General features: G+C 39.8%; 59 protein-coding genes (1 of these 59 running past the window's edge). 48 read left to right on the top strand and 11 right to left on the bottom strand.

What is annotated here, in order from left to right; translation table 11 throughout:
- Positions 1-667, bottom strand: partial view of a hypothetical protein gene (locus FNH22_RS22080; protein WP_143400622.1) — the 5' portion only. It extends 227 nt beyond the left edge of the window; the window shows 667 of its 894 coding nt (coding positions 1-667); its start codon is at positions 665-667; its stop codon lies beyond the left edge, outside the window.
- Positions 668-888: 221 nt separating this feature from the next.
- On the opposite strand from FNH22_RS22080, the gene FNH22_RS22075 reads away from it, so the two are divergent.
- Positions 889-1,164 carry a hypothetical protein gene (locus FNH22_RS22075; RefSeq protein WP_143400621.1) on the top strand — a complete coding sequence of 92 codons (276 nt, stop codon included), beginning with the start codon at positions 889-891 and terminating at the stop codon, positions 1,162-1,164.
- Positions 1,165-1,749: 585 nt separating this feature from the next.
- The gene (locus tag FNH22_RS22070; RefSeq protein ID WP_143400620.1) at positions 1,750-3,846 is read left to right on the top strand and encodes an OmpA family protein; all 2,097 of its coding nucleotides are present in this window, start codon (positions 1,750-1,752) and stop codon (positions 3,844-3,846) included.
- A 105-nt stretch (positions 3,847-3,951) separates the two neighbouring features.
- Here FNH22_RS22070 and FNH22_RS22065 read toward each other — a convergent pair whose 3' ends face one another.
- The 4 genes from FNH22_RS22065 to FNH22_RS22050 all read right to left on the bottom strand — a co-directional run bounded on the left by FNH22_RS22065 (position 3,952) and on the right by FNH22_RS22050 (position 7,046).
- On the bottom strand, positions 3,952-4,305 hold the full coding sequence (locus FNH22_RS22065; RefSeq protein WP_143400619.1) for an MmcQ/YjbR family DNA-binding protein: 354 nt from the start codon (positions 4,303-4,305) through the stop codon (positions 3,952-3,954).
- A 5-nt stretch (positions 4,306-4,310) separates the two neighbouring features.
- Entirely contained in the window at positions 4,311-4,514 is a 204-nt protein-coding gene (locus FNH22_RS22060; protein WP_143400618.1) for a DUF6728 family protein, read from the bottom strand.
- A 3-nt stretch (positions 4,515-4,517) separates the two neighbouring features.
- Complete coding sequence (gene ispG / locus FNH22_RS22055; protein ID WP_143400617.1) at positions 4,518-6,506, bottom strand: (E)-4-hydroxy-3-methylbut-2-enyl-diphosphate synthase; 1,989 nt, start codon at positions 6,504-6,506, stop codon at positions 4,518-4,520.
- 192 nt (positions 6,507-6,698) lie between these two features.
- Entirely contained in the window at positions 6,699-7,046 is a 348-nt protein-coding gene (locus tag FNH22_RS22050) for a hypothetical protein (protein WP_143400616.1), read from the bottom strand.
- Between the two features lie 152 nt (positions 7,047-7,198).
- Here FNH22_RS22050 and hemF point away from each other — a divergent pair, with 152 nt between their 5' ends.
- Positions 7,199-8,110, top strand: a complete 912-nt coding sequence (gene hemF / locus FNH22_RS22045; protein WP_143400615.1) for an oxygen-dependent coproporphyrinogen oxidase — start codon at positions 7,199-7,201, stop codon at positions 8,108-8,110.
- The gene (locus FNH22_RS22040; protein WP_143400614.1) at positions 8,103-8,672 is read left to right on the top strand and encodes a phosphatase PAP2 family protein; all 570 of its coding nucleotides are present in this window, start codon (positions 8,103-8,105) and stop codon (positions 8,670-8,672) included. The genes hemF and FNH22_RS22040 overlap by 8 nt, the downstream gene beginning before the upstream one ends.
- Positions 8,673-8,705: 33 nt before the next feature.
- Here FNH22_RS22040 and FNH22_RS22035 read toward each other — a convergent pair whose 3' ends face one another.
- Entirely contained in the window at positions 8,706-9,293 is a 588-nt protein-coding gene (locus FNH22_RS22035; protein ID WP_143400613.1) for a riboflavin synthase, read from the bottom strand.
- A 125-nt stretch (positions 9,294-9,418) separates the two neighbouring features.
- Between FNH22_RS22035 and FNH22_RS22030 the strand changes: the two genes are divergently transcribed.
- The 15 genes from FNH22_RS22030 to FNH22_RS21960 all read left to right on the top strand — a co-directional run bounded on the left by FNH22_RS22030 (position 9,419) and on the right by FNH22_RS21960 (position 23,273).
- Entirely contained in the window at positions 9,419-9,985 is a 567-nt protein-coding gene (locus tag FNH22_RS22030) for a hypothetical protein (RefSeq protein WP_143400612.1), read from the top strand.
- A gap of 2 nt (positions 9,986-9,987) precedes the next feature.
- Complete coding sequence (locus FNH22_RS22025) at positions 9,988-10,278, top strand: transcriptional regulator (protein ID WP_143400611.1); 291 nt, start codon at positions 9,988-9,990, stop codon at positions 10,276-10,278.
- A gap of 52 nt (positions 10,279-10,330) precedes the next feature.
- Positions 10,331-11,071, top strand: coding sequence for a lipopolysaccharide assembly protein LapB (locus FNH22_RS22020; RefSeq protein ID WP_185154348.1), 741 nt, complete (start codon positions 10,331-10,333; stop codon positions 11,069-11,071).
- Entirely contained in the window at positions 11,071-13,191 is a 2,121-nt protein-coding gene (locus FNH22_RS22015; RefSeq protein ID WP_143400609.1) for a TonB-dependent receptor, read from the top strand. Before FNH22_RS22020 ends, FNH22_RS22015 begins: the two co-directional genes overlap by 1 nt.
- A gap of 372 nt (positions 13,192-13,563) precedes the next feature.
- Positions 13,564-14,283 (top strand): hypothetical protein, encoded by a 720-nt coding sequence (locus FNH22_RS22010; RefSeq protein ID WP_143400608.1) that lies wholly within the window; start codon positions 13,564-13,566, stop codon positions 14,281-14,283.
- 332 nt (positions 14,284-14,615) lie between these two features.
- The gene (gene cysS, locus FNH22_RS22005; protein WP_143400607.1) at positions 14,616-16,115 is read left to right on the top strand and encodes a cysteine--tRNA ligase; all 1,500 of its coding nucleotides are present in this window, start codon (positions 14,616-14,618) and stop codon (positions 16,113-16,115) included.
- 12 nt (positions 16,116-16,127) lie between these two features.
- Entirely contained in the window at positions 16,128-16,358 is a 231-nt protein-coding gene (gene yidD / locus FNH22_RS22000) for a membrane protein insertion efficiency factor YidD (RefSeq protein ID WP_143400606.1), read from the top strand.
- An 82-nt stretch (positions 16,359-16,440) separates the two neighbouring features.
- Positions 16,441-17,454 carry an amidohydrolase family protein gene (locus FNH22_RS21995; RefSeq protein WP_255518131.1) on the top strand — a complete coding sequence of 338 codons (1,014 nt, stop codon included), beginning with the start codon at positions 16,441-16,443 and terminating at the stop codon, positions 17,452-17,454.
- Entirely contained in the window at positions 17,451-18,074 is a 624-nt protein-coding gene (locus FNH22_RS21990) for a M48 family metallopeptidase (protein WP_143400605.1), read from the top strand. The genes FNH22_RS21995 and FNH22_RS21990 overlap by 4 nt, the downstream gene beginning before the upstream one ends.
- A 214-nt stretch (positions 18,075-18,288) precedes the next feature.
- Entirely contained in the window at positions 18,289-18,918 is a 630-nt protein-coding gene (locus tag FNH22_RS21985; protein ID WP_143400604.1) for a peptidoglycan-binding protein, read from the top strand.
- Position 18,919: 1 nt separating this feature from the next.
- A complete protein-coding gene (locus FNH22_RS21980; RefSeq protein WP_143400603.1) occupies positions 18,920-19,240 on the top strand; it encodes a hypothetical protein in 321 nt (106 codons plus the stop codon).
- Between the two features lie 147 nt (positions 19,241-19,387).
- Positions 19,388-20,218 (top strand): cell envelope biogenesis protein OmpA, encoded by an 831-nt coding sequence (locus FNH22_RS21975; protein ID WP_143400602.1) that lies wholly within the window; start codon positions 19,388-19,390, stop codon positions 20,216-20,218.
- Positions 20,205-20,693 carry a Rab family GTPase gene (locus FNH22_RS21970; RefSeq protein ID WP_255518130.1) on the top strand — a complete coding sequence of 163 codons (489 nt, stop codon included), beginning with the start codon at positions 20,205-20,207 and terminating at the stop codon, positions 20,691-20,693. The genes FNH22_RS21975 and FNH22_RS21970 overlap by 14 nt, the downstream gene beginning before the upstream one ends.
- Positions 20,690-22,585, top strand: coding sequence for a hybrid sensor histidine kinase/response regulator (locus FNH22_RS21965; protein WP_143400601.1), 1,896 nt, complete (start codon positions 20,690-20,692; stop codon positions 22,583-22,585). Before FNH22_RS21970 ends, FNH22_RS21965 begins: the two co-directional genes overlap by 4 nt.
- Entirely contained in the window at positions 22,578-23,273 is a 696-nt protein-coding gene (locus tag FNH22_RS21960; RefSeq protein ID WP_143400600.1) for a LytTR family DNA-binding domain-containing protein, read from the top strand. Before FNH22_RS21965 ends, FNH22_RS21960 begins: the two co-directional genes overlap by 8 nt.
- A 349-nt stretch (positions 23,274-23,622) precedes the next feature.
- On the opposite strand, the gene FNH22_RS21955 is transcribed toward FNH22_RS21960, so the two are convergent.
- On the bottom strand, positions 23,623-23,937 hold the full coding sequence (locus tag FNH22_RS21955; RefSeq protein WP_143400599.1) for a hypothetical protein: 315 nt from the start codon (positions 23,935-23,937) through the stop codon (positions 23,623-23,625).
- 536 nt (positions 23,938-24,473) lie between these two features.
- Here FNH22_RS21955 and FNH22_RS21950 point away from each other — a divergent pair.
- Positions 24,474-25,205: a hypothetical protein gene (locus FNH22_RS21950; RefSeq protein WP_143400598.1), complete on the top strand. Its 732-nt coding sequence runs from the start codon at positions 24,474-24,476 to the stop codon at positions 25,203-25,205.
- Positions 25,206-25,300: 95 nt separating this feature from the next.
- Here the strand turns inward: FNH22_RS21950 and FNH22_RS21945 are convergent, their stop codons facing one another.
- On the bottom strand, positions 25,301-25,525 hold the full coding sequence (locus FNH22_RS21945) for a hypothetical protein (RefSeq protein ID WP_143400597.1): 225 nt from the start codon (positions 25,523-25,525) through the stop codon (positions 25,301-25,303).
- Positions 25,526-25,785: 260 nt separating this feature from the next.
- On the opposite strand from FNH22_RS21945, the gene FNH22_RS21940 reads away from it, so the two are divergent.
- From FNH22_RS21940 to FNH22_RS21870, 14 genes are all read left to right on the top strand, one after another.
- Positions 25,786-27,054 (top strand): pentapeptide repeat-containing protein, encoded by a 1,269-nt coding sequence (locus FNH22_RS21940; protein ID WP_143400596.1) that lies wholly within the window; start codon positions 25,786-25,788, stop codon positions 27,052-27,054.
- An 83-nt stretch (positions 27,055-27,137) separates the two neighbouring features.
- Positions 27,138-28,214, top strand: a complete 1,077-nt coding sequence (locus FNH22_RS21935) for a pentapeptide repeat-containing protein (RefSeq protein ID WP_143400595.1) — start codon at positions 27,138-27,140, stop codon at positions 28,212-28,214.
- A gap of 113 nt (positions 28,215-28,327) precedes the next feature.
- A complete protein-coding gene (locus FNH22_RS21930) occupies positions 28,328-28,693 on the top strand; it encodes a hypothetical protein (RefSeq protein ID WP_143400594.1) in 366 nt (121 codons plus the stop codon).
- A 740-nt stretch (positions 28,694-29,433) separates the two neighbouring features.
- Positions 29,434-30,480 (top strand): rhodanese-related sulfurtransferase, encoded by a 1,047-nt coding sequence (locus FNH22_RS21920; protein ID WP_143400592.1) that lies wholly within the window; start codon positions 29,434-29,436, stop codon positions 30,478-30,480.
- Positions 30,481-30,610: 130 nt separating this feature from the next.
- Complete coding sequence (locus tag FNH22_RS21915; protein WP_143400591.1) at positions 30,611-31,591, top strand: M23 family metallopeptidase; 981 nt, start codon at positions 30,611-30,613, stop codon at positions 31,589-31,591.
- Between the two features lie 210 nt (positions 31,592-31,801).
- A complete protein-coding gene (gene hisG, locus FNH22_RS21910) occupies positions 31,802-32,659 on the top strand; it encodes an ATP phosphoribosyltransferase (RefSeq protein ID WP_143400590.1) in 858 nt (285 codons plus the stop codon).
- 2 nt (positions 32,660-32,661) lie between these two features.
- A complete protein-coding gene (hisD, locus tag FNH22_RS21905) occupies positions 32,662-33,948 on the top strand; it encodes a histidinol dehydrogenase (protein WP_143400589.1) in 1,287 nt (428 codons plus the stop codon).
- 1 nt (position 33,949) lies between these two features.
- Positions 33,950-34,993, top strand: coding sequence for a histidinol-phosphate transaminase (gene hisC / locus FNH22_RS21900; protein ID WP_143400588.1), 1,044 nt, complete (start codon positions 33,950-33,952; stop codon positions 34,991-34,993).
- A gap of 14 nt (positions 34,994-35,007) precedes the next feature.
- Positions 35,008-36,129, top strand: a complete 1,122-nt coding sequence (gene hisB, locus FNH22_RS21895; RefSeq protein ID WP_143400587.1) for a bifunctional histidinol-phosphatase/imidazoleglycerol-phosphate dehydratase HisB — start codon at positions 35,008-35,010, stop codon at positions 36,127-36,129.
- A 57-nt stretch (positions 36,130-36,186) separates the two neighbouring features.
- On the top strand, positions 36,187-36,777 hold the full coding sequence (gene hisH, locus FNH22_RS21890) for an imidazole glycerol phosphate synthase subunit HisH (protein WP_143400586.1): 591 nt from the start codon (positions 36,187-36,189) through the stop codon (positions 36,775-36,777).
- Positions 36,768-37,490, top strand: coding sequence for a 1-(5-phosphoribosyl)-5-[(5-phosphoribosylamino)methylideneamino]imidazole-4-carboxamide isomerase (gene hisA / locus FNH22_RS21885; protein WP_143400585.1), 723 nt, complete (start codon positions 36,768-36,770; stop codon positions 37,488-37,490). The genes hisH and hisA overlap by 10 nt, the downstream gene beginning before the upstream one ends.
- Positions 37,483-38,235, top strand: a complete 753-nt coding sequence (gene hisF, locus FNH22_RS21880; RefSeq protein WP_143400584.1) for an imidazole glycerol phosphate synthase subunit HisF — start codon at positions 37,483-37,485, stop codon at positions 38,233-38,235. The genes hisA and hisF overlap by 8 nt, the downstream gene beginning before the upstream one ends.
- Positions 38,236-38,243: 8 nt before the next feature.
- Positions 38,244-38,849 (top strand): bifunctional phosphoribosyl-AMP cyclohydrolase/phosphoribosyl-ATP diphosphatase HisIE, encoded by a 606-nt coding sequence (hisIE, locus tag FNH22_RS21875; RefSeq protein WP_221420325.1) that lies wholly within the window; start codon positions 38,244-38,246, stop codon positions 38,847-38,849.
- Between the two features lie 96 nt (positions 38,850-38,945).
- Positions 38,946-39,632, top strand: a complete 687-nt coding sequence (locus tag FNH22_RS21870; RefSeq protein WP_143400583.1) for a nitroreductase family protein — start codon at positions 38,946-38,948, stop codon at positions 39,630-39,632.
- 21 nt (positions 39,633-39,653) lie between these two features.
- On the opposite strand, the gene FNH22_RS21865 is transcribed toward FNH22_RS21870, so the two are convergent.
- Positions 39,654-40,424 carry a hypothetical protein gene (locus FNH22_RS21865; RefSeq protein WP_143400582.1) on the bottom strand — a complete coding sequence of 257 codons (771 nt, stop codon included), beginning with the start codon at positions 40,422-40,424 and terminating at the stop codon, positions 39,654-39,656.
- Between the two features lie 150 nt (positions 40,425-40,574).
- Here FNH22_RS21865 and FNH22_RS21860 point away from each other — a divergent pair, with 150 nt between their 5' ends.
- The 5 genes from FNH22_RS21860 (at position 40,575) to FNH22_RS21840 (ending at position 47,233) form a co-directional block, all read left to right on the top strand.
- Positions 40,575-41,285 (top strand): YebC/PmpR family DNA-binding transcriptional regulator, encoded by a 711-nt coding sequence (locus FNH22_RS21860; protein WP_143400581.1) that lies wholly within the window; start codon positions 40,575-40,577, stop codon positions 41,283-41,285.
- A gap of 452 nt (positions 41,286-41,737) precedes the next feature.
- On the top strand, positions 41,738-42,973 hold the full coding sequence (locus tag FNH22_RS21855; protein WP_143400580.1) for a hypothetical protein: 1,236 nt from the start codon (positions 41,738-41,740) through the stop codon (positions 42,971-42,973).
- A 976-nt stretch (positions 42,974-43,949) separates the two neighbouring features.
- Positions 43,950-44,810, top strand: coding sequence for a DNA damage-inducible protein D (gene dinD, locus FNH22_RS21850; protein ID WP_143400579.1), 861 nt, complete (start codon positions 43,950-43,952; stop codon positions 44,808-44,810).
- Between the two features lie 929 nt (positions 44,811-45,739).
- Positions 45,740-46,231, top strand: a complete 492-nt coding sequence (locus FNH22_RS21845) for a GNAT family N-acetyltransferase (RefSeq protein ID WP_185154347.1) — start codon at positions 45,740-45,742, stop codon at positions 46,229-46,231.
- 480 nt (positions 46,232-46,711) lie between these two features.
- The gene (locus FNH22_RS21840; protein ID WP_143400577.1) at positions 46,712-47,233 is read left to right on the top strand and encodes a DinB family protein; all 522 of its coding nucleotides are present in this window, start codon (positions 46,712-46,714) and stop codon (positions 47,231-47,233) included.
- 26 nt (positions 47,234-47,259) lie between these two features.
- On the opposite strand, the gene FNH22_RS21835 is transcribed toward FNH22_RS21840, so the two are convergent.
- Positions 47,260-47,682: a hypothetical protein gene (locus FNH22_RS21835; RefSeq protein WP_143400576.1), complete on the bottom strand. Its 423-nt coding sequence runs from the start codon at positions 47,680-47,682 to the stop codon at positions 47,260-47,262.
- A gap of 246 nt (positions 47,683-47,928) precedes the next feature.
- Entirely contained in the window at positions 47,929-48,078 is a 150-nt protein-coding gene (locus FNH22_RS32105) for a hypothetical protein (protein WP_185154346.1), read from the bottom strand.
- Positions 48,079-48,785: 707 nt separating this feature from the next.
- On the opposite strand from FNH22_RS32105, the gene FNH22_RS21830 reads away from it, so the two are divergent.
- The 9 genes from FNH22_RS21830 to FNH22_RS21790 all read left to right on the top strand — a co-directional run bounded on the left by FNH22_RS21830 (position 48,786) and on the right by FNH22_RS21790 (position 57,629).
- Entirely contained in the window at positions 48,786-49,385 is a 600-nt protein-coding gene (locus FNH22_RS21830; protein WP_143400575.1) for a DUF1684 domain-containing protein, read from the top strand.
- 128 nt (positions 49,386-49,513) lie between these two features.
- Complete coding sequence (locus tag FNH22_RS21825; protein ID WP_143400574.1) at positions 49,514-50,419, top strand: DUF6268 family outer membrane beta-barrel protein; 906 nt, start codon at positions 49,514-49,516, stop codon at positions 50,417-50,419.
- A gap of 105 nt (positions 50,420-50,524) precedes the next feature.
- On the top strand, positions 50,525-51,907 hold the full coding sequence (locus tag FNH22_RS21820) for an ankyrin repeat domain-containing protein (RefSeq protein WP_185154345.1): 1,383 nt from the start codon (positions 50,525-50,527) through the stop codon (positions 51,905-51,907).
- Between the two features lie 205 nt (positions 51,908-52,112).
- On the top strand, positions 52,113-52,925 hold the full coding sequence (locus FNH22_RS21815; protein WP_143400572.1) for an RNA polymerase sigma factor: 813 nt from the start codon (positions 52,113-52,115) through the stop codon (positions 52,923-52,925).
- A 59-nt stretch (positions 52,926-52,984) separates the two neighbouring features.
- The gene (locus FNH22_RS21810; RefSeq protein WP_221420324.1) at positions 52,985-53,590 is read left to right on the top strand and encodes a dihydrofolate reductase family protein; all 606 of its coding nucleotides are present in this window, start codon (positions 52,985-52,987) and stop codon (positions 53,588-53,590) included.
- Between the two features lie 241 nt (positions 53,591-53,831).
- Positions 53,832-54,233 (top strand): hypothetical protein, encoded by a 402-nt coding sequence (locus FNH22_RS21805; RefSeq protein ID WP_143400571.1) that lies wholly within the window; start codon positions 53,832-53,834, stop codon positions 54,231-54,233.
- A 460-nt stretch (positions 54,234-54,693) separates the two neighbouring features.
- A complete protein-coding gene (bla, locus tag FNH22_RS21800; protein WP_143400570.1) occupies positions 54,694-55,431 on the top strand; it encodes a subclass B1 metallo-beta-lactamase in 738 nt (245 codons plus the stop codon).
- A 129-nt stretch (positions 55,432-55,560) separates the two neighbouring features.
- Positions 55,561-55,986: a hypothetical protein gene (locus FNH22_RS21795; RefSeq protein ID WP_143400569.1), complete on the top strand. Its 426-nt coding sequence runs from the start codon at positions 55,561-55,563 to the stop codon at positions 55,984-55,986.
- Positions 55,987-56,636: 650 nt separating this feature from the next.
- A complete protein-coding gene (locus FNH22_RS21790) occupies positions 56,637-57,629 on the top strand; it encodes a transposase (protein WP_143400568.1) in 993 nt (330 codons plus the stop codon).
- Positions 57,630-57,671 lie beyond the last annotated feature (42 nt).

Here is a 57,671-nt window from a genome sequence, read left to right as displayed (position 1 = left end):
CCTCTTCAATTTCACCAGTTTCTTCTGTGTCAGAAGCCAATTCTTCCTGATCTTTTTTACTAAAAAGTTTCTGGAAGAATCCCCGGATACCTTTGCGTTTTTTCTTCTTTTTCCACGCCTTCAGTGCCTCCGGATCAATATTCTCTGCTTGCTCCAGACGTACATCAGGGTAAACAAGATATTTTCTGAGATACCATAAATAAAGCTCCTGATCAATATTAAAATCTTCTTTCTTAAGTGAGATCACATAAGTACTGTCAACGCCGCTCTCTACAGAATCTGTCTTGGCTTCTCCGAGGTCAATCGTTTTTATCAGGTCCGCAGAATCATACAAGTCACGACTTCTCACATCGCGTTCTGCCAGCAGAAATTCGTCATTAAAAGCCAATGAATCCTCTTCTTCATGATAAATATCTTTCATTGGAATGGTTTTAAGGCTCCTTAATTTTCTGCGGTAACTTACCGGCTCAATCAGCAAATATTTATTTTTGCTGGCTTCCAGCACTTTGGGAGTAGAATCCTCATTGAAATAGCTGAATCTCCTTTTCAGCGCCTGTTCATCGTGGATAAAAGCACTTTGATAGGCTGGACAGATCATCCTTTCGGTACAAGCCTGTACCATAAGTATGAATAACATACCGATAAGCAGATGATATGAATACTTCATTAAAAAATTACTTCTGACAGAAGCCAGAACGAAAAATAAGCTTATTTCGCATATTTTCGGCAAAAGGTTAAAGGTAACTTCAAAAAGTGATAAGATAAAGCTTAAAACGTAAAATAAACGCAGAACATAGTTAATTGTCCGAACAATTAGATTCTTAAACTCATTTTTCAATCATTCAGGTAAACCACTTGTCTTCAAATTGTTAGTCAAATAAATGGAATATGAAGTCATATCAAACGCTATTGTTTTCGCTTATTATTTTCGGTGGTTCCACTGATGATGAACCTGCTATGGTGGAAACAGGTTTGCCGGGGAAATGGAATTTAACTGAACAGTTACTGTATCCCGGAGATTGCAGAGGTACTTTTCAGCCCGTGCCCAGTGATAAAACCTTGTTTTTTTTAGTAACGGAAAAGTATGTTCAAACGCAAACTTATGCAGCCCGGGTCCAGGTACTAACGATAATAGCTGCCTCAATTACACTGAACAGGATATGAAAGGAATCATTTCACTCAAAGCGTATAATTTTGATCCCAGGTTATTCGACCAGCAAATTGAAATTAAAGAAGGTAAGCTTTTTATATATTATCCCTGTATGGAGCCCTGTGTTGAAATGTATGAAAAAAAATAGCTGGTAATACATCGGATGAATAAAGGCACTTGAGGGGAAGAGAACTTTAGCATTACCCCTTCCACTTTTGAAAAAGCTCATCCCTGATCCTCAACTATTAGTGTCATCAATAAGTACTTTTTGACTGTTTTAAGCACCAAAAAAACAGTTCAAGACTACAATCCATCGACAATGAAACGATCATTTTATGATTATTCATTATTTCCAGGCCTGTTCCATATAGAATATTTACCATCCAGATTTATTTGTGAAATTTATAATCTATCTTCAGAGAAACCCATTGTTATTGATAATCAGATACCTATAGCTACTATCGCTTAGTTTCCACTTTACCTCACGCCATTTTAATGTAATTTTTCCATTGACTATACGGTTAATTGATCTAAATTGAATTTTTTTGCTTTCATCTAAGAGAAAGTTGGTCTTATGATATTAGTATATATACGTAGTCATGTTGCGCTTAAAGATTATCTTAATATGCATTGTCTATAGTTTATCTCTCAAAGCTCAGGATTTTAAAAAAGACATTAAAAAAGCGGATCAGCTTAAAAAAAATGGTCAATATGATAAAGCGATAACATTTTATAAAAGGGCACTGAAACATAAAAAAGGTAATGCAGATGCCACTTATGGTCTTGGCTTAGCTTATTTATTCAGTATAGAAAAAGAAAAAGCTCTCCCACATCTGAAAAGTGTACGTCAGCTCAACCCAAAAATAGATCGTGACATAGACTATCATTTGGGATTGGCTTACCAATACCATTACGAGTTCAGGGAAGCCATTAAAGCTTTTGAGAGGAACAAGCTTCGAAATAAAAAAAATGCGGGTGAAGCCCAGTTAAAAATTGAAGAATGCATTTTAGGTGATTCCCTTTACAATCACCCGATCGCCGCTAGGGTCACTAATCTTGGTGAGCGGATCAACTCCCGCTGGCATGATTACACTCCTTTGATCACCTCTGACGGTAAAAAGCTATATTTCACATCAAATCGTGCCGGGTCTACCGGTGGAAAGCGCCTGAGAGATGGTAGTTACTATGAGGATATCTACTCTTGCGATTGGGATGGCAGCCAATGGAGTACTCCGGTAAATATTAGTACCAAAGTCAATACAAGATACCATGATGCTGCGGCCTCTATATCTCCGGACGGAAAAACACTATTCGTATATTCGGAAAAAGGTAGCGGAGACATTTATATATCTAACTATTTAAATGGCGACTGGACAATACCGTCTCCTCTGAGTGATCAGATCAATTCTGTTTTTTGGGAAACATCAGTATCTATTACGGCTGACGGTAAAACCTTGTATTTCGCCAGTGAGCGGCCCGGAGGCTTAGGAGGATTAGATATTTACAGGAGTGAGCTTCAGGAAAATGGGGAATGGGGGAAAGCACGAAATTTAGGCCCGGAAATAAACACTTCAAAAAATGAAGACTCTCCTGTCATCCATCCTGACGGACAAACCTTATATTTTAGTTCCAGTGGACACCCGGGGATAGGTGGGTTCGATATTTTTTACAGTAAACTAGATGGAAAACGTTTTCAAAAGCCGGTAAACATAGGGTATCCTATTAATACCGTTCATGATGACAACTACTTCGTAATATCTGCAGACAGGACAAGGGCCTATTATGCTTCCCAAAAATCCGGTGGAGTAGGGATGGCAGATATCTATTACATAGACCTCACTTATCAACCGGATATTGTTAAAGAACCGGAAGAAGTGGAAATAGCAGAACCAATAATAGAGCCTGTGGCTATAAATGAGACAATCGAGACTGAGGTCGAAGAGCCAAAGCAAATGGAAGAACCTGTAGAAATTGAAAAGCCTGTAGAATCGAAAAATAAGGACCAATATTTTGATAAAAGCATTCTGGAACTTCGTGACAAAAAGGAAGTGGTAACCGTGATAAAAGGTACAGTATTGGACGCCAGTACGGCCACACCATTAGAGGCCCAGATACGGCTGGTGAATAACGTTACCAATACACTCGCGGCTGAAATCTATTCTGACCCAATAACAGGAAGCTTTGAACTGATCATTCCTCATGGAGGCAACTATGGCGTGTCCACTAAACGACGGGATTACTTATTTAACTCAATAAACTTTAAAGTACCCGCTTTTTCAGAGTACCAGGAAATAGACCTGTCGATATTTATGGACAAGGCTAAAGTAGGGTCGAAAGTAATTCTTAAAAATGTTTTCTTCGACAGCGGCAGTTCTGACCTTCGTACGGAATCTCTGGCAGAGCTTGAAGTAATGAAAGTCCTGCTTACTGACGCACCAAACCTAAAAGTGCAGATCAACGGCCATACCGACAACGTTGGAGCCGCTGTTTATAATAAAGTATTATCAAAAAAAAGGGCCCAATCCGTCATTGACTATCTGGTGAGTCATGGCATAGATGCCAGCCGCTTACAAGCCAAAGGTTTTGGAGAGGAACGTCCCCTGGTATCCAATGACGATGAAACTGATGGCAGAGAGATCAATCGCAGAACAGAAATAGAAATTACAGCTATTGGTGATAGTGAGATTGTACCTTAGGCTTACGGTCATAGTTATATCAGGCTATATGGTCAATTGCTTAGCGAACCTTTAGCACTGGTGATCAAACACCAATCAATCGGAATCTCTGTAAGACGTAAGAAATCAACTTTCTCGCAGTTCCTCTTTCAGCTTTTTAGGAAGCTTGGCCACCACCAGTTCATAACTATGATCGATCAAATACTTGATTTTGTTATCCGGCACACTACCGTTCATCATCACGGTATTCCAGTGCCTTTTGTTCATATGATACCCTGGAAGGATACCGTCATACTCCTCGCGTAACTCTATTGCCTTCTCAGGGTCACATTTCAGATTTGCGCTAACAAAATTATCTATCCCCGTCAATGCAAACATCTTATCCATCACTTTGAATACCAGCGTCTGATTATCAAAAGGAAACGATTCGGTCACTCCTTTTTTGGTAATGCAGTATTCGCGAAAAGATTCGACGTCCATAAGGATCAGAAAAGATTTTTGGCAATAAGATAAATTATTCCTATTAGAAACATCGTCATGGATATCTTATTAATGACATGCATCGACTTGATACTAAAGTTACTCGGGCGATTTGGGTCTTTTTTTCTAAAGAAATAGCCAAACACCTCGCCCAGAGCGAAATAATCTTTTAACGTATTTTTATCTTGTTTTACATTTTGTTGTTCCATAGCTCATCCATTTATTGCAGGCTCTATCCAGTTACCATCGGTGCGAATGATCTCAATAAGCTCATCCACTGCCTGTTCGGAAGGAACCCCTCTTTTCATCACTTCTTTACCTTTATACAACGTAATTTTTCCTTTTCCACTACCCACATAGCCATAATCGGCATCTGCCATCTCACCGGGACCATTCACAATGCAGCCCATAATACCGATTTTCACACCTTTCAGATGGTCCGTACGCTTTCGGATCATAGCTGTCGTTTCCTGTAGGTCAAACAGCGTTCGTCCGCACGATGGGCAGGAGATATACTCTGTTTTAGTCATACGGGTACGTGCCGCCTGAAGTATACCGAAAGCAGTGTTGTTATATAATGAAACCAACGTCGCCATTTCTTCTTTTGCATTAACTTCGGGAGCTTTCATGGCCCCCAGCATTATACCATCTCCAAAGCCATCAATAAGCAGCCCGCCAATATCCGTAGCTGCGTGGATCTGCAACTCATCTTCACTCAATATTCCATACGTGCGCTTTACAATAACCGGGGTCCTTACCTGTGCATTCCTTAATTTAAAAAAGGCCCTTCGCAGCTCAGGCATAGCGTGTTGATTATCCGTCTGTAATATTAATACTGCAGTTGTATCTTTTTCGAGCAAGGTAATAAAAGCTACGTCCAACTCCTTCAGACTGGTCAATATGAAATTAATTTCTTCATGCCTTTTCGTCTGCTCTCTATAATCTGATGTAGTAAAGAGCGGTAACTTGTTAGGATCATCACTAACTTCATTCCATGCCTGGTAATCCAGTACTTCTTTCAATCCATTGGGCAACATGAATGGAACGGGTGTCTTCCCCGAATAAAGGTAATCTGCACCCAGGTCATTCATTTTCCATTTGTCCAGTTCCGGCAAATAAAAATGACCTATGGATTTCAGATCTTTATAATCTTGTGCGTTTAAATGGCCTATATCCGCTAATACTCTGGGCACATTCGCCCCTCCAATATTGACTACTTCGGCCGTTTCTCTACGGGTATAGCTAAAAGGATCAAAATCCACTGACCCGATAGATTCAATCTCTTCATGTTGTTCCCTGTCATCATACCGATCCACCATGATCTGAGCTACAGGTGCTTCCAATTCAGGTTCTTCTGTGAGCGAAACCCTCACTGTATCTCCCAGCCCGTCCTCTAATAATGTACCGATACCTACAGCGCTTTTTATACGTCCGTCTTCTCCCTCTCCGGCTTCCGTAACTCCTAAATGTAATGGGTAAGGCTGAAAACCTTCTTCATCCATTTTATTGACGAGCATTCGATAGGCCTGTACCATCACCTGGGTATTAGAAGATTTCATAGAAAGCACAATATCATGATAATCCAGATCATCGCAAATACGCAGAAACTCAAGGGCAGATTCCACCATACCCAACGGTGTATCTCCATACCGGCTCATGATACGGTCACTTAATGACCCATGATTGGTACCAATGCGCATAGCGGTACCGTATTCTTTGCATATCTTAACCAGTGGAGTGAACTTGCTTCTGATACGTTCTAATTCCTCCTGGTATGAGGCATCTGTATATTCAATTTCTTCAAAACGTTTCTTATCGGCATAATTCCCCGGATTTACCCGTACTTTTTCCACAATCCTGGCTGCCAATTCAGCGGCATTAGGGGTGAAATGAATATCTGCAACAAGTGGAACTTCACACCCCCTATGCTTTAACTCCTTCTTGATCTCTGCCAGGTTTTGTGCTTCCTTAATGCTTGGGGCGGTGATGCGTACATATTCGCAACCTGCATCCACCATTCTCAATACTTGCTCAACCGACCCATTGGTATCCATTGTGTCCACCGTAGTCATGGATTGCACCCTAATGGGATTTTCACCTCCCATGGGCACATCACCTATATAAACTTCACGGGTTTTTCGTCTGCTGTAGCGTGTCAGACTATTACAGTATTGAATCGTTTTGATTATTTCTGTATCCAAGAGTATGGCATTTTTTTAAGTCAACGCTAAGATAACCGTTTTCTATTGTCCAATGTTTTTGAAACCAGGATATGTAACAAATATTCCCCACCTGAAGTAATGAAAATTGTCATGTGCTGATTTGTTCTTTCTTTGAGAGCCTAATAATTATTACGAAATTGAAAGTATGTAATACAGCCCAGGTGGGTCAAATTAATTTTTGGATGTTTTCGGTTTTAGAGATTTTACGTACTCATAACCATCCTTTAGATAAGAAAACAGCAGATCCATATCATCAAACAATATCTCCGGAATTAGCACGTACTCCTGCATTACGGTGTCATAAGCCATGAACAAAGTAGTATTATGGTCTTTTAGAAATTGCTGTCTTTGCTCTTTGGAAAGCCGAATTCCCAACTCTCCTTTCTTATTGAGTTGAGAAAACATATGTCCGTTTGCCGAAGTATAAGGCATTGTTTTTCCCAGCCGTTCAAAGTTTGATTGTTTTTGTATTAGTTGATCGTAACGCGCCAGTTTTTCCTCCCATTGATCGTTTACCATAACGTTTAGTTTTCAATGTAAAACTTAATAGTTGCTACCAATTATCCTTTAACTAATTGGACACTAATTTCTTAGGTTTAAAAATATATAAAATGAATGTATTAATAAACAAGCTGCTGACATGGAAAACTCAAATTCCATAGATTTGTGACATGTTGACCAAAGAAACCGTCACTCACTGGTTTAAAGAATTACAGGACACTATTTGCCAAGCCCTTGAAGAAGCGGATGGGAAAGGATATTTCCATGAGGACCAATGGCAGCGTGATGAAGGCGGCGGCGGACGAAGCCGTGTCATTACCAATGGAAACATCATTGAAAAGGGTGGTGTCAACTTCTCCGCAGTTCATGGCAAACTTCCCGAAAATATCGCCAATGCTTTAAAATTAAATGACTCCACTTTTTATGCAACCGGTGTATCCATCGTTTTGCACCCTGTAAATCCAATGGTGCCTATCATTCATATGAATGTTCGCTATTTTGAAACATCCTCCGAAGATGGCAACAGTACCTGGTGGTTTGGGGGAGGTATAGACCTGACACCCCACTACATAAAGACAAAAGAAGCTGCATACTTTCATCAACAACTAAAAACGGTATGCGACCAACATAACCCTGCTTACTATCAAAAATTCAAGAAGTGGGCTGATGACTACTTCTATATTAAACACCGCCAGGAAACCCGTGGTGTGGGAGGAATATTCTTCGACCGGATGGGAGAAGCAGAAGGAACCAAAGAAACCCTGTTTTCTTTTGTACAGGATGTAGGTTCTGCCTTTGCCCCTACTTATACTTATTTCATGAAAAATAATGCCTACCTCGACTTCAACGGCACACACAAAAACTGGCAAATGTTACGACGGAGCAGGTATGTGGAATTTAACCTTGTATGGGATAAAGGCACTAAATTTGGTCTTGAGACCAATGGAAGAATTGAATCCATCTTGATGAGTATGCCTCCACAAGCCAATTGGGTCTATGATTACCAACCCGAGGAAGGTACGGCAGAAGCTGAAACACAGGCGCTCTTGAAAAAAGATATTGACTGGATAATGTATGCTTGAAATACTATTGGAGTGGGACAAAGCTCTTTTTCTTTGGCTTAACGGCCTGCACACGGACTGGATGGACCCTGTGATGTTCTGGATATCTGATAAAAAGATATGGATACCTTTTTATTTGCTTATAGCAGGGTGGATCATTCGGGAATATAAATGGAAAGGGATCATAGTGTTACTTGGCATCGGACTGGCCATCACAGCCACAGACCAAACCTGCTCCGGGTTTATGAAGCCGTTTTTTGAGCGATTTCGACCTTCCCGTAACCCTGCATTAGAAGGACTGGTCCATGTTGTCAACGATTATCGTGGGGGAAGTTTTGGATTCTCATCATCACATGCCGGCAATACTTTTTCGCTGGCTACCTTCCTGTTCTTTATTTTCAGAAATAAATACCCTTGGTTTTCCTGGATGTTTTTATGGGCAGCTATTGTCTCCTATAGCCGCATCTACCTGGGAGTACATTACCCTGGTGACATTCTGGTAGGAGCAGCCATTGGAACTATCTACGGTTACCTGGCTTACAGATTGACTTGTTATTCTTTAGTAAAGTTTGCAAAAAAGTAATAGAGACCTATTAGTTATGTCTGACTTTACAGATCAGTTTTTATCCAGAAGTCGCTGAACATATTTACCTATGATGTCAAACTCAAGGTTAACCGCGTCCCCGGTGCCTAACTCATGGAGATTGGTATGTTCATAAGTATAAGGAATAATAGCCACCTTAAAACTGTTTACTTTCGATTCAAAACACGTAAGGCTAATCCCATTGATGGTGATTGAACCTTTTTCAACCGTTACATTCCCCAAAGAAGCATCATACTCAATGGTATACAACCAGCTTCCCTCCTCTTCCTGAACAGATTTGATCTGTCCGGTCTGATCCACATGCCCCTGTACAATATGGCCATCAAAACGACCATTATTTAACATACATCGTTCAAGGTTAACTTTACTACCTGGTTGTAACAGCCCAAGGCTGCTCTTTTGCAGCGTTTCATCAATAGCTACCACAGTGTGCCTGTCATTATTCACCGAAGTTACCGTAAGACAAACGCCATTATGTGCTACACTCTGATCAATTTTAAGCTCAGAGGCGATGGTACTTTCAATTTCAAATTCCCGATTACTTCCTTCCGTTTTGATAGATTTTATCCGGCCTATTGTTTCAATAATTCCAGTGAACATGGTATTAGTTCATTTGATTTCTTCAAAAGTAAGTGCAACATTCTGAAAAAAAGCCTGTGAATAGCAACCTTTTTTAAAAATTATAGTTTATATTGTAAACTACTTTATAAAATAATATCAAAGCTATGTCCACTGAGTCAAAACCTTTATCAAATCAGGAGAGCCTTGACATCATTACCAGGATGATCCAAAACGCCAAAGGAAATATTCGTGGCGGTAGTTTCTACTTTCTGCTTTGGGGTTGGGTGGCTATGTTGGGTAATATCGGGCATTTCTATCTCATGGAGTATACCGATTACTCCTACCCTTTTGCCATTTGGCTGATCAGTATACCGGCCTGGGTTGTCAGCTTCATTTATGGTTATCGCCAATCAAAAAAAGCTAAGGTCAAAGCCTATAGTGATGACCTGATCAAATGGGTATGGATCAGTTTCAGCTTTTGTCTTCTGATCATTGTTTTTTCAGGCCGTTTTGGGCCTACCATACCCATCCTGGTATTACTATTAGCGGGAATGGCTACGTTCATTACCGGTTTCATCATTAAGTTTAAACCATTGATCTATGGAGGGGCTTCGTTCTGGATATTTGCGGTGATAGCCTCTGCTGTTGCCCCTTCTTACAGCCTGCTAATATCCGCCATAGCCGTATTGGTGGGCTATTTAATACCAGGGTATAAACTGAAAGCTGCTTAATTATGTCAGATTTCAAAAATCTGGATCCCTTATTGCATTCTCAACTTCGGTTAGCCGTCATGTCACTTTTGGTAAGCGTACAATCCGCGGAGTTTGTTTTTATTAAGGAAAAAACCGGCGCCACCGCTGGCAATCTCAGTGTACAAATTGACAAACTCAATAACGCCGGATACATTGAGGTGACTAAAAGCTTTAAGGGGAAAAAACCAGTAACTACCTGTAATATATCCAAGAAAGGAATAGAAGCTTTTGAAAGCTACGTAAATACGCTCCAATCGTACATTAAGAAATAATAAATGAAAAAAATTTAAATATATAGTTTATAATATAAACCACTTTATGATTATGAAAACGTTGAAATTATGCTGTCTTATTACCGTATTATCGTCTATTGCCACTTTCAGTCAAGCACAATCCGAAGAAAGCCAAATGGCCTACCAGGCATATTTAAATAACAACAATGGGTTATGGAAACAACTAGTAAAAAGATGTGAAACCAATTATGTCAATGATAGTTCTTTGGAAAATTTGTATCAATTGGCCCTGGCGCAACATGGCTTACTGAATGCTTCCTTAATCGATCAGGATGAAGATCTGTTTGATGCGTATCTTGAGACTACCAAGGACAATCTGGAAAAGCTTATTTCATCTGAGCACGAACCAGGTAACAGTAGAGCGCTATTATCCTCCATTTACGGTATGGAAATGAGTTATAGCTCATGGAAAGGCATGTTTTTGGGAGCTAAGAGTAGCAAAAACATGGAAAAAGCATTAAAGATCGCTCCCAATTCACCCATGGTATGGCAGATACGAGGTATTTCCAAGCTTTTTACACCCTCCATGTTTGGTGGTGACAAGCAAGAAGCATTAACCGCTTTGAAAAAAGCTATCGAATTGTACGAGGGTGCTTCTCCATTGCCACAATCGAACTGGAGGTACATTGATGCGTATGCGTGGTTAGGTCAGTGTTATCAGAAACTGGAAAAGACTGAAGAGGCTCGAAGCACCTATCATAAAGCCTTAGTATTAGAACCTGATTTCAACTGGATAAAGTATGGTTTGCTTCCAAAACTAAATGCAAACTAATGATACGATTTTACCTGTCATTAGGATTGTTCTTACTGAATGGCTATGTTCTGTTTGGACAAAAGTTGACCGGCAGTATCATAGACGGTAGAAATGGGGAATCACTTATTGGTGCTAATCTTTATGTTAAATCAGACTGGCGTAAGGGTACCAGCACTGATATACATGGTAAGTTCACTCTTAATAACATAAAGCAAGGCGACACATTGGTGATTTCATACATAGGTTATAAAGAGCTATTCCATATAGTTACTGAAATAAGGCCGCTTGATATAGCCTTGCAGCCTAATACCCTAAACATGGATGTGATAGTAGTTACCGCAGAAAAGTTAGCAGCTGAAGAGTTCACTTACAAAAGAATATCCCGGTTGGATGTATATCTAAACCCCAGTGCAAAAGCAGACCCATTATTAGCCGTTAACTCGGTTCCCGCCGCCACCACGCTGGATGAATCGGCCAATATCAGTTTCAGAGGTAGTAGCCCTGCAGAAACCGGATTATTTTTCAATAATGTTCCTCTTTACGACGCCATACGTTTTTCCCAGCTTAATGGTATTGGTACGTTCAGCGTATTTAATACTGCCATGGTAAACGAAATGCTAGTTTTCCCTGGCAATCCACCTCTTGAATATGGCAATACTACCTCCGGACTCATTGCCATACAAACATCAGAAGAAATTCGGGAAACTACCTCCAATTCTGTTACACTATCTCCGGCCAGCTATGGAGGTTTAGCCCAACGAAGCACAAGTAAAAAGAGTGCTCTAACGCTGTTTTCTAACTACCAACCTTCGTCCATCATAAAAGCGCTGAACCCGGAAGCGCTCGATGATATTCAAAAATTTCAGTCCGTTGATTTAGGGATCAATTTCTTAAATCATTTTAATGACCATACTATTCTAAAAGTATTCAACTACACCCTGACCGAAGGGTATGATTTTTCTTATCAGTCCCCTACCTTCCAGGGAACTTTCAAACAACGGAAACAACGTAACTTTACCGTAACCAACTTCAGACACAAGGTAAACCGATCAGAATGGTCTTTGAACAGTAACATAAGCTTTTCAAAAGCGGAGTTTGGCTATGCAGATACTGACATTACCATCCATAACTTTGACGCCTTCTTCTCCGCTAACTATCGCTATCAACGCGAAAATTTTTATGCCAAAACTGGTCTGAGCGTTGATCACAGAAAACAAAAATTTACAGGCACTTATTATGCTTTTGATTTTGCAGAAGGAGATGGCTTTCCTACCACAAGTAACCACAACACCGTAAGACTTAACCGGCCCGAACTATACGTTTATACCAAATACTACTGGGGGAAAAAGATAATATTGGGAGGAGGTTTGCGTAAAAACATACCTGCTACACTCCGGGATCATTACCTGAGCATGCAGTTAAATACCAGAATACAGCTTAATACCCACGCTCACATTACAATGGCCTGGGGTAAATACCACAAATACAGTTTACCTCAAAACGACATTGAAAATCCATTTTTAATAGCAAGTGACCAACTGTCCGCTGACTTGAACTGGAATCAAAACGATCTTGAATTTTCTACTTCCATTTTTGGCAAAAAGAACAGACAGCTTAACCGCACCACAGAACTTTTTGGTCTGGAGTTTTTTCTCAAGGGAAAAATACTTCCTAAGTTACGCGGTCAGCTTTCCTATACGCTGATCAACGGCAATACCAGGGAGGCCGGCGGAGAACGGTATCCTGCTGAATATGACTTGAATTACTTCATAAGAGGGAATCTGGAGTACAAATTTACCAGAGGATGGACAGCCAGCGCTAATTTCATTTTGAGAGACGGAAGACACTACCAACCGTTAATCAACATTACGTTTCATGAAGGCCTATCCGTATTTGAACCTGAGTATGCACCATTAACACAACAAAAGCGGCTTAGAAGCTATAAGGGGTTTGACCTGAGCATCAGTAAACTAATAGCCGTTAGTGAGAAGTTTTCTATCATTGTATTTGGGTCAGCAAGTAATGTTTTAGATATAAAGAATTTAAGATCTTACACCTACAACTTTGACTACAGCGTCAGGCAGGCACAGTATTTTTCGCGCAGAACATTCTATTTTGGAATGGTCATCCATTTCTGAGTTCGATCTATCCGTTTAATAACATTCATTTACGGAAAGTAAATTATGTCGATTTCAATTAAGCCCGGAACAAATGCATTTTAAAAACTTGCAAAGAGTGTTTTCTTTCCTACTTCATCCCTAAAGGGAAAATCAAAATTTCAAAGCTCATCTAGCCTTAAGGAAAGTGATAAAAGCAACTTGGACAATGGCGCCCTGAGCCACATTTTTAAATACGTTCGACTTGCTTTCATAAAGCATCTAACTCATTAAAAAACAAAAAAGTCTGATACTACCGGTTACGATATAAGTACAGATAATATGTATGTTCTATTGTTAATTATTATTAAATCGAACATTTTAGTTTCAGAACACCAAAACCTATTTCAAAATATGAAAAAGAAAAGTCTAATTTTTATGAGTGCACTGGTACTCATAAGTTTCTCTAACCTATTCTCACAGCAATTTGCGGTTCCATTGGAAGGTTTTTCCAGAAGTAAGACCGCTTACCTACATATGGAGGATGGTACAAAATTCGAGGGTCTGTTAGGAGGATTCAAGAGGTCCAAAGGCCTTATTGAAACGGTTAAAATGAAAAACCCTAATGGAAAAAAGCTAAAAATTGATCCGGCTAAAATTTCATTTATGTACCTGCCGCCAAATAATCTTGCAAAGTTTAGTGCAGCAATGGAACAAGCAGGTAATATACAAAATTGGGAAAAGCAAACTACTGTGGACACTTCTCTTATGAACAAAGGATATGTTTATTTTGAGAAGACCCCGACAAAGATCAAAAAGAAGACGGACGACCTGATGCTACAACTGATGAATGCATCATTTTCAAGTAAGATCAAAGTATATCATGACCCCTTTGCCAAAGAAACAGCCAGCATTGGTTTAGCCGGAGTTGATGTGGTAGGAGGGTTAGACAAATCTTATTATGTTAAAAAAGCAGGTGAAGATGCGGCCTTCAGACTCATGAAAAAAAATTACAGGGAAGAATTTATCAAAGTCTTTGGAGATTGTGACGAGCTTGTAAAGAAATATAGAAGTGACGTCAAGTGGTCAGACCTTGAAACCCATGTTTATGAGTACACACAACTCATGAAGTAATTTTTTTAAAAGCAGATTATTTAGGCTGGTCCTCAGGGGTCAGCCTTTTTATATGCACTGAAGGGTCGCATGGCTTGCAGAACCAGAGCAAATGCATTTAAAAACCTTCTTTTAAAAGTCTTCTCTCTCACCCTATCTCTAAAAGGGAAATAAAATTTCAAAGCTGATCCACTCTTGAAAACCAAGAGGCAAAAAGCAGCCTGGAAAATCACAGCCTGCATCTGGCTTTAAATGCGTTTACCCTCCAATTAAGCCTTAATATTCTGCTATAATCAATAATTGGTGTTAGCTTTGCACCTTAAAACCAAGGTTGTACTAATTGCAGTAATTACATGTCTTTGAAGGAGAAATACCCTATCTACCTCTACAATACACTTTCCAAAAAGAAAGAGAAGTTTGAACCCATCCATGAGGATAGTGTCGGGATGTATGTTTGTGGACCTACTGTGTATAGTGATGTACACCTTGGAAATGTACGCACCTTCATGAGCTTTGATGTGATCTACCGATACCTTCAGTACCTGGGATACAAAGTACGATACGTTCGAAACATCACTGACGTAGGACATCTTGAAAATGATGCCGATGAAGGCGAAGATAAAATAGCCCAAAAAGCCCGCCTGGAAAAGTTAGAACCCATGGAAGTAGTACAGCGCTATACGAATGGCTTTCACGATGTACTGAATGACTTTAACTTTCTTCCTCCCAGTATAGAGCCATGTGCTACGGGACATATCATGGAGCAAATTGAAATGGTACAGGCGCTCCTGGATAAAGGATTCGCCTATGAGGTAAATGGCTCCGTTTACTTTGATGTAGTACGCTACGATAAAGATTTTAGCTACGGCAAACTTTCCGGCAGGAAAATAGAAGAACTAATGGAAGGTGGTCGTGATCTCGATAATCAAGACGAGAAGCGCAATAAGGTGGACTTTGCACTTTGGAAGAAGGCCTCCCCTACCCATATCATGCGATGGAACTCACCATGGGGGGAAGGGTTTCCCGGATGGCACCTGGAGTGTTCTGTTATGAGTACAAAGTATCTTGGTGAAACCTTTGATATCCATGGTGGTGGCATGGACCTGGTCTTCCCGCATCATGAATGTGAAATAGCACAGTCAGTCGGTAGTAAGGGCAAAGACCCTGTTAAATACTGGCTGCACTCCAACATGTTGACCGTAAATGATCAAAAAATGAGCAAGTCTCTGGGCAACTCTTTCTTGCCACAACAACTTTTTTCAGGAGATCACCCCCTGTTGGATCGTGGCTATGGCCCCATGGTAGTGCGATTTTTTATGTTACAATCTCATTACTCCAGCACGCTGGATTTTTCCAATGAAGCGTTAACAGCAGCTGAAAAAGGCTACAAACGTCTGATGGATGGAATAAAAATAGCGAAAGGCCTGGAGTATATTGAAGGACCGGCAGATAATGAACTGGAAGATAAAGTGAAAACACTGATCGATCAGCTTTTCACTCATCTGGGTGATGACTTCAATACTGCTAAAACGCTCGCTGTATTGTTTGAGATCACTACCTTAATGAATAATTTCAAAGTAGGAAATCTAACCACAGGCGCATTATCAAAAGCCTCTTTTGACACATTGGTACAACACTATCAAGGTTTTGTCTTTGATGTTCTTGGATTGAAAGAAGAGGAGGAAAGCGACCATGAATTACTCGATGGAATCATAGATGTCCTAATAAAACTACGCCTGGATGCGAAGGCAGGTAAGAATTATCGACTTTCTGACAAGATCAGGGATGATCTGAAGCAAGTGGGTGTTACACTAAAAGACAGTAAAGAAGGGACAGAATATTCTATTGATTAATTCAACCGCGTTTTGAGTTTTCTAAAACATCTCCTCATTTTTCCTATAAGGATATATCAATACACCATCAGCCCTTTATTTGGCTCCAGTTGTCGCCATTCCCCTACGTGTTCATCCTATACGATTGAGGCTATTCAAACCTGGGGTGCTTTGAAAGGCCTTTGGCTGGGTATAAAGCGCTTCTCCAAATGCCACCCCTGGGGTACTTCAGGCTATGATCCCGTCCCTCAAAAAGAAGAGTAGGCTTACTATTAAATTACTTAAATGGATTGTTGGCAGGCACGGGATTCAATAGATTTGTAGGATTGGCCAACCCGAACCACTTATGTTAAAAATAGATATGCATACCCACATTCTGCCAGCAGACATGCCAAACTGGACAGAAAAATTTGGTTATGGAGATTTTATTTATCTGCAACATCACAAAGAAGGTTCAGCCAAGATGATGAAAGGGAACCAGTTTTTCAGGGAAATAAAGTCTAACTGCTGGGACCCTGAACTAAGAATGGATGAATATTCCCAATTTAATACACAGGTACAGGTAATTTGCACCATTCCGGTGATGTTTTCTTATTGGGCACAGCCGGATGATTGCCTCGACCTTTCCCGCTTTCTTAATGATCATATCGCAGAAATAGCTAATAAGTACCCTAAAAACTATATAGGCCTGGGCACCCTGCCGATGCAAGACACTGATCTGGCCATTGAAGAGCTGACCCGATGTAAAAATGACCTGGGACTTAAAGGAATACAGATCGGCTCTAATATCAATAATCAAAACTTAAGTGAGCCTCGCTTTTTCCCTATTTTTGAAGCCTGTGAAGCATTGGGGATGGCAGTATTGGTGCATCCCTGGGAAATGATGGGCATGCGTTATATGACCAAGTACTGGCTGCCATGGCTGGTAGGCATGCCTGCCGAAACTTCCAGGGCTATGTGCTCTATGATCTTTGCCGGGATATTTGAACAACTGCCCAAGCTCAGAGTAAACTTTGCCCATGCCGGAGGTTCGTTTCTATCGACTATCGGCCGGATAGAACATGGATTTAACTGCCGTCCGGACCTGGTGGCCATAGATAATCCTGTTAATCCTAAAAACTACCTGGGCAAATTTTGGGTAGATTGCATAACACATGACGCCGCCATGTTAAAATATGTACTCGACATTCAAACTTCTAAGAAGGTAACTCTCGGCTCTGATTACCCGTTCCCCCTAGGTGATCTTGAAATTGGCAGGTTTATTGAAGAAATGGACTTGAAACCGGAAACAGTGGAAGATATATTTTGTAATGCTACGTTAGCATGGTTACAGCTGGACAAAAAAGATTTCGTGACATGAAGTATAGAATAGTATGGATACTGATGGTACTGTCTGCAACGACTGTAACTTATGCTCAAACCCAGGAGGAGATCATACAACAACAACTACAGGAGCGTGAACAGGCTAAAAAAGCTGAAACATCACAGATATTGGACCTGGGGGTAGACCTGATGGAAGATGGAGAATACGAAGAGGCCAATGAAAAATTTAAAACTGTTCTCAAGTCCTCCAAAGTAGTCCCCACCAACCTCACCTTCTACTTCGGAAAAAACTCTTTTTTTCTGGGCAAATACAAGCAGAGCATTGATTGGTTAAACAAATACCTGGAACTTAAAGGTACGGAAGGAAGGTACTACCAGGAATGTATAGAGTTACTTGATATGGCAAATAAAGCTTTTTTAGCTTTAAGAGAGGATGATCGAAAAAATGCTCAGGAAGTTCTTTCTATCAGCTATGATATCGACTGTGGTCCTTCAGGCAAGGTAGTATGCCCTGTCTGTGCCGGCAATACAGTGATCATAGAACAAGGACCGTTTGGCAATAGCTACAGAACATGCCCCTACAGTGATGAACATGGACAACTCAGCTGTGAAGAGTATAACCTGCTACTCAAAGGACAGTTAAAACCCAAGCTATAATCGCTAAATATCTCTTAACTAATTGAAGGTGTGAATTTTAGCTAAATGAGGACTGCTATCCGGCCATAAGACTCGTTTATCCGTGTACCTATTGGGCAAATTGTTTTTTCAAAAGAAAAAATGTCAATTCTTATTGAGTTTATAACATCAGATAAATTCGTAGATTACGCTTAAAATAGATTTTAGTACTTTTTTTACTGTAAGCATAATTTTTATGAAGAGGTTGTTAATGCTCATCATAACCCTGAGTCTATTGGTGATTGCTTATTTCCAATACGAAAACTACACACGTTACAGACCTCCCTTTGATCATACCTATGCCGTAAATGATAGCATAGACCCGAATTATTATGATCCGTTGCTATTAGACCAATACATTAAAAATAGTTATGAAATAGGTGCATTTGCCAGAAGAATGTGGTTTCAAAAAGGAATAGATGTGGAATACCCTGATGATTCAGAAGAATCTCTCCAGGCATCGACACATTACAACCATTTGATCGCTTCCACAAAAAGAATGGAAAAACTCCTCATTTATTCCGGCCAACTCAAACAGCAGGGGTTCAATAACACAGCCATTCAAAAGATCATAGAAATGGGGCTCGCCCCTGATAACTATTTCTTTCATGAAAATGATAAATATCTTTACTTAAAGTTGGGTGATCAATCAAACGCAGTGTACGAAATACAGAAGATATTGATTGAAAAAGGTTATACTATACCTCTTGACGGTAATTTTGGACAGGAGACTGAAAATGCGATTAAAACACTTCAGCGAGATTTTAACCTTTACCCTTCCGGCATAATAGATAAGGAGACCATCACCACATTAAAGACGAAGTAACATGAGCAAGAATAGCGAAGAACAAATTCCGGTAGACAAAAAACTGGATGCCATCAAAGAGATCATCTTTGGAGACAACATTAAGGCCTATGAAAGTGAATTCAAACAGCTAAAAGATCACATTAACAAACTCCAGGAGAGTAACCAGAAAATGTGGGAAGAAGCTAATCAAAAGCATGAAACAGACCTCCAGAACCTTAAAAATGATGTTGGGGCATCGATTAAAGACCTGATGAATGCCATTGATAAGTTGACTGAATCCACCACAGCCAAAGCGGACCTATCTGCATTGCTCATTGAGTTGGCGGAAAAATTGAAATAACACGATCCGTTTCCAAAACAGCACACCATTTACACTTTAATATGGAAAACCCTGGTCCCGCAAACCATGCTCAGTCTTTACTTCAACATTGGCTTTGCCTACTTTTATATCGTGTTTGGTTGATTTCAAATAAAAACTAAAGGCATCATGTCCAAGGCACTTCTTTATCGTAAGCTCAAACAAATTCTCCTGGAAGAGGAAAAAGAAGTGCAGCGGTCTGTTCAGGAACAGCTCAGATTAACGGACGAGAAAATCGAAGATCGTGAAAAACTGGAAGCCCGGGTACAGCCCATACTTGAAGATAACGTAATCCATTTAAAACGTAATTTCTCTGCACTTTTCGGTGATGAGGTCACGCAGTCTATCCGCGATCAAATTAAGAATTCGCAAGAAGAAGTGATTGAAGCGCTCTACCCTATTATCGGGAAGATGATCAAAAAATACATAGTGAAAGAACTGGAACTACTATCTGAACGAATTGATCGTCAGCTGGAATCAGCTTTTTCATGGAAAAACTTTGCAAATCGCTTAAAGGCCTGGTTCGCAGGTGCAAAGCCTAGCACTACAATCACCCGGGACCTACTGGAACCCTCTCTTGAGCAAATTCTGGTAGTGCAAAAAGACTCAGGCATATTAGTAGGCAGTTATACAAGATCACAAAATGTAGATACGGACATGATAGCAGGCATGCTCACTGCCATCAAAGCATTTGCAGAGGATGCCTTCGACAAAGGTCAGGACCTTGAAAATATAGAGTATGAGACGTTCAAACTGGTGATACGGTCTTTCAGAAGTTTCTATGTAGTAGCGGCTGTATCAGGAGGTTGGAACGCCTCTTTTAAAAATAGGCTGGATGACCTGATCCTTGATTTTACTTCCAAAATATTGACTAAAAATTTGGTTGACAACGAAGAAAATTCTAAGCTTAACGAATCAGTACAACTATATTTCGATCAGGTATTAAATGATTCTAAGTAAAAAAATAATTCTGCTGGGACATTTCGGAGTCGGGAAGACTTCTTTGATAAAACGATTCATTCATCAAATTTTTGATGAAAAGTATCAAACCACCATTGGAGTAAAAGTGGATAAAAAAGTGGTGGACATCCATGGCGTAGATCTCACCATGCTTATCTGGGATATCGCCGGTGAAGTGAAAAATGAACGTGTACATTACAGCTATATGCTTGGCGCTCATGGCATTTTATATGTATTCGATGTGACTCGTCCCTCTACTTATGAGAATCTGACGAATGAGATTTCTCAGATCCGCCAAACCTTACCCATCGCACCAATTCAGGTAGTTGGCAACAAAACTGACCTACTCACCGAAAATTCTCTTGATTCAATCAAGAGCCATCTATCTTCATCTCACATCATTTACTCAAGTGCCAAGGAGGGGGTAAGTGTTGAAAACGCATTCTATGATCTTGGCAAAGCCATGTTAAAATGAACATTGAAAAGTATAAGAGTGATTACCTGAACAGGCGCATGCAGCTGGTACTCTTTGAACGCGAAACAGGTAATATTCTATATTCTTCTGACACCCTCATCCGGATATTGAATGAGGACACTGTTTTTAACGTATCTCCTTTCCTGGAATCTCTTCAATCGACTTTTGCTACACTGGCACCGAAAGATCAGTTGGTCTACTCCTGCGTCAATATTCCTTATGGAGGCAGGGACTTTTATTTTGATCTGATCTTCGATGTACCTTCTGATTCTCCTGATATGATGGTGTGGCAGCTTTTTGACTTCACAGATCACTATGAAAACCTGACCGTTGTCCAGCAGGAGCGTAATGAATCTGAGATAAGCAGGGAAACACAATTACTGGAAAATGAACGGGTAAGACACGAAAATGAATTGCTCAAGTTCAAAAATGAGGAGATGAAAAAACTCCAGAAGGCAAAAACACAATTCTTCTCCCAGGTAAATCATGAAATAAGAAACCCTGTCAATGCGATTGCAGGATTAACCACAGTACTTAGTAAAAGTAATTCGATCAGCCAGATAAAAGGGCACATCAAAGCGCTTCACAGCGTTAGTTCTCATTTGATCAACCTGGTAAGCAACGTACTTGACCTTTCTAAAATTGAATCTGGTAATCTAAAAGTAGAATGTGATGATTTTGAGCTTAAGCCACTGGTAGACGCTGTAATCCAAGCTTTTAAATATACCGCATTGGAAAAAGGGGTTCATTTGGAATATACTATTGAACGTCAGTTGCCTGAAAAAATCAATGGTGACATGCAGAAGTTGTCCCAGGTGCTCTATAACCTGGTAGGAAATGCGATAAAATTCACTCATTCCGGCTATGTGAAGATGCACGTCAACCTGATCGATGTTATTGATAATAGATTGTGTATCGCATTCAAAGTGGAAGATACAGGCGTGGGAATACCAAAAAACATGTATGATGAGATCTTTAAGCCATACAAACAAGGCATGGAAGATACCACCAGAAAATACGGAGGTACAGGTCTGGGGCTCTCTATTACTAAGGAACTCATTGAGTTAATGGAAGGTCAGATCTATGTAGAAAGTGAAGTAAATGTGGGGAGTACGTTCCGCTTTGTACTTCCTTTTGACTTCCATGATGAAAAAGAGGCGTTAATTGATCCAAAGCATAAGGCCCTGCCTAGTGAAAATGTAAGCAATGTTCTGATCGTAGAAGATGATCCCATTAATGGTATGATCTTAGAAGAAGTGTTACAAGAAGAAGGTTTAACCACTCATCTGGTCACAAAAACACAAGAAGCCATTGAAGCCATAACAGATTATGATCTGGTTATAACCGATTACCACCTGGGAGAAGAAACCTGTATACCGATCTTAGAACTGCTTGAACAGCAACAGTCAACGCTACCCGTATTAGTGGTGAGCGGGGAGCATCAGGCTACACTCACCAAAACGATCAAACGCTATAGTAACGCATTATTTCTACAAAAACCTTTGCAGGTGGATAAAGTAAAGTCCAGGGTAAACCAACTGCTGGGTAGTCGTACTGCTGAGCAATATGACCTGACCCCTCTGCGCAAGATCTATGCAAATGATCAGCAGAAGTTCAGACAGGTATTGCATATGTTGTGTTCAGAAATTTCCGCGAGTACACATCAAATGTTGGAAAACATGGATACCAAGGATTTTGCCGGTATAAAAAACCTAAGTCACAAGTTGAAAACACACTTCAGTTTTGTGGGTATGAGGGAGCCGTATCACGAACTTACCATTATTGAAACAGAATTAAGAAAAGGCATACATTTGGGTTTGAAAGCCAGGCTGGAAAGCTTACATTCAAATTCCGAGACCGTAGTAGAACAAATCAGAACTGCTCATGGATAACATTAGCTGCGTTGTAGTAGATGATGACCCGATATCAATTGAAATCTTAAAACAGTTGATAGAACGGACCAATTTCCTTGAACTACATGAAGCTTTTGACGATCCGATCAAAGCCATCGAATTCATTAATCAGGGTAACATTGACATTGCTTTCCTTGATGTTGAAATGCCTCTGCTTTCCGGTTTGAAATTGATGGAAACCTTGAGTCGCAAACCAGAGATCATCCTGGTAAGTGGCAAAAAGCAATATGCACTTGATGCCTTCGACTTTGAGGTGTGTGACTTTTTGTTAAAGCCGGTCAACGATTATAGCCGGTTTTTGAAAGCCGTACTTCGCGCAAAGTCAAATCTCAGCAAAAAAGAGGACAGCGGTTCACTCAACAATATTTTCATTAAAGTCGACTCACTTTTCATCAACCTTGACTTAAGCAAAATTAAATGGTGTGAGGCTTACGGAGACTATGTTAAAATCCATACAGACGATAAAGTGTATACGGTTTATTCCACACTTAAGTCAGTAGTGGACAAACTTCCGGGAGATCGCTTTATCCGGGTCCACAGATCTTATGTCATCAATATGGCGCGAATAGATAATATAGATCACAGTAACCTGCAAATAGCGGACAAGATCATACCGATAAGCGATAGCTACAAAAATGACTTAATGCAACGAATCAAGACGTTATAGGCTCTTGATCTTCTATTTTTTTATCCTGCCAATCGCACGGACTCATCCAGCATTTGACCGGTCTCATCGAACTATCTGCGCCAGCCACTACCCTGCTTTTATCTTTGATACAAAAGATTAAGACTATGGTTAGCGAAGAACGATACGAATTTAAATTATTCATTTTCAAGACTTTTGTACTGAGTTCATCATTGCTTTTGTTGTGGTGTGTAGTGAGTTGCGGGTGTTGAGTGATTGGAAAGAACTGGAGTATGCACCTATTTTTATTTCCCATAAACCATACAACTCAATCATTAAATCCTCAGGGAGATGAATGGTATTAGTAAAATGCTTCTTAAAGAAATCTCATTCAGGATTGTCTCGAATACTTTGAGAGGTTTTTGATTAGCATTTTGCTCATTTTGAAAATGTTAGACCACAGTCTCGTCAAATTCTTTATCGGGAAAGACAAATTCAACGATGTCGGCGTAAGCAGGACATTTTCTTGAGGCTCTTCCTGCTTCCCCGGTTCCTGTTCTTCTGTTGACTCCTCTTCCCTTTCAGGTTCGGACAATGCCATGATCTCTGATAAAGGATCAATCGGTTTTTGTGTTGCTTGTTCTTGTTGGGTTGGTTGAGCTTCCTGCTCTTGGGTTTCTTCTGTCTTCTCTTCTTGGCCTTCCATACTTTTGAATCGTAGAAAATAAAAAAGGCCCTGGATCAATACTTATCATCTCAACCCAGGGCCTCCGCAGATTTTCTGGTTAAACTACAAATAAAAAAACCCGGACTAAGATGCTATTAACATCCTGGTCCCGGCTTCCTCAGATTTCCGGTTTTTATCTATCGCTAATGGAGGTATATGTAATGTGGGTCAACTGTTTGAATTAAGATATTTAAGGCAATGTCATTAACTTAAGGGTTCGTCACTGCGAGTGATCACATTTAATGATATGACGTGTACTCGCTCCAATTACACCAAGGATGGGTGGGTTTACGGAAATATCTACATTAATGAATTTTGAGCGTATTATAAAAACACGTCATGGGTAATGCAATGAAGCAGTCTCACAGTAAGGGTTGAAACATGTGATTGAGATCGCTTTACTTCGTTCGCGATGACGCGTTAATTTCTTTAAGTTAATGACATTGATGATTAAAGGATAAACAGGATTAGCAGTTCTATAGAACTGAACTTGAAAACAAAAAAACTATCCTCCAATGAAATCAAAAGATTCTGATATTACTGCTATCCTGATGGAAAAAATTGCCATTTACGCAGAAAAGTTCAAAAACTTTGATCCTCGTATAATTGAGGGTTGCGCATTATGTTATAAACATAGCCCGTTATATCGAAAGCATATAGCCTCATCCAGTTTTGGTAAAAGCATGGGATGGCGATTGACATATCATTGGACTCAAAACCCAGAACGTTATGATGCCCTTAACATGATTGGCCCATTGGACCTTGGTTTATTTTCTGTAAGAATAGATGCTATTTTGGGAAACAATCGGTTAACTGACTTTGTGGAACAGGCAAAACAGCTGCCCATCTTTACTAGCTATATTCATGCTGCTCAAAGCTTCATTCTTAATTTAATAGTAAATAAAGATATCAGTTGGTTAACATACGAAACCTACCCTTCACCTATGGAATTTTTGGATTTATGTAAATACTATAGCCCGACGTATGGAGAGATAACCGAAAAAGGGAAGGGTGATGGTTGGGAATTGGTAAAAATATGGTCCAACAACCCTGAGGGCATTACGGCACTAAGATCTATTTTCCCTTTGGATATTGCCATCTACTGTGTGCGTTTAGACAGTATTATTTATCATAAGGATCTAACGGTATTTGCTGATCAGATTAAGGCAAATAAACATTCCTTGGCGCTACCCATGGAGGTTATGAAGTTTGTTTGCCAAATTCAAAATGAATGGGGAGTTTCTTAAAAGAATTTAATTTCCCCTTCTACTTTATTTCCCCTTAAACAGGGATGCATTGAATTCAGGTTAAGGTTAAACATGGGACCAGCCTATTCTTCCCTTCACACAGAAACCCTAATGTCCATAGACAATACTTTACTCATGGTCCTTAAAAATTGACCAAACTCCTCAAGTTTAGCCAGTGATGTTTCATTCCCGGCGGTTGTGAGCTTGTAATATCGACGGGTCCTTTTGATCTCTGATAAAAGAGCATTCGGCTCTTGTGTGACTTGCTCCCGTTGTATTTTCTCCTGGTTTTCTTGTGTCATTTCTTCGTTGCTTTCCATACTATAGAATTATAGAAAATAAAAAACGCCCTGGAGCAAGACTCATCATCTCAACCCAAGGCCTCCGCAAATTTTCTGGTTAACTATAAATGAAAAAACCGGACTAAGATACTATTAACATCCCGGTCTGGGCTTCCTCAGATTTCCGGTTTTTATCTATCGCTAATAGAGAGGTATATGTAATGTGGGTCTACTTTTTGGGTTAAGATATTTAAGGAATTAATTGACTCGTAATTGAACTTTGACAATATTGAAAGTCTATGTCTAAGGCTTTGATATACCCCCTTCTAGTCCTTTTATCAATCTTCACTTTTCATGATGGCCTAGGGCAAAGAAATGACATTTTTGAAGATGAGTACAGGGCAATTGAGATTGACACATCAGTGATATTTAATTTTAATAAATACAATTCGCTAAAGGATCTTTCATCTGATAAATTTCATACACCAGCGGATTTTGAGTCTATTAGGTTTAATTCATCAAAGAACTATTCGTTCACCACATTTGATAGAATAGCGCATTTTCAAGGCACCCCATTTAATTCATTAGCGGATTTTAGGTCTGCTAAGTTTAATTCATTAGCAAATTTTAGCTCTGCTGATTTTAATTCGTTAGCAGATTTTAGGTCTGCTAATTTTAATTCATCAGCGGATTTCAGCTCTGCTGATTTTCATTCATTAATGGATTTTAGGAATGTTCGGTTTGATTCATTAGCGAATTTTGCAGGCGCTAAATTTAAAGATGAATCTAGCTTTTCAAGAATGAAATTGCCTAAAATACTGATTTTGAGAAATGTAAGCGTTAATAAAATCATAGACCTTTCTGAAACAGAACTATCCAGCACAATGAAAGCGGAAGGGAAAAAATGTTCCTTGGATCTAAGAGATTCCCCTATTAAAAAATTCAAATTGAGATATGAAAAATTCTGTGTGTATCGGCCAGATTCAATTTCTTCAGAAGACTATGAGAAGCTTACTAATGTATATGAAGCCCTGTTAAAAAACTTTAGCGACAATGGCTACAGAATCAGCTATGAAACTCTTGACAAAGAATACCAAGAGTTTACACTTACCAAAAATCCGAACAAGAGTTGGTTCCGTAAGAAAATGGACTATGGCTTAAATTTTCTCAATAAACATTGGAGCGACTATGGATATGACAAATCAAGGATATGGTTGTTTACTGGTGGGTTCTTCCTTTTATTCTTATTGATCAATTGGTTGAGATTACCAAGACTCGCTTTTAACGTATACCCAATAGACAAAATTAGCGAACAGCTCTATCAGAACCGTAAATACAAAATCTCTCTCCGAAAAAAAGGCCGATATCCACATTTCAATTTTTCCAATCTCATACTAGCAGTCTATTACACAGCGTTAATTTTCTTTGGTCTAAGGATGAGCACTGATAAGATCGAGTTCAAAAAACACTTCTCTGTTGGATATATATTTCTTCAATATGTAGTGGGATTGATCTGCCTAGCTTACCTGGCCAACTATATTATATCTTCTAATCTTATAGGTTCTTAACAAATACCCTCATGAATAGAAATAGTTACGAAAACACGGATGAGCATATCTTTTATTGTGATAAGGAGGACTGGTCAAACCGTTTGGATAGCGTAAATGAGTTCTGGCATGAGGTCAGAAAGGAGAAAATGGCTAAGAGCGATTTTGATTTTAGTGATTTTATCTTTACTGAGTTTTTAATGGAGAGCTTTTGGCTTGAAAATGAGGAAAGGAAATTTTCTGTAAATGTTAGTTTTGGTGATGCTCGATTTTTAGGAAATGTAGCATTTGAAGAAATCCAGTTTTTAAAAGATGCTGATTTTACCTATGCACAATTTAGTGGGATTACCAGTTTCGTTAATGTTAAATTTTCAGGCAAGACTCTTTTCAACAGATCTCGCTTTTTCGGCGAATCGTTCTGGAGCAATATCAGCCTTCTTGGTAACGAAGAAATAACGTTTCGAAGTACCTACTTTCCTGATGATCATATAATTGTTTTTGAGGACTGGAATATTGAGCGCTATATAATTTTTTTATGGGCTTTGCTTCCGAGTAAGTTTCAATTTCTAAACTTCAAATTTGACAATGTGATAATCCAAGATTGCAGTCTTAGTAAGGTTGAATTTACCAATTGTCAATTTAGAAAAATTGAAGGAAGGATAGCATTAGCTAATGATGTTAGCAAGGATTACAAAAACCTATCCAACACCTACCGTCAACTAAAGAAAAACTTTATGGATGCAAAAGACTGGGAAAATGCAGGGGATGCTTATCGATCTGAGATGTATATCAAAAGAAAATTGATATGGCTAGGGTATAAGGATGGTCAATATCATAAAATGATCAACTGGTGTATTATGGGCCTTCATGAGCACTTATCTGGATACCAACAAAGCATAGCCCTTGCTTTTCTTTGGTTAATGATTTTGTTAATTACCAGCCCAATGTTGATCTTCATGATTGGTTTCTTTCACCAACCGTGCTTTTCCAATACAGTTTGCTGGAATCAGATAGTGCAAGCTGGAATTACCAGTCTTAATGCATCTCTTCCTGTTGTAGGAAAAATAAGTACTGAGGGTTATTCAAAAGAGCTCTACTTTTACTTAGTTTTCGAACGCCTGTTCTCTGTTGTTCTAATTACTTTCTTTGTGCTTGCTATGAGGGCTAGGTTAAGGCAGTAGGTGAAGGGACTTCTTGTTCAGAAAACCTTACGTAATATCGATTTTTCCAAACTGAACAATATATTTGAATTATAGGTTGTATATCTAGCCTAAGTATTTCATTCATTAGGGTCATGAAGAAAGAATATATCAAACTGGATCATTCCAATAAAGCTGAAAAAGGTGTTGTTGGAGCCTATGAGTTTGAAGATCATGGTCACTTCGTGATCTACATTCCGTCTCTGAATATATCCTCTTACGGTTCGAATAAGAATGAGGCTAGAGAAATGCTCAATGAATCGTTGGACGACTTTTTCCAAAGCATGTTATATTACGATCCTGAAGTTGCGCATTATGAAATGCTCAAATTGGGTTGGAAACGAGATAAGCTCTTCAAGAAAAAAATCAATGATCCTCCATATGTAGATGTCAATGGAGTCCTAAGAGATTTCGATCTATCTGAAGATACAAAAATTACTCAAGCTCTTATTGAAGTTTAATTGGGAGAAAATAGGCCAATTAAAACAAAATGCTGGGTTGCATTCCTTGAATACTTGGGATGCAAAGAAGAAAAGAAAAAATCTGGTGGCTCTCACTTCAAATGGAAATGCCCTGAATGTAGACGTTCAATTATTATAAGGCCTAAAGATAAGGAAATTCCGGCCTTTCATATTTTTACCAATCTCAAAACATAGGGGTAGAAAGAAAAGTCTTTTTAGATTGGGTGAAAGAGAATTGTTAGGATTTTCGGACAGGTGGATAAGATATACTTCCTGCTTCCCAAAATTTCATGAGCTATTCGTCTTGAATTTGACGATATACCGGATTATTACTTCCTAACATCTACCATCAGGTCAAAACGAAATCCCTGGCCTGCTCAGGGTCGTGCCGCGTAGCGTTTACCGCATCATTCCGGATACATTGATCCAGCGTTTTTCATCGTAATACTGCTGAATTAATTGAACAGTTTTACAGTCTCGTTTCTTTCGGACTTTATAGAAGAACTCAAAGAAATCCTTGTTGAAAAATAGTGGTGTTATTTGTTTATTGAGTAAAAAATCAAAAAACTTAAAATTTCACGAATCTGACCAAGTACAAATTAATGACTACTTAAGCCAAAAGAAAAAGACCTAATTGATGTAAGTCTATTCTGATACCTAAAATATCTTCAGAAATAGCGATATTTGCAGACTTATTTAATTCAATAAGCGCGTTTCATGCAAAAACGACAGATTGAAACATGATCTTACACAATAGAATCAATAAAAACGTTCTCAAACAAAAGTTAAGTGAGAGCGACGAGAAACGTATAACGCTGTCATTTTACAGATACCTCAAGATAGACGATGTACCGGCTTACAGGGACCAACTTTACCTTGACTTCTCCAATTTAGGCGTCATGGGCAGGATCTACCTGGCTAATGAAGGGATAAACGGACAGATCAGCGTTCCGGAAGAGCGGTTTGAATCATTCAGGGAATACATAAATGATCATGCTGACTTACAAGGCGTGCGGCTCAATATCGCCATAGATGATGATGGAAAGTCTTTCTTCAAATTAAAGATACAGATACGACATAAGATTGTAGCCGATGGGCTGAATGACGCCGAATTTGACGTTACCAAAAGAGGCAAACACCTGTCTGCCAAGGAATTTAACCTCCTGGCAGAAGATCCCGATACTATTATCATTGACATGCGAAATCACTACGAAAGTGAAGTGGGTCATTTTAAAAATGCCGTATTGCCTGATGTAGACACGTTTAAGGAAGCACTACCTGTAGTGGAGGAAATGCTGTCAGATAAGAAAGACAAAAACATCGTAATGTACTGTACAGGGGGTATACGATGTGAAAAAGCCAGCGCTTATTATAAGCATAAAGGCTTTAAAAGTGTATTTCAGCTGGATGGGGGCATCATTGAATATGCCCGCCAGGTAAATACACAGCGATTGGAAAATAAGTTTACCGGTAAAAACTTTGTGTTTGATGAACGATTAGGTGAACGGATCTCAGACGAGATCATAAGCCAATGCCACCAATGTGGAAAACCATGCGATGACCATACCAACTGTAAAAACGATGGTTGTCATATATTATTCATACAGTGCAAAGAATGCGCTGCTACACTGGAAGGCTGTTGTTCTGAAGAGTGTAAAGAGGTGATACACCTACCGGAGGAAGAACAAAAAAAGCTACGCAGTGGGATCAATAAAGGACGTCAGGTATTTAAAAAAGGACGATCCGAAAAACTCATTTATAAGGTAAACGTAAGTGAAATGACATAAAGCGCGGTTACTCATCACCGCCGGAGATTATATACAGGTCCAGCCTCAAAGTAAACTAAAACAGGCAGGTCAACGTTTTAAATAGCTTGGGCGAAAGTATTTAAAGCTCAGAAAAATAGAAAAGTAAATAATGGCAAGGATAAAATACCATTACGATACTGAAACATGTAAATATGAACGGGTAAAGACCAAAACCCAGGACGTGGTCCTGAATTTTTTAGGTCTGGCTTCGTTGATCATAGCGTGTGCGGTGGGTCTACTGTTATTGTATAACAACTATTTTGAGTCACCAAAGGAGGTAATGCTTAAAAATGAGGTGGCTGAAATGGAATATTTCTATGGCAACCTGGAAAAAGAAGTGGCACAACTGAAATCCGTGGTTCAGGCCCTCGAAAAGAGAGATGATGATATTTACCGCGTGGTGCTGGGCGCCGAACCTTACGATGCAAGTATAAGAGATGCCGGTATAGGTGGCGTGGAGCGGTATGAAGATATCAAAAACAAAAAAATTGACCACAAAGAAGAGATCCTTACGCTCAGCAAAGAAGTAGATAAACTACGGCGTAAAATGTATATACAATCTACTTCATATGACGAAATCGTGAATCTGGCCGAAGACAAGGCTAAAATGTATGCCGCTATTCCAGCAATACAACCTATATCTAACGAAGAACTCATTCGCCTGGCCTCAGGCTTTGGGAAACGGATACACCCGGTCTACAAGGTTAAAAAATTTCATTCCGGTATTGACTTCTCCGCGCCCATAGGCACACCGATCTATGCCACTGCTGACGGTACAGTTACCAAAGTAAAAAGCAGGTTCAGCGGTTATGGAAAGTTAGTGGAAATTGACCACGGGTTTGGGTATAAAACCCGGTATGCTCACATGCATGACTTTGAGGTAAGAGAACGTCAAAATGTAAAAAGAGGACAGATCATTGGTTATGTGGGTAACACGGGACTATCCACGGCTCCTCACTTACACTATGAAGTGATCTTGAATAACAAGAAGATAAATCCTGTGCACTACTTCTTCAATGATCTGAATTCCGCAGAGTATGAGAAAGTGATCGAATTGGCCTCTATTGAAAACCAATCACTCGGTCTGTAATTTTTTTTTTAAAAAACATTTGACCAAAACAAACAATTAATTTACTTAGCGGAACAATTAAAAATGACCATAATTAGCAGCACATATCATCACCACCATCATTCGATCCCTGATCAGGCGCGTGGAAGTATGTGTTAATAAACAAGATATAATTAATACGAAAAGGCTTACCATGTGGTAGGCCTTTTTTATTTCAATCTAATATAGAAAATGGAAAAGCTAAGAATTGCCATACAGAAATCCGGCAGACTACAGGAAAAAACAACAGCCCTCTTAAGGGAATGCGGACTGGCATTCACCAATGGCCCTAACAGACTGAAAGCCGATGCACGAAATTTTCCAGCAGAATTGTTGTACCTGCGTGATGATGACATCCCTCAATATGTAGAAGATGGTGTAGCCGATATCGGTATAGTAGGAGAAAACGTCTTCATTGAGAAAAACAAAGACATCAAGATCAAAGAAAAGCTGGATTTTGCAAAATGCCGTTTGTCCATAGCAGTACCCAAGTCAGTGGAATACAGCGGCACAGAATACCTCAACGGCAAAAAAATTGCTACCTCCTACCCTTTCATTGTAAATCAATTTTTAGAAAAAAATAACGTAAAGGCTGAGATCCATGAGATCAGCGGCTCTGTAGAGATAGCGCCCGGAATAGGCCTTGCAGATGCCATTTGCGATATTGTAAGCACCGGTAGTACGCTGCTGGGCAATGGGCTGAAAGAAGTAGAAACGGTCATCCTGTCCGAGGCCATACTTGTGGCCCATAACGACCTTAGTACAGCAAAACAACAGATCCTTGACAAACTGATCTTCAGGATCAAAGCAGTCAATACTGCGAAAAACAACAAGTATTTACTACTTAATTCACCCAACCATGCCATAGAAGCGATTACCAATGTACTCCCGGGTATGCGCAGCCCAACGGTAACACCGTTGAAAGAGGAAGGTTGGTCCTCCTTACATTCCGTGGTAAATGAAGACGATTTCTGGGATAAAATTGACCAGTTAAAAGAACTTGGCGCCCAGGGAATATTAGTAATACCTATAGAAAAAATGATCTTATAATCATGCAGATTATTAACAACCCTAATCCTTCGGAATGGGCTGAACTGTTAACAAGGCCTGTCTTCGAAGCAGAATTCCTGCAAAGCGCTGTAAAAAACATTCTGAACCGGGTACGAACCAGTGGAGACCAGGCGCTGATCGATTTTAACCTGAAATTTGATCAGGCAGTCACTCATAATCTAAGTGTTACACAAGAGGAAATAACTTCTGCCATAGCGCAGGTTGAAACTTCATTAAAAGACGCTATCCGAAAAGCTGCTGACAACATCCATAAATTTCATAAGGCCCAGGAACGGGCAACATTGGAGGTAGAAACCATGCCCGGTGTCACCTGCTGGAGGAAGTCAGTGGCCATACCCAACGTGGGAATTTATATTCCAGGAGGAACTGCGCCGCTTTTTTCTACCGTATTAATGCTTGGAATACCTGCTTCTATTGCAGGATGCAATGAAATTGTGTTGTGTACACCCCCCGGAAAAGATGGGACCATCCACCCGGCCATTCTCTTCGCCGCTGACCTCGTAGGGGTAACCAAAATCTATAAAACAGGTGGGGCACAGGCTGTTGCGGCTATGGCCTATGGTACTGAAACCGTACCTAAAGTTGATAAAATATTTGGTCCCGGAAATCAATATGTCACCGAAGCCAAACAGCAGGTAAGCCTGGAAGGAATTGCCATTGATATGCCTGCAGGACCTTCTGAATTAGCGATTATCGCCGATGAAACAGCTGAGCCTGCATTTATTGCTTCAGATCTGCTATCACAAGCAGAACATGGAAATGATAGCCAGGTAATTTTAATATGTACTGACGAAGCGCAAGTAGCAAAAGTGAATCGCGCGCTTGACGAACAGTTAGCAAGCTTACCACGCAAAGAAATGGCAGGGAAGAGTTTACAAAATAGTAAAGCCATTATCGTCCCTGATTTGACTATAGCAGTAGCTCTGAGCAATGCCTACGCTCCCGAGCACCTGATCATTTGCACAAAAGAGGCTGAAACTGTGGCGGAAGAAATTGTCAATGCAGGGTCTGTATTTATCGGTGACCTCACCCCGGAGTCAGCAGGTGATTACGCTTCGGGCACAAATCATACCTTACCGACTAACGGGGCCGCGCGAGCCTACAGCGGCGTCTCACTGGATAGTTTTACAAAGCAGATCACTTACCAGAAAATAGACCAGGCAGGTTTGAAGTCATTAGGACCGGCCATTGAGGAAATGGCGGCAGCTGAACAGTTAGAAGCGCACAAACGTGCCGTGACTATTCGCCTGGAAAAAATCGGACGATAAAATGGATCTGACTAAGTTTATTCGACCTAATATATTAAAAATGAAAGCCTACTCATCTGCCAGGGATGAGTTTGAAGGTGAAGGCGAGGTTTTTCTGGATGCTAACGAAAACCCTTACGAAACGGGGATTAATCGCTATCCTGACCCCTATCAACGTGCGTTGAAAAAAAAGGTAGCTGCATTAAAAAATATAGCCATAGAAAATACCTTTCTGGGAAACGGAAGTGATGAAGCGATAGACCTGATATTACGAATATTCTGTGAACCCGGGAAAGACAAGATACTAACTACTGACCCGACGTATGGCATGTACGAAGTTTCAGCAGCTATTCAGAATGTTGAAACAACAAAAGTACCATTGAATGAGCTATTTGAACTATCTTCCCGGGCTATATTGGACGCTGCGGATGAGTTCACCAAAGTCATATTTATCTGCACTCCTCATAACCCGACCGGAACTGATCTGGCACGTGAAGAGTTAATTCAGTTACTGAAAAAATTCAATGGATTAGTGGTTATTGATGAAGCCTATGTAGACTTCACAGATCAGCCCAGCTTTGTGAACGATTTGAAGGACTATCCCAACCTCATTGTACTTCAAACTTTTTCAAAAGCCTGGGGTATGGCAGGGCTGCGCCTGGGAATGGCTTTTGCTTCCGAAGAAATTATTGATTATTTCAACAAAGTGAAGCCACCGTACAATTTGAATATTCTTACGCAAAAGGAGGCATTATCAAGGCTGGATAATAAGCCAGGTGTAGACCGTATGATCCGGGAGTTGATGTCAGAGAAAGAAAAGCTGTCTACACTTTTGCAAGCATTCGACTTTGTATTAAAAGTATACCCTTCCGCTGCGAACTTTCTGCTGGTAAAATTCAAAGATTCGTCAAAAGCCTTCCACTACCTGCTTGAACATGATGTAATTGTAAGAGACCGGTCCAAAGCGCTACATTGTGAGAACTGTCTCAGAATTACAATAGGTACGGTAGATGAAAACAAAGAACTGATCGCTACGCTTAATTCATTTCAAGCACTTACTGATTAAAAAAAATTCATAACATGAAAAAGGTATTATTCATAGACCGAGATAATGTATTGATCCTTGAGCCGGAAGATGAACAAATCGACAGCCTGGAGAAGCTGGAATTCTACCCCGGTGTATTCAGAGGTCTCGGAAAAATTGCGGAGGAAACCGACTATGAATTAGTGATGGTCACTAACCAGGATGGACTGGGAACGGATTCCTTCCCGGAAGACACCTTTTGGCCAGCACATAATAAGATGCTTAATGCATTGAAAAAAGAAGGGATCGAGTTTAACAATATTTTCATCGATCGTTCTTTTGAACATGAAAATAAGCCGACACGTAAGCCTGGAACAGCCATGCTCACAGCCTACCTTGAAGGTGACTACGATCTGGCCCATTCTTTTGTAATAGGTGACCGGATCAGTGATATACAACTTGCTAAAAACCTGGGGGCACAAGGCATATGGCTTAACGATATAGCCAGGAAAGAAGAACTCATTAAAAACGACCTGGAAGACACCACTTGCCTGATTACCACCAGTTGGGAAGTCATTTACAAACATTTGACCCAGGTGAGTCGGGTAGGTGCGGTCAGTAGAAAAACAAAGGAAACCGCTATCGATATTACCGTTGGGCTGGATGGCAGCGGCAAGGCAGACATTTCTACCGGTATTGCCTTTTTTGACCACATGCTGGAACAAATCGCCAAACATGGGCTGATCGACCTTGGTATACAGGTAAAAGGTGATCTGGAGGTAGATGAACACCATACCATAGAAGATACGGGGATCGCTTTAGGTGAAGCTTTTCTGGCAGCGCTGGGAGATAAAAGAGGAATTGAACGCTACGGCTTCTGCCTCCCTATGGATGATTGCCTTGCCCAGGTAGCACTGGATTTTGGCGGACGCAACTGGATCGTCTGGGAAGCAGAATTCCATCGTGAAATGATCGGTAAAATGCCTACAGAGATGTTTTTTCACTTCTTCAAATCCTTCTCTGATGCTTCAAAAAGTAACCTGAATATAAAAGCGGAAGGCAGCAATGAACATCATAAGATTGAAGCCATTTTCAAAGCATTTGCCAAAGCCATTAAAATAGCTGTTCATAAAGATTTGAAAAACAATCAATTACCTAGCACAAAGGGGGTACTTTAGTATAGTAGCGATACACTGAAATGAAAGGTTTAAACACAGTGACAATAAAATAGTTAAATGAACACGGTCATCATTAAGTACAATGCAGGAAATACACAATCCGTCATTTTTGCCCTGAACCGGCTGGGAATAGAGCCTGAGGTAACCGGCGATTTCGAAGCCATCAGGAAAGCGGACAAGGTGATCTTCCCGGGAGTTGGAGAAGCAAGTTCTACCATGAGGTACCTGAAAGAATTAAAAATGGACCAATTGATCCCGGAACTCAAACAACCTGTATTAGGCATATGTCTGGGACAGCAATTAATGTGTGCCCATTCCGAAGAAAACGACACTACCTGTTTAGGCATTTTCGACCAGGAGGTAAAACGGTTCATCCCGGAACAAAAAGAAAAAGTGCCACATATGGGCTGGAATGAGCTATTCGACACAAAAGGCAACCTGATGAAAGACCTGCCTGATCCGAATGTTTATTTTGTCCACAGCTACTATGTACCGGTGAATGAACATACTTCGGCCAAGACGAATTATATCACCCCTTTCAGTGCAGCCATGCAACGCGACAATTTTTACGCGGTACAATTCCACCCTGAAAAATCAAGTGCTCAGGGTCAAAAAATCATTCAAAACTTTATAGAATTATGCGACTAATACCTGCTATAGATATTATTGATGGCAAGTGTGTCAGGCTTAAGCAAGGCGATTATGACCAAAAAACAGTGTACAATGAAGACCCTTTAACGGTTGCCAAAGAGTTTGAAGCATCAGGCATTCAATACTTACATCTGGTAGACCTGGAAGGAGCAAAATCGGGTCATATTATCAACCACAAAGTGTTAGAATCTATCGCCGCTAACACCAAATTACATATAGACTTTGGGGGAGGTGTAAAAAGCGATGAGGATATACGAAAGGCTTTCGACTATGGCGCAAAGCAAGTGACATGTGGTAGCGTAGCGGTTAAAAATAGTGATCTGGTGGCCAAATGGATCCAGGAATATGGCCCCAAAAGGCTTATCCTGGGGGCAGATGTGAAAGAGATGCATGTGGCTATCAATGGCTGGACCAAAAAAACCAAAATCACCATATTTGATCTGATCAAAGACTACATCGCTATGGGACTGGAATATGTCATTTGTACGGACATCGCCATGGATGGTATGTTGGCAGGCCCTAGTTTTGAACTATATAAAAACCTACTAAGCACGTTTACGGATATCAGGTTGATAGCCAGCGGAGGCGTGGGCCATATTGAAGACGTCAAAAAACTGAAAGACCTTAACATGGATGGTGTAATTATTGGTAAAGCTATCTACGAGCAAAAAATCACCCTACAAGAACTGTCAGACTTGCAACATGCTTAAAAAAAGAATTATCCCGTGCCTTGACATTAAAAATGGAAGAACGGTAAAAGGTATCAATTTTGTCAATATTCGCGATGCCGGTGACCCGGTGGAACTGGGAGAGCTATATGCACAGCAAGGCGCTGATGAATTAGTATTTCTTGACATTACAGCTACAAATGAAGGCAGAAAAACCTTTGTGGCATTGGTAAAAGACATTGCACTACACCTGAATATCCCGTTTACAGTAGGTGGGGGTATCTCGAGTGTGGAAGACGTGGCCCCCTTACTCCAAGCCGGCGCCGATAAAGTATCTGTCAACTCTTCTGCGGTAAAAACCCCGGAATTGATCAACGAGTTGGTAGATGCCTTTGGCAGCCAATGTATTGTAGTAGCCATTGATGCACGACAAGTGGATGGCCAGTGGATAGTACATACGCACGGAGGAAGTAAACCCACTGAAAAAGAACTGTTTTCCTGGGCCCTGGAGGTGGAAAAACGAGGAGCGGGAGAAATACTATTCACCAGTATGGACCACGACGGAACGAAGGCCGGTTTCGCTATCGAAGCATTAAAAAAAATGTGTGAGCTGGTAGGCATTCCGGTCATTGCCTCGGGAGGAGCTGGTAACATGGAGCACTTTGAAGAGGTATTTCAACAATCTGACGCAGACGCCGCGCTGGCGGCAAGCATATTTCACTTTCGTGAGATCGGTATTCCTGACCTTAAAGCACATTTAAAAACTAAAAACATCGCGATGCGATAATATCAATCATGGACGCAACAAACATACAACCCGATTTTACCAAAGGAGAAGGCCTGATACCCGCAGTCATCCAGGATGCTTACTCTAAAAATGTATTGATGCTGGGTTACATGAACGAAGAAGCATACAACAAAACACTATCGGAAAAAAGGATCACCTTCTATAGCCGCAGTAAAAAACGCCTTTGGACCAAGGGTGAGACATCGGGCAATTTCCTGGAATTGGTAGATCTCGCCATCGACTGTGATAATGACACCTTGCTGGTCCAGGCAAAACCAACAGGCCCCGCCTGCCACCTGGACAACGACACGTGTTTTGGAACTTACCCCAATGCCTCTGCAGACCTTTCCTTCCTCGAAAAAACGATCCAACACAGGATTACCAACCCCAAAGAGGGTTCTTACACCAATTCACTGATCGACAAAGGGATGAACAAGGTAGCCCAAAAGGTGGGCGAAGAAGCTGTGGAGCTGGTGATAGAAGCAAAAGACGACAATGATGACCTTTTTCTGAATGAAGCCGCGGACCTGATGTATCACTATATCGTATTGCTTGGGGCGAAAGGTTTCCGGCTGGATGATGTAATTAATGTGTTGAAAGAACGGCATAAATAAGGGTTCCTCATGGGATGGATATAATTATTCTTCCCCTCCACATACTTGTAAGATACCTGACATCCAATTTCAATTTGGTTGGCCCATATTTGTATTATGGAAAAGACCAAAACCATCGGAGGATACGATTTTATCGCCTATACCAAGGAAACTTATGAAGAGGATATTGTTATACAACGTAGTAAGGAATTCTACCATTGGATGGACCAGCGCCGGACCGTTCGTGAGTTTTCAGATAAGCCTATTCCAAAAGAGGTAATAGAAAACATTATTCTTACCGCCTCATCAGCCCCTTCAGGAGCACATAAGCAACCCTGGACCTTCTGCGTGATCTCAAGTGCAGAACTCAAGAAAAAAATACGGGGAGCAGCAGAAGCAGAGGAATATGAAAGCTACAATAGCCGCATGAGCCAAGAATGGCTGGAAGACCTGAAACAGTTCCAGACGGACTGGCACAAACCTTTCATTGAAATAGCCCCATACGTAGTGATTGTCTTCAAAAAAGCCTACGATCTTGATGCAGACGGTAACAAGCAGAACAACTACTATGTGAATGAATCAGTAGGTTTGGCCACAGGTTTTTTGTTAGCCGCTATTCACCACGCCGGACTGGTAGCTTTAACACATACGCCAAGCCCGATGAATTTCCTGAGTAAACTGTTAGAACGTCCGGCCAATGAAAGGCCTTGCTTTCTCATACCCATTGGCTATCCTGCAGAAGAAACCTATGTACCCAAGCTGAAAAGAAAAGTAATAGATGAAATAGCCGTTTTTTACGATTAAACTCAGATTAAAGTATACAGATCAATCCTCTTCGATCATTTCAGAGAACTCCTCCACATCAAACTTGATATCGTCTTCTCCTACCTGGTCGAAAGGATTTTCAAGGTGGCCCTGAATGTTGTCCAGGCTGATCAAAATGAAACTGAACATCACCGGCATCATGTATTGAAGTCCGTTACTGTACTGCTCAGCTACGTATTCAAAATAGGGGCCATAGATAATCGGAAAGGTGTAAATAAAGACTTTACTATAAGCACGAAGTGTAATAGGAGTACGGTAATGCAAGATCACTTTGAGGTTCTCGATAGATACTACCAGTTTACTGATGTATTGATTTGCCCGTGACAACTCGCCACTGGGCAGTCCCAGGGAGCGAAACCCCATCAGCATCTGCGAAAGCTTAGAGATATTATCAAATATTTTTTGCTCTGAGTCCTTCATATGATCGCTATTCGCCGTAAACAACGACCGCAGGGAAGAATAGGTCTCCAACAGCTGTCCTTTCACCTCTTGCTCAAAACCTTCCGAGTCCACCCAGTCCCGGGAAGCATAAAATATAGAAAGCAGATGTGACTTAAAATCCGCCAATAAGGCCAAAGCTCTTTCTCTCCGTTTATAGGCACTATCAATAGAAAATACCACAGGAAAAACGATGGCTATACCAATGATGGTCAATGGAAAATCTGCCTTTAGATCCAGGATCCGGCACGTATAGGTAGACCCCAGTGCCAGCGCTGTTACAATAAACGTCTTATAGTTAATGATCAGGTAAAGGCTCTTCAATATTTTCATAGACAATGCGTTAAGGCCATGAAATTATAAAATAATTCATATGTTAAGGAATGGTTAACCTTAGATTTTTAAGTTTTCCCTCGTAAGTGTTTGTACACCACGCCTTCACTTTCTTATCTTCACGCCATTAATTTTTAAAGGAGTCAGATCATGGGAAGAGCATTCGAATACCGTCGTGCAGCCAAAGAAAAACGTTGGGATAAAATGTCCAAATTGTTCCCAAAGCTCGCTAAGTCCATCACCGTAGCGGCAAAAGAAGGAGGTACTGACCCTGAGATGAATGCCAAGCTACGTACCGCCATCCAAAACGCCAAGGCACAGAACATGCCTAAAGATAACATCGAAGCGGCCATAAAAAGGGCGGATGGCAAAGACGCGGAGACGTTCGTTGAAGTAAATTACGAAGGTAAAGGCCCACACGGCGTACTGATATTCGTTGAATGCGCCACAGATAACACTATCCGGACTGTAGCTAATGTAAAATCCTACTTCAATAAATCAGGTGGTAGCCTGGTACCCACGGGTTCGTTAGAGTTTATGTTTTCCCGAAACGCCGTTTTTGAATTTACCAAATCCGAAGAAATGGACATCGAAGAACTGGAGCTGGAGCTGATAGACGCGGGAATGGAGGAAATAGAAGTCAACGAGGACCAGGTTTTTGTATATGGCAATTACACAGACTTTGGAAACCTGTCAAAAGCGTTGGAAAATCTTGGCATAGAAGTAAATAAAGCCACCTTACAGCGAATTCCTAACGCACCGGTAGAATTCACCGAAGAACAGCTGGTAGAAATAGAAAAGCTGATCGACAAGATCGAGGATGATGACGATGTGCAGGCGGCTTATACCAATATAGCTTAAATTTGACCACTCTCTTTAGCTGTTCATCCATTGGGATCAGAAACCAGATTCAGGCTATCCAAAACTCTTAGGGATAACAGGTAGAAAGACCTCTACACGCCCAATTTGTAACTAGCATTTCTGAAATTAAAAGTTCGCTGAGCAGAGTAGAAGATTTGAGCATATTTGAAAGGCAGATAACGGGAATGGACTTTGAATACCTGCATTAAAAATGATGGCCTGCCTGCCGTCTAAACGTTCGTTAGATCCTTGATTGGCAAAAGAGGACCAGTTTAGAGGCATCAGGTATATAGCATATCCGAAAAAGAAAATCGCTTTTTTTAGTTCACCGGGCAACCAAAATCAAGTCGTCGCTGTCAAGACGATTTGAGTATCCTTTATATCGATAGTACAAGAGTGAAATTATCGATTATATCGCTGACTCAACCGGTAAGAACTTAAAAAAACAAATTATGAAAAGACAGTATTTTCTAATCTTCCATTTAATTATGGTCGTTATGTTACTGTCCTGCGAAGGCGAGCAGGATGAACCCGGATCATGTCATGCAGAGCAATTTACCATGACCCAAGACCCGCAAAATGCCAGTGCTTACAGGTTCAAGGCGGAAACCGCCCGGGATGAGGTACTTTATCATTGGAGTATCAATGATACGTTAGCGGGAGATGCTGCAAGTTCCACCTTTGAGTATGATTTTTTACTCGATACCAGTGGAAAAGTGCCCGGAGGTCCCGGAGAGTATACCATTTGTTTAAGTGTAATCTCGCCGGAATGCCAAAAGGGAACAACGCTTTACTGTGAAACCATTACTATTGGTGCGCCGGATACATGCCCGGTGGTTGACTTGTTGTCGCAGGAAACTGAGCCCGGTACGTTTCAGTTCACTTCTAATAAAGTGGAAGAGGGAATTTACTACTGGTTTATTGACGATGTGCTTTCTGGTGATGCAGGCAGCAATATTTTTAAATATAATTTTCTTTTGGATAACAGCGGTAAAGTACCGTATGGGCCAGGGGACTATGAAATATGTTTAAGAGTAGTCACACCGGATTGCCCTGAAGGTGCTGAAAAGGTATGTAAAACGGTCCATATTCCTTCTCCCGGAAGTACGTGCCCTGAGGCTGAGTTTATCAGTAACCAGTCACCGCCTGATGTATTTAAGTTCATGCCAGGTGTTATTAAGTTTACATCTACATTCGAAGATCAGAAAGCGCTCTATTATTGGTACCTGGATGGTGAACTTAGTGGTGATGCTGCCAAACATTACTTTGAATATGATTTTAGCGTTGATCCTGGCTCCGTACATACAGGCCCCGGAAAATATGAGGTTTGTCTGAAAGTAGTTACTCCTGACTGCCCGGAAGGTTCAAATCTGTTTTGCGAAACCGTAGTAATAAAGGTTGATAATTCATGTCCTGAAGTGGAATTTACTACCGAAGAAACCAAACATGGTCAATTCAAATTTACCTCAACCAATATTGGTACCGCACTTTACTATTGGTACATTGACGGCAAACTGTCTGGTGATGCCGGTAGTAATACCTTCGAATATGATTTTCTACTGGATACCAGTGGAAAGGTGCCCGGAGGATATGGTGATTATGAAATTTGCCTGAGAGTCGCTACACCGGAATGTAATACGGGCAGTGAACTATATTGCACAACGGTTTCCGTGATCGACTGGTGGTGAGTCCCATAGCGGTTGAGATAGCCTCTTGCTCAGGTCAACTTTATTTGCTAAGAGGTTATCTTAACATGCTGTTTTTAATTTGAGATTTGAATGGTAGCCAAATGGGAAAATTTTATCCGTTAATTGGCTGACTCATTCTATTTGGATTTCAAATGTATTTTGAAGGCGTAGAACAGGAACCTCCCTCCGGAGCACATTTAGCAAAGCACAATGCGTTCCATTTTTTTGTAAGATCGAGCATGTAGCATTGCTAATGCGGATACTTGGGTGAACTTCTTTTAATAAGGGTTTTAAAAGCCCGGATTTCAGGATTTCTCTAATGCACATTTATTGGTAAATGCGTCTGATTAAGCTCTAAAATCACTGCTTGGTCTTGATGAGTTAAAGTACAAAAACGTACCCGTTGGATTATTTGAAAATAGTACTAAATATCAGGATCGGGCAGACACTCTTTTTGGGTGGATATGATCACCAGATAAAAACCAGTAGTAATTGCGAACCCAGAGCAGCGGCTTGAGGGTAGTGTGAAGCAATCCCCTTATCGTGAGTAGGTAGGGTACTGTTCTGCACTTGCCAATGTAAGGGCTAACACCTCCTGCTTAGGTCGTTATTGCAAGATCATACAGGTTGAACAAAGAAATCACAGCCTTCTCCTTGAACCCGGGGGACTGCCGCGCCTTCTCCCAAGCTATGCCACGAAAGGCTCGCAGTATCGATCTTTATTTTACAATTTAAGATTCGCATGAAATGAAGTGCAAAATCAGTCATTTAGATGGAGGCAGATGATTAACATAATCTCCCTGGACACACAAACAGTAAGACCACTCAAATCCACACCCCTATTTGCAGCCAACACATTTCTGAAATTAAACGTCCACTGAGCAACCTTGAAGATTTGAGTATCTTTGAAAGATTAATAACAGGAATGGTTCCTGTTATTGACAAGTTGGCGTGTAGTACTTACCAAATTTACGACATGAAAAAGGAATTAATATCTGAGCTTTTTAACAAATTTGAAGACGCTTGTTATGACCTTGATGGACTAGAATGTTGGAGTAGTCGGGAATTACAAGAAATTTTAGGTTATTCAGATTGGCGAAATTTCACAAACACTATACAAAAAGCTGTAAAAGCCTGTGAAAACTCAGGAGAGAAGGAATCCGATCATTTCGTTGGTGTCACCAAAATGATAGAAATTGGTAAAGGTGGACAGAGAGAAGTTCAAGATGTTGCCTTAACTAGATACGCCTGCTATCTTGTTGCACAGAATGGAGACGCGTCAAAGCCTGAAATTGCTTTTGCTCAAACATATTTTGCGGTACAAACAAGAAAGCAAGAACTCATAGAACAAAGACTACTTGACATTGCTAGAGTAAACGCCCGTGAAAAATTATCAAAATCCGAGAAGAAACTTTCAGGAATAATTTACGAAAGGGGTGTTGACAATAGAAGTTTTGCAGTAATTCGTTCAAAAGGCGATCAGGCACTTTATGGTGGCAAATCGACTCAATTTATGAAGAATAAACTCGGTGTGCCTACCAACAGACCTCTGGCAGATTTTCTTCCAACATTGATGATTAAAGCTAAAGATTTTGCAACTGAGTTGACTAGTCACAATGTGGTTGACAAATATCTATCAGGAGATCAGGCTATCAGTAAAGAGCATGTTGACAACAATCGAGAAGTTAGAAAAATGCTTTTAAAACGGGGGGTTAAACCTGAGAACCTACCACCTTCTGAAGATGTCAAAAAAGTACAAAGACGAATAGACAGCACAGAGCAAAAAATTCTAAAAGACATAAAAAAGACAAAAAATAATGACATATCAATTGAGTAGATAGCCGCGAGCCATAAGTCCACGATGAACCTCACACACCACGTAGCGTACAGTTCTCGTGCTACTACACAGTTCATTGAATCTCAGGTTGTAGTTTCAGGTAATACTCCAGCATTCCCTCTGTAGCGCATTTAGCAAAGCATAATGCGCTACAATTTTTTTTGCAAGATTGAGCATGTAGTATTTCTAATGCGGATACTTTGGTAAACCTATTTTGATAAGGGTTCTAAAGTCACTGCCTGGTCTTGATGAGTTAAAGTACAAAAACGTACCCATTGGATTATTTGAAAATAGTACTAAATATCAGGATCGGGCAGACACTCTTTTTGGGTGGATATGATCACCAGATGAAAAACCAGTAGTAATTGCGAACCCGGAGTGGCGGCTTGCGGGTAGTGTGAAGCAATCCCCTTATCGTGAGTAGGTAGGGTACTATTCTGCACTTGTCAATGTAAGGGCTAACACCTCCTGCTTAGGTCGTTATTACAAGATCATACAGGTTTAACAAAGAAACCACAGCCTTCTCCTTGAACCCGGGGGACTGCCGCGCCTTCTCCTACTCCGTACCCACGAAAGGTTCGCAGTATCGATCTTTATTTTACAATTTAAGATTCGCATGAAATGAAGTGCAAAATCAGTCATTTAGATGGAGGCAGATGATTAACATAATCTCTCTGGACACACAAACAGTAAGACCACTCAAATCTACACTCGTATTTGCAGCCAACGCATTTCTGAAATTAAAAGTCCACTGAGCAGGCTTAAAGATTTGAGTACCTTTGAAAGGTATATAACAGGAATGGTTCCTGTTATTAACAAGTTGTTGTGCGCAAGCAGTAACAGATTTAGAAATAATATCATAAGAGGAAAAGTGTGTATAGATCGACAATCTCGTGGAAAAATAGCTAAAGCGAAAAACACAAATGGCTATGCAAAATATTAGTTTAAGAAAGGCAACAATAAAAGACAAAGCATTAGTAATTGACTTTGACTATAGCCTTAATAAAGTTGAGCATATCGAACTAAAGAGAGAAGAAAAGATAACAAAAGCAATACTGGACAAGAAATGTTTCATCATTTTGGAAAACAACAAAGCAGTTGGCTTTGTCATATTTGATTACCGATTCTTTGACCAAGGGTGGATAGAGCTCATTATTATAGCAGAAAAATATAGAGGAAAAGGGATAGGTGGGCAAACATTTGACCTTATCTGTAAACAGTCCCAGGCAGATAAAGTATTTACTTCAACCAATAGTTCTAACATTCAAATGCAAAAAGCATTGAGTAAGGTTGGGTTTTCCTTTGCAGGCAAAATAAACGGATTAGATGATGGAGACCCTGAATTGTTTTATTATAAAATGACTGACAATAGGAAAGCGAAAAACAAAAGCCCGCACACAACACTGTATAAGAAACCATAGCCTCCTATCGACAGACTACGCTTCATATACTAACCGTTAGCAACAATTAAAGACCATAATCCAATTAAGAAGCTGCCTGGCATCCATTAAGGAAGCGAACTGGTTCAAAAAAATGCGGTGATAAAAAAACAGTAGCGAATTTGGTTTCATTTATGACATGGTTGCACAAAATTGTATATATTTACTATGCATAAACGATTCATATTTTGAGAGTGATACTGAAATTTATAGTAGCTTAATAATTAGCCATTAAACTCTAAGGCTAATCATTCTTTGTTCGGATATTCTTCCGGACCAATTTTCATTTAATCAATTTATTCGTGTGTTGTTTTATCAGCACTGATAACGGCTGTTTAGGTTTTTCAGCTTGGTGATCCACATGCTTTTGCACCACGGATGACCAGTTCTGAATTATAGCAGGATTCAGACCTACTATCACACACGAATCTTACATCAATTAAGCATAAAATATAATTATTTATGAAAAATCAAGAAGTTAAAAAGAACCCGGAATTTTTAGAGTACGTTTTGAAATTGAACGGAGACATAGAACTTAATGAGGCATTACAAATAAGTCTGAATCGAATTGATGAATTAGACATTGCTCAATTGAATCGAATTGGCTTCAAAGTATACGACGTTGATAAATGGACTGTAAACAAAATATTACAACATTTAATAGACTGGGAAAGAATTTGGTGTTACCGGGCTATAATTTTCGCTCGTGGAGAAGGAAGTGTCCCAGATGGACATGACCAGGAAATCATGGGTAAAAATTCGAATGCAAATGAACTGTCAATTGAACAATTGGTAAATGAGCTTCGAGTTGTACGTCAATCAACAATAATGATGTTTGAATCATTTAATAAAAAAATTCTTGAAACAAATTGTGTGTTTTTTGAATATGAAATGCCTTTATACACCATTGGCTTGACAATAACGGCACATCAAATCCATCATTTCAACATAATAAAAGAAAGATATTTACCATTAGATAAATAAAGTTTGAATCCCTTTGGAGTGAAGCCTTACCAGATTACCGTGTCTGGAATGTCAAATATTACATGATATTCCATTGAACTTATATTGCTTAGATTATAAATATTATAAACTGTAAAATCTTTTTGCCTCAAAATGGTTGATACTGAAGAGTCCGGATTAGCATCCATCAAATATCCTGTGACTATTGCTGTATCTAAACTATTGGCAGAGTTTACCCCCATGTACACCTTAAAACCTTTTACTATAATATCTTGAGGTGCGTCATAGTATTGTGAGTAGCCTGCAAATTCACTTGGAACATTAAAGATAACTTCTGAAAAGGATGTTGCTTTAGCCTCTGGGTACATTAACGTATCAATACAGATATTTTGTGCTGAGACAGCTTGCACTGATATCATAAATAGTAATCCTACAAAATATTTCAAATAAAAAAGTCTATTGGTCTTCATGTTTTTCGAATAATACAATTTTGAAAATTTGTTTTGTTGAATACATTTTAATGAAATCATTAGTTAAGGTGCTTATCCAAAGCGTTTGGCTCTTGATCTGTCCATCTCACAGAGCTCTTGTTTTATTACCTAAACCCTATAAACAATACCTCCGATTAATAGAATGGTTAGCCTTCGGGCAGTGTTACATCGAAAGAGTACCTGTGGAAAGGTAAAATCTGCTAACCGTATTGTATACATATTGTCTCAATTTTTGAGGACAAACACATCAACGGCAGAGAGACTAACGTCCACCAGGTGCTCATCATCATAAAACCAGAGACCTTTATAATCCGAATAGATCAGGGAGAACGGGTCGCTCATGTTAATGGACCAGGCCACACAATGGTTACTCATGGAAATGTGTTTAAGTTGCTGAAACTTAAAATCAGTATTGGGTATTTCGTTGTTAAGATATCGTCTAATTGATATCAATGAAATACGTAATACCTGCATAAAATACGTAAGGGTACGTATTAAAATACAGTAATTGTCCTTACCAAGAGACTATGGTTCAGGATTTTTGCATAAGTCAGATCAAAATTAGTCATTGTAAAATGTATTGTTAGGAATGACATTTCATCTGTTTAGTTTGTTGAATAACTGACCCTGTCTGACACCTTTCATTATCCAATCTAAAGGTAGACCCAGGAAAAGATACGGGCATACCTTTCCCGCAAAAAGGGCAGTTCGTTTTCTGCTGAAGTATCAAAATACTAAAGCGAACGGATAGCGCTCCTGACTTTTAATGGCCTTAAGCCTGCTTTCCCAAATACGGGTAGACTTATAGAAGTAGATAGGTGATACTTAAACCTCAAAGGGGTGCTTTCAAGGTGACTAAGGTACTTGTTTTAGCAAAACGTTATGCTACTATAAAAGCCACATCTTAGTTTTACTTCCTGGACAAACGTGTAGCCATACCATCGAAGTCTGCAAGCCTATATGCCACTAACATTTCCGAAATACAGTCTTCTTAGTTGACTTCAAGAATTGAATATATTTGGAAGGCCAATAACAGGAATGGTTCCTGTCATTGGCAAATTATTATTGATAATCCCAAAAAAATGAAAAATATAGTCTCTTTATTTCTTTTAATACCGGTCGGAATAGCTTTTTCTCAAGATTCTTATGAGAATAAAATCAAGCAATTCCAAGACGAGCTAAATGAAGAATTTCTTAGTCCCGGGCAATCTCCATTGACGAAAAAAGAACGAAAAAAATTTAAAGGACATAACTACTTCCCAATCAATGAAAATTATAGCGTTACCGGAGAATTTATAAAATCGAATGAACCGGTAACATTGCAAATGAAAACAACGACCGGCAGACTTCCTGCATACGATAAATACGGAGTAGTTAAATTCGTTTTAAATGGTAAACCCTACCAGTTAACAATCTATCAAAGCCATAGACTCAGAGAAACCGATGAATACAAGAATTACTTGTTTCTACCCTTTACGGACTTAACCAATGGAGAAGAAACCTATGGCGGAGGAAGGTATATTGATCTGAGTATTCCGGAAGGAAGCGAGATAATAATTGATTTCAACAAGGCTTACAGCCCTAGTTGTGCTTACAATTATTCCTATTCCTGCCCAATTCCTCCGGCTGAGAACAACCTGGAGCTAAGAATAGAAGCCGGTGTAAAAAATCTTGATCTGTGAAGTACCGCCAGGATAAATGGAAGATACACATGACATTTCCATTTGATTTAACCATGAACCTAAATCCATCCGTTGGCCCTGGCATCTCTGGTAAAAGGATCTTAGCCGGGCTATTATAACCAAAGCATATGAAAATAAAACTTATAATGATTTTCGGCTTAGTGAGCTGCATGTGTATCGCCCAGGAAGACACGACCGGCATGAAATCGTACAAACGACTAGTAAAATTCCCTCTGTTCACCACGGATTATTTTTTTTACCCAAATTCAGATTTCAATACCAGTAACGGTAAAGGGGAAATAAAAATGAGTGAGGTACGCACATCCTTTCAATTTGCCTTACCGGTCAAAGAAAAAAAGGCTTATCTACTCAACAGGATACAACACACGCTATTTCATTACAATACTGAAACCAAACCCCGAGGTATAAACGAGACTTATCATTCTTTTCAATACACGATTGGATTGATCCAAATTCTACCTAAAAAATGGCGAATAGTATTTAGTTTTTCTCCGACTATAGCCTCTGATTTTAATGAGTCCATAAATTCTGATGATTTTATTCTCCAGAGCTCGGTTTTGGCAATGAAAAGGTCCGGTAGAAACTTTCAATATGGTTTTGGACTTGCCTATACCAGCAGGTTTGGCGCACCTACCATTTTGCCGCTTATTAATGTCAAATACAAGAAGGACAAATGGCTTACCGACCTTTTAATACCAGCTTACGTTTCTCACTTTTATACATTTAATGGGAATTCCAGGTTTGGCTTTAAAGCTGCGGTGTATGGGAATTTATATAATGTCAGTGTGGACAATAATACCTTACCATTAGACTTAAATCGTGCTTCCTACTCCAGAATAACCATTGGTCCGGAATATCAGGTCAGGCTTTTTGGCGACCTGTATTTAAATGCGGGAGCAGGTATTGCCGTACGCAACATTTTGGAAATTCAAGATGATGACCTAAACACGGAACTGGATTTAAACGTGGAAAACAAACTTTTTTTTAATATAGGACTAAGAATCTTAAAATAAACTAAGCTGTAAACAAATGTCAGTGCAAAACAATTAACTTTAATATCATCAGGAACAGACATGTTCACATCAGCCCATCTGAAAGTTATTTATACTAAGATCAAAATGAAAAATAATACATTTTTTATCGCAATTCTTTTAGTGATTAGTTTGAATACAACCGCTCAGAATATTCATAGAACAGCCTGCCAGGGAAATTTAAAAAGATTGGATAGTCTGCTTCACAATACCTCTGTCAACGTACGGGATGATCGTGGCAGATCATTACTACATTGGGCTGTAGCATGTCGGCAGAAAGAAACCTTTGAATTCTTAGTGGCCCGTGGAATCGATATAAATGGTGAGGACAGACAAGGTGTCACTCCTCTATACATGGCCGTTCAATTTAATAATGAAGCATACTTCGATATAATCCTCGATTTGCAGGATAATGGGGATTGGACTTACCAGTACGGGGCATCACTTTTGGAACGTGCCATATTGAACCAAAACCTATCGATTGTGAAAAAATTGATTGATAAGGGTGTGGAAGTCAACATAACCAACCGTAGAGGAAGTACCCCCTTGGAAATATCAATGAGAACGGGTGCAAAAGAAATTTCGGAATGGCTTGTCTCAAAGGGAGCAGATGAAAGTAAGGTCCGTACTTTCGAACTGAAAGGGGAATACATGGGACAAGCTGAACCGGGTCTGATCCCAAAAATGTTTGCACCAAACTTTATTTCTACTGAAGAGTCTGAATTTGGTTCAGTTTTTAATACTCAGGGAACTGAGTTTTATTATGGAGTGGATGTAAACGGGAAATCGGAGATACGGTATTCTAAGCTCGTCAACGGCCGTTGGAGTGACCCCGAAACCATTCTGTCCCATGAACGATATGGCTATAATGATCCATTTCTTTCACCTGATGAGAACAGGCTATACTTCATATCCGAAAGGGCCATGGACGGCTTGGGAGATTTAAAAGACTATGACATTTGGTATGTTAAAAGAACTAAAGACGGGTGGTCGGAACCTCTTAATGCCGGGCCAAATATTAATTCTGAGGGAAATGAATATTACATTTCATTCACTAAAAACGGTACTATGTATTTTTCATCAAATGTGAATACACTTGATGAAAGAGACAGGTCCGATTATGATATTTACTATTCGAAATTCATTGATGGAGAATTTCAAAAGGCAATTTCCTTAGGAGATTCAATCAATACACCAGACTATGAAGCCGATGTCTTTGTTGATCCGGAGGAAACCTACATTATTTTTTGCGCCACAAGGTCAGACGGTTTGGGCAGGGGTGATCTTTATATCAGTTTTAAGAATACGGATGGAACCTGGACAAAATCCGTCAATATGGGAGAACCCATAAATACTGAAAATCATGAACTTTGCCCTTTTGTCACATCAGATGGAAAATACCTGTTCTATACCAGTAATCAGGATATTTACTGGGTAGATGCCAAAATTATTGACGGCTTTCGAAAGTGAAAAAGGCGGTAAAGAATAATAATCAGATTTGATCATGTACCCATTTTAGTGCAGAAAAGCTATGATTTAGAACTCACCGGATCGTGACATAGGCAAATCAGAGCTACAACTTTATCACAGTCCGGAGTATCTCACTCGATCTCTATCGATCATCGAATGTAGATTGAAATACTGTCAATAATGAATCTTCGCAAACCGGATGATTATGACCAAAACAGAAAAATATCAGCATGAATTTATACAGTTCAGAAACGAATTAAAGTCCTTTATATATCGTATGGTCAATCACAGACCGGAAGCAGAAGACATTGCTCAGGACACCTATATCAAAGCATTCAAAAACCTTAGCTCATTTCAGGGAAAGTCATCATTTAAGACGTGGACATTTTCCATAGCAGCGAACCTGGTAAAAGACAGCTTCAGGGCAAAGCAAAAATGGGGGGAAGACTGGCAAGATCTTGGAAAGGAGTTTAACCAGGAAAACAAAGAAATACTGCAAGATAAAGTCAATGCTTCGCACACTTCCGAACATGGAAAGTTCGTGATCCGTGAGCATATAAATTTTTGTTTTACCTGCATCACTAAAACGCTCTCTCTTACCGAACAAATTTGCCTTTTACTGAAGGAAGTTTACCATTTCAAAGTGCATGAGATAACGCTTATCACTGGTTTGACAGAAGGTAAAATAAAGCATTCCATCGCCGATGCAAGAAAAGACATGAGCCGCATTTTTGAAAGACGCTGTTCCTTAATTAGTAAAAAAGGAATTTGCCATCAGTGTACTGAACTCAATGGCATATTTAACCCCGAACAGGATGCTTACATTGAAACCAACAAGATCAAAATGGTTCGGGCATCAGAGCGTGGAAATTATGATGAATTACTTGATCTCAGGTTGCAATTGGTCAAATCAGTCGATCCTCTCAACGCCGAAGGGACAAACCTGCATAATTATATCATGGAGAACTGCCCGGACTGGGCAAAGCATCAAATGTCTAAGCAAGTAAAACCACAATAATCCATCCGTTAGATTTTCTTCGTCCGTTTTCTGCTCTTCATTCGTCTAAATTTTAGACAATGAATTTTACAATCACTAAACTGGAAAACGAAATGAGAAAACTCGCTATTTTAACCTTTTTATCACTGGATGGTGTGATGCAGGCCGTCAACTTACCGGAGGAAGATACCTCCAACGGTTTTGAACATGGAGGGTGGGCAAACAAATACTGGGACGAAGTCATGGCACAGGTGAAAGCAGAAGCCATGTCCGAACCTTATGATCTGTTGTTAGGCAGAAAGACTTACGAACTATTTGCCGAACATAATTCAAAAGAATCCGATTCCAACCCACTTAATGATTTAACGAAATATGTAGTTACCAATACGCTCAGCACATTGGAGTGGAAGAATTCCATACCCGTCTCCGGAGATATTGTAAAGGAAGTGACCAGACTTAAGTCACAAGATGGCCATTTACTACAAGTTCATGGGAGTTGGCAATTGATCAATACCCTGCTCTCCAATGACCTTATAGACGAATTTCGTCTATGGACTTTTCCAATTGTCCTCGGCGGGGGAAAACGTTTATTCCACCAATGTCACTTCCTTGACAACCTGTCCCTGGTAAGAACTAAATCCACTGTGAACGGAGTAATAATGAGTATCTACAGGCGTGATAAGTAAAGGGTTCGGAAGGGGAGTTTTACCTCTTCTTTCCATTAAGTCAATCAAACTGATCTCAGGTTAAAGACGATTGAAGGTCCGGAGCACTAGCCGAATTATAGGTCTTAGAACTGCTTGTTTTAATCGGAATGAGTGAGGAAGACAGATAGCAGGAACGGTTCCCATTGCCGGTAAGTTATAAACCATTCCAACCCAACGGCAACAAAGTATGTCTTAAACGTACAAACAAATTAGATTTGAAATGCGCAAGATACTAATATCCCTATTCGCCATTACTTTAATGTTTGCATGCGACGACGATGACCCCCAAGCGACTCCCACACTTATGGACGGCACATATGAGGGTACTTTCATAAGATCATCCCCTAACGCCAAGTATAAACCATCTGAAGTAACCTTGACTTTCACAGATGGAAAATTTACCGGAGACAGCGAAATAGAAAAGTACCCCGCAATCTGTAACGGAACATACGATGTCAAAGAAAATAGCATTGAATTTTCAAACTCCTGTGTTTGGACGGCCGAATTCGATTGGTCTTACATATTATCCGGGGAATTTGAAACAGAAGTTTCCGGGGATGAGCTAATACTCAAACGGACAAACGGAAATACAACCGATACCTATCAACTTAAACGGAAGTAATACGGCACCAATAATTAAGGCCCAAAATCAAATAGGTACAGGTGTTTTAACTATGTTTTTCTGGTGTTTTACCGAACGGCTACCCACGTTCAATTATTTTGATAAGGGTGGTTTCTCTGTACTTTCAACAGCTAATACCGTTCCATGAGAAAAACAATTGAATGTAAAACCGTTATATTTCATCTTCACTCATACGGAGCCCTACATCCTACCATTGTATCAATTATTATCACCCAACACTCAGTACCAGAAGTAACCTCAAACTACATTCAAATCCTCCCGGAATGTGCCGTTGGTAGTGTCATTAAAACCTACAGGCATTTTGACCATTAACACTGTGTTAAAATACAACGCCCAAAGAACATAAGTATACCTGAACATTTAAGTATATTTGATAGGTAAGTACCAGAAAGACCTCCAGTTATTGACAAGTCATATGCAATTCAAGACGAAATTCTTTATGAATAGAACGCTTATTTTATGGGTAATCTTAATGGTTCTTAACGGCTGTGTTTCCAACCAGCATGTACTCAATAGCTTTGAATCCGAAACATTAAAGGTTAAGCAAGTCAGCAACCATGTTTTTACACACATCTCTTATTTAAAAACCGATGATTTTGGAAAAGTAGCCTGTAACGGGATGGTGTATTTTAATGAAGGTGAAGCTATCGTTTTTGATACCCCAACAGATGACATCGCTTCAAAAGAACTCATCCATTGGATCGAAGCAGAACAAAAAAAGAAAATCAAAGCCATTATAGTGACCCATTTTCATACGGACTGTTTAGGTGGGTTGCAACAGTTCCATGACAACGATACAAAGTCATATGCCAATAACATCACAATTGAATTAGCAAAGAAAAACGGTCTGGAGGTATTACCAGAGCATGGTTTCGATAATAAAATGGAGATCAAAATAGGCAAAGAACCTGTTTTCGCAGAATTCTTCGGACAAGGGCACACGGTAGATAACGTCACGGGTTATATCCCCACTGAAAAAGTATTGTTCGGAGGTTGTCTGATCAAAGCAGAAAAAGCAGGCAAAGGTTTCCTGGGGGATGCCAATGTCGCAGAATGGCCTGCCACAGTTAAAAAAATAAAAAAAGAGATCCCTGATCTGAAAATGGTAATCCCGGGACATGGTAAAAATGGAGGAACGGAACTTTTAGATTATACTATTCAATTGTTTGAGGAATAGTAACTATTTGTCCATTTTTTGGTCGTAAGTCCACATAATTCTGCAAGAACGTTGAAGCTTATGACAGATCTTTTGTTTACAAAATGTTTGTTGAGAAGTTTAGTTTATTCTGTAAGAACATAAAATATCATGAAACGATTTGTGTTGTTCAGTCTATTTTCGATAATCTTTTTTGGTTGCAATGTTCCAGTCAATTATTATGTAAGGAACCTGACAGACGAGCCTGTCGAAATTTCCTTGATCAAGGATGATGGCTTCTCTGTAGATATGTTTGAGTTTAAGTATTCCAATAAGGAATTACCGATAAAATTTGATACCCATAAGGATTTAAATGAATCTGTAAAACAGGAATCTGACAATAATGAAGTTAGATTAACCATTTTACCCCACTCCACCCACTATTTAGGCTTTGGTTCGAATTTCAGACAAGTGTTTAAAAAGGCTGTTATTTATAAAGGTTCAGAATCAAAAACTATTGGATTGACTGATACGGAAGGTTTACAGGTATCCAGAAGTTTTATATCGAAGTATGCAGTTTGGTTTGATATAAAGTAAAGTCTATGCAAAAGAACTCCCCCGGAGCGCATTTAGCGAGGTTGTGTAAAAATAGTAGTTTATCGAACTACCCAAACTCGACATGCAGCTTGGAAAACAAAAGTGTGGGCCGAGGTTAGAGGCTACAGAGCAAATGTTCAGTTTGGATATAGAAAGTCTATGTACACAGGGGAATTAAATAGATGGCTGAATGCTTGGAAAACCAGATATGGTACCACATGCCCATATTAAACCTTGAATTATGCAAAAATCGTATTTAATAATTCTAATACATGTGTTGAGTTTTTCTCAGTCTCTCAGGTATTTAAAAAACAATCGCTTGCCTCTTTGGCAAGTGATACGTATTAGGTAGGCCTCCTTTAGATTTAAGTAATATAACTATTCGGTTATTGTTGCTATTGTAGACTGAGGGGGGTGCAGGGGGGAGACTGATAACTTGTGGATAATGTGGATAACTTTTAGTCTGTCAATATGGCTAAATTAGAAAAGAATGGGGTGAACTTGTAGGCCTCCTAGGTTGAAGACCTATGGCTAGTATTAGTCCCCATTCTTTTCAAAGTTGCCTTCAGGACCAGTTAGAATTTTAGGTTTTTAGACCTGTTAAAGGTAATAGTCTGGGCAACTATTTATAAATACCTACTATTAAAGTTATGGAGTTTAAAGAGTTTATCGGAATCGACGTGAGCAAATCTCACTTGGATATTTTTATGTATACAAAAGGGCAACACATCAGATTGCCTAATACTATTTCTGGTTTAGATAAGATGATCAACTGGATCTGGCGCCTTATTGACCTTACGCCTACTAAGGTCTTATTTGGTTTTGAGCATACAGGTTTATATTCCTTGCCTTTGTCTTTATTCCTTGATGAGAAGCATTACTGTTTCACAATCATTCCAGGCTTGCAACTCAAGAGGTCACGCGGCATAGTAAGGGGGAAAAATGACAAAGCAGATGCTAAGGGGATAGCCGAGTATATCTATGAAAAAAGAGAGAAGATAACCCTTTGTCAGATGCCATCAACAACTATTTTGAAGCTTAAAAGACTGTTGTCTTTCCGGGAGCGAATGGTGAAAGAACGTGCCGCCTTTAAAGGGCGGTTAAAAGAGTATAAGAGTTTTTTAGCACCAGAAGAGCATAAAGTGTTATTCGATTGTCATCACCAGAGTATTACTCACCTTGACCAACAGATCGAAAAAGTAGAAGCTGAACTTTATAAGTTGCTCAAAGAAGATGAAAAGTTAGTCAAACAATTTAAGCTGATTAATACGATTAAAGGAGTTGGCCCTCAGACCGCTTTGCTTCTCATTGTCCTCACCGGTGGTTTTACTCAGTTTGAAGCATGGAGAAAGTTTGCTAGTTATTCTGGAGTAGCACCTTTTCCCAATGAATCAGGTACTATAATAAGAAAACATAAAATCAGCCACCTGGCCAATAAAAGAATGAAAGCTATCCTGAGTTGCTGTGCTTGTTCTGCCATAAAACACAACCCCGAAATGAGGATGTATTATGAAAAAAGGGTCTCTCAAGGGAAGCACAAAATGAGCACACTCAATATTATAAGGAACAAATTACTTGCTAGAATATTCGCTGTAGTTAAAAGAGAAACACCTTACGTCGAAATTTTTAACTATGCAGCGTAAAATTGTACTTTTTTTATTGTTTAAGTCTTAGAATACTGGCCG

The sequence above is a fragment of the Fulvivirga sp. M361 genome (assembly GCF_007097395.1).
In the GTDB taxonomy this organism is placed as follows: domain Bacteria; phylum Bacteroidota; class Bacteroidia; order Cytophagales; family Cyclobacteriaceae; genus Fulvivirga.
The sequence above is the reverse complement of the archived record's forward strand: the minus strand, read 5'-3'. Positions and strand labels throughout refer to the sequence as shown.

Coding starts and splice junctions, on each gene's coding strand:
- FNH22_RS21915 (WP_143400591.1), top strand. CDS start 30,611: ATGGCAAGGATAAAATACCATTACGATACTGAAACATGTAAATATGAA.
- FNH22_RS22070 (WP_143400620.1), top strand. CDS start 1,750: ATGTTGCGCTTAAAGATTATCTTAATATGCATTGTCTATAGTTTATCT.
- cysS (WP_143400607.1), top strand. CDS start 14,616: ATGTCTTTGAAGGAGAAATACCCTATCTACCTCTACAATACACTTTCC.
- FNH22_RS21810 (WP_221420324.1), top strand. CDS start 52,985: ATGAATTTTACAATCACTAAACTGGAAAACGAAATGAGAAAACTCGCT.
- dinD (WP_143400579.1), top strand. CDS start 43,950: ATGAAAAAGGAATTAATATCTGAGCTTTTTAACAAATTTGAAGACGCT.
- FNH22_RS21820 (WP_185154345.1), top strand. CDS start 50,525: ATGAAAAATAATACATTTTTTATCGCAATTCTTTTAGTGATTAGTTTG.
- FNH22_RS32105 (WP_185154346.1), bottom strand. CDS start 48,078: ATGAGTAACCATTGTGTGGCCTGGTCCATTAACATGAGCGACCCGTTC.
- FNH22_RS21960 (WP_143400600.1), top strand. CDS start 22,578: ATGGATAACATTAGCTGCGTTGTAGTAGATGATGACCCGATATCAATT.
- FNH22_RS22010 (WP_143400608.1), top strand. CDS start 13,564: ATGAAAAAGAAAAGTCTAATTTTTATGAGTGCACTGGTACTCATAAGT.
- FNH22_RS21795 (WP_143400569.1), top strand. CDS start 55,561: ATGAAACGATTTGTGTTGTTCAGTCTATTTTCGATAATCTTTTTTGGT.
- FNH22_RS21840 (WP_143400577.1), top strand. CDS start 46,712: ATGAAAAATCAAGAAGTTAAAAAGAACCCGGAATTTTTAGAGTACGTT.
- hisH (WP_143400586.1), top strand. CDS start 36,187: ATGAACACGGTCATCATTAAGTACAATGCAGGAAATACACAATCCGTC.
- FNH22_RS21970 (WP_255518130.1), top strand. CDS start 20,205: ATGATTCTAAGTAAAAAAATAATTCTGCTGGGACATTTCGGAGTCGGG.
- FNH22_RS21920 (WP_143400592.1), top strand. CDS start 29,434: ATGATCTTACACAATAGAATCAATAAAAACGTTCTCAAACAAAAGTTA.
- FNH22_RS21825 (WP_143400574.1), top strand. CDS start 49,514: ATGAAAATAAAACTTATAATGATTTTCGGCTTAGTGAGCTGCATGTGT.
- FNH22_RS21945 (WP_143400597.1), bottom strand. CDS start 25,525: ATGGAAAGCAACGAAGAAATGACACAAGAAAACCAGGAGAAAATACAA.
- FNH22_RS22025 (WP_143400611.1), top strand. CDS start 9,988: ATGTCAGATTTCAAAAATCTGGATCCCTTATTGCATTCTCAACTTCGG.
- FNH22_RS22035 (WP_143400613.1), bottom strand. CDS start 9,293: ATGTTCACTGGAATTATTGAAACAATAGGCCGGATAAAATCTATCAAA.
- FNH22_RS22060 (WP_143400618.1), bottom strand. CDS start 4,514: ATGGAACAACAAAATGTAAAACAAGATAAAAATACGTTAAAAGATTAT.
- FNH22_RS21835 (WP_143400576.1), bottom strand. CDS start 47,682: ATGAAGACCAATAGACTTTTTTATTTGAAATATTTTGTAGGATTACTA.
- FNH22_RS21870 (WP_143400583.1), top strand. CDS start 38,946: ATGGAAAAGACCAAAACCATCGGAGGATACGATTTTATCGCCTATACC.
- FNH22_RS21865 (WP_143400582.1), bottom strand. CDS start 40,424: ATGAAAATATTGAAGAGCCTTTACCTGATCATTAACTATAAGACGTTT.
- FNH22_RS21790 (WP_143400568.1), top strand. CDS start 56,637: ATGGAGTTTAAAGAGTTTATCGGAATCGACGTGAGCAAATCTCACTTG.
- FNH22_RS21995 (WP_255518131.1), top strand. CDS start 16,441: ATGTTAAAAATAGATATGCATACCCACATTCTGCCAGCAGACATGCCA.
- FNH22_RS21845 (WP_185154347.1), top strand. CDS start 45,740: ATGCAAAATATTAGTTTAAGAAAGGCAACAATAAAAGACAAAGCATTA.
- hisD (WP_143400589.1), top strand. CDS start 32,662: ATGCAGATTATTAACAACCCTAATCCTTCGGAATGGGCTGAACTGTTA.
- hisF (WP_143400584.1), top strand. CDS start 37,483: ATGCTTAAAAAAAGAATTATCCCGTGCCTTGACATTAAAAATGGAAGA.
- FNH22_RS22050 (WP_143400616.1), bottom strand. CDS start 7,046: ATGGTAAACGATCAATGGGAGGAAAAACTGGCGCGTTACGATCAACTA.
- FNH22_RS21860 (WP_143400581.1), top strand. CDS start 40,575: ATGGGAAGAGCATTCGAATACCGTCGTGCAGCCAAAGAAAAACGTTGG.
- hisIE (WP_221420325.1), top strand. CDS start 38,244: ATGGACGCAACAAACATACAACCCGATTTTACCAAAGGAGAAGGCCTG.
- bla (WP_143400570.1), top strand. CDS start 54,694: ATGAATAGAACGCTTATTTTATGGGTAATCTTAATGGTTCTTAACGGC.
- FNH22_RS21855 (WP_143400580.1), top strand. CDS start 41,738: ATGAAAAGACAGTATTTTCTAATCTTCCATTTAATTATGGTCGTTATG.
- FNH22_RS22015 (WP_143400609.1), top strand. CDS start 11,071: ATGATACGATTTTACCTGTCATTAGGATTGTTCTTACTGAATGGCTAT.
- hemF (WP_143400615.1), top strand. CDS start 7,199: ATGTTGACCAAAGAAACCGTCACTCACTGGTTTAAAGAATTACAGGAC.
- FNH22_RS21975 (WP_143400602.1), top strand. CDS start 19,388: ATGTCCAAGGCACTTCTTTATCGTAAGCTCAAACAAATTCTCCTGGAA.
- FNH22_RS22040 (WP_143400614.1), top strand. CDS start 8,103: ATGCTTGAAATACTATTGGAGTGGGACAAAGCTCTTTTTCTTTGGCTT.
- FNH22_RS21980 (WP_143400603.1), top strand. CDS start 18,920: ATGAGCAAGAATAGCGAAGAACAAATTCCGGTAGACAAAAAACTGGAT.
- FNH22_RS21805 (WP_143400571.1), top strand. CDS start 53,832: ATGCGCAAGATACTAATATCCCTATTCGCCATTACTTTAATGTTTGCA.
- FNH22_RS21815 (WP_143400572.1), top strand. CDS start 52,113: ATGACCAAAACAGAAAAATATCAGCATGAATTTATACAGTTCAGAAAC.
- FNH22_RS22030 (WP_143400612.1), top strand. CDS start 9,419: ATGTCCACTGAGTCAAAACCTTTATCAAATCAGGAGAGCCTTGACATC.
- hisB (WP_143400587.1), top strand. CDS start 35,008: ATGAAAAAGGTATTATTCATAGACCGAGATAATGTATTGATCCTTGAG.
- FNH22_RS21940 (WP_143400596.1), top strand. CDS start 25,786: ATGTCTAAGGCTTTGATATACCCCCTTCTAGTCCTTTTATCAATCTTC.
- FNH22_RS21950 (WP_143400598.1), top strand. CDS start 24,474: ATGAAATCAAAAGATTCTGATATTACTGCTATCCTGATGGAAAAAATT.
- hisG (WP_143400590.1), top strand. CDS start 31,802: ATGGAAAAGCTAAGAATTGCCATACAGAAATCCGGCAGACTACAGGAA.
- hisC (WP_143400588.1), top strand. CDS start 33,950: ATGGATCTGACTAAGTTTATTCGACCTAATATATTAAAAATGAAAGCC.
- FNH22_RS21985 (WP_143400604.1), top strand. CDS start 18,289: ATGAAGAGGTTGTTAATGCTCATCATAACCCTGAGTCTATTGGTGATT.
- FNH22_RS21990 (WP_143400605.1), top strand. CDS start 17,451: ATGAAGTATAGAATAGTATGGATACTGATGGTACTGTCTGCAACGACT.
- FNH22_RS21965 (WP_143400601.1), top strand. CDS start 20,690: ATGAACATTGAAAAGTATAAGAGTGATTACCTGAACAGGCGCATGCAG.
- FNH22_RS21930 (WP_143400594.1), top strand. CDS start 28,328: ATGAAGAAAGAATATATCAAACTGGATCATTCCAATAAAGCTGAAAAA.
- FNH22_RS21955 (WP_143400599.1), bottom strand. CDS start 23,937: ATGGAAGGCCAAGAAGAGAAGACAGAAGAAACCCAAGAGCAGGAAGCT.
- hisA (WP_143400585.1), top strand. CDS start 36,768: ATGCGACTAATACCTGCTATAGATATTATTGATGGCAAGTGTGTCAGG.
- FNH22_RS22020 (WP_185154348.1), top strand. CDS start 10,331: ATGAAAACGTTGAAATTATGCTGTCTTATTACCGTATTATCGTCTATT.
- FNH22_RS22065 (WP_143400619.1), bottom strand. CDS start 4,305: ATGGACGTCGAATCTTTTCGCGAATACTGCATTACCAAAAAAGGAGTG.
- FNH22_RS21830 (WP_143400575.1), top strand. CDS start 48,786: ATGAAAAATATAGTCTCTTTATTTCTTTTAATACCGGTCGGAATAGCT.
- FNH22_RS22075 (WP_143400621.1), top strand. CDS start 889: ATGAAGTCATATCAAACGCTATTGTTTTCGCTTATTATTTTCGGTGGT.